We start from the raw sequence: 55,744 nt of genomic DNA on the forward strand, positions 1-55,744 counted from the left end.
TAACCGCACCATTTTCCAGGCTGTTCAGAAGGGGGTCGGTCGCTATCTTTCCGCATCAGCGGCGGCGACTCGAACAACAATACACGCCCCCAGCACCCGGCACAAATCCACCCCCACCACCCCACCCACACCCCCAAAAACCCCGCCACAGCGCGGAAACCGGACACCAGACAAGCCCCCCGCCGACCAAAACCCCAACACCGGACTCTTGTGCGGTGCGTCACCTGCCCCGGCCCGCGCCCGACTGCCGCCCAGCAGGGGGGCCGCCGCCCGCCGTCGGGCCTTAAACGCAAAAAGGGCCGGCAACCAAACGGTTGCCGGCCCCTCTTCAAGCCACTGGCTTCAGGAGTGCTGAATTACCAGGAAGACTTCGTGATGCCCGGGAGCTCACCGCGGTGAGCCATGTCGCGGAAGCGAACACGGGAGATGCCGAACTTCTGGAAGGTACCGCGCGGGCGGCCATCGATGATGTCGCGGTTACGCAGACGTACCGGTGAGGCGTTGCGGGGCAGCTTCTGCAGGCCGAGGCGAGCGGCTTCGCGAACTTCGTCGGTCGAGTTGGGGTCAACCAGAGCCTTCTTCAGTTCGAGGCGCTTTGCAGCGTAACGCTCGACGATGACTTTACGCTGTTCGTTCTTAGCGATCATTGACTTCTTAGCCATGTGTTTAGCGCTCCTCTCGGAATTCGACGTGCTTGCGGATGCGGGGGTCGTACTTCTTCAGAACCATACGGTCCGGGTCGTTACGACGGTTCTTGCGCGTCACGTAGGTGTAACCCGTGCCCGCGGTCGACTTGAGCTTGATGATCGGACGTACGTCCTTGTCCTTAGCCATTAGAGCTTCACTCCTCGTGCCAGGATGGCGGCTACGACTACGTCGATGCCACGCACGTCGATGGTCTTGATGCCACGTGCAGAGACCTGCAGGGTGACATTACGGCGCAGGGACGGAACCCAGTAGCGCTTCTTCTGGATGTTCGGGTCGAACCGACGCTTGTTGCGTCGGTGCGAGTGCGAAATGCTGTGTCCAAAGCCCGGCTCGGCTCCGGTCACCTGGCAGTGTGCTGCCATGACGACTCTCCTCAAAAATAAACGAAACGGTTGCGGAGTTCCCGCGTAACCGTGCGACAGGCGGCGTTCGCATCCAGCACCCACAGGCTTCCGGTAGTCCCGCAGTGCACAGGCAGACGGCGTAAACCGGCTGCTTTCAACACTGCGGCGAAGATGTGTGGGCCACGGTCACGGGGCGGCGGAACCTTTCGGAAAGCCACTGCGTAGTACCGGGATGCTGGGCGAATACAGGAGTGCACGCAACTTGAGCCCCTAACTACCGGCCTTCAGGACTGCCAATATTGCAGACAGATCCCGCCAACCGGAGCAATTGCACACGCTCCGCGCCACCTAGCGCCTACCAAGTCTACGAGCTTGACGAATTAAAGGCCAATCCGGTATTCGGCGGTGTATAAGGGGCGCCCGCCGGTCCCGACCGAAGTCACAACGGCACCCTAGCGGTTTCACAGCCAATTGATAGACACCGAGCGGACCGTGGAGCCATGAACTCCTCTCTCCAGTTTGCTGTGCCGGCAACGCGGAACCGGACTCCCGTGGGGCCGCCATTCCGCCGCCAGGCCCGGAGCCGCCTGCTCCGGGCGGACCTGCTGACCGTGATTGCGTGGGCTTCGGTGTCCTTTGCCGTGGCGCTGTGGCTGGCCGACGGCGGCGCCGCCGGCTTCTCGACGCCCGCCGGCTCCTTCACCGCTTTGGGGATCGTCGCCGGCCTGGTCGGCATGGACCTGGTCCTGCTGATGTTGCTGCTGGTGGCCCGCACTCCGCTGATCGACGGCGCGGTGGGGCATGACCGCGCCCTTGAATTCCACCGGAAACTCGGCAAACCATCGCTCTACCTGCTCCTCGCGCACGGAGCCATGGTCGCGATCGGTTACGGCATAGCGGAAGGACTCGATCCGGTCGGCGAGCTCGTGGCGCTCTGGCTCCTGGTCCCCGACATGTGGCTCGCCATCGTGTCCATCGGGTTGTTCATCGCCGTCGTGGTCACGTCTGTGGTGACGGTCCGACGCCGGCTGCCGTATGAGTTCTGGTACGTCGTCCACCTGTTGACGTATGCGGCGGTGCTGACCGCGATACCGCACCAGTTCAGCGTCGGCGGCCTCTTTGCCGAGGGCACCTGGCAGCGCTGGTACTGGCTCGCGATCTGTATCGCCACCGGCGCCGCCCTCGCCCACTATCGCGTGCTGGAGCCGCTGGTGGCCACGGCCCGGCACCAGCTAAGGGTGAGCCGCGTCGTCCCGGAGGCTCCCGGCGTCGTCAGCATTGAACTGACAGGACGCCACCTCGACGAACTGGCGGGCAGCGGCGGACGGTTCTTCATCTGGAGGTTCCTCGCCCCGGGGATGTGGTGGCATCCGCACCCGTTCAGCCTCTCCACGGAACCCGTGCTGTTCGATACCTCGGGCCGGGGCAGGCTGCGGATCACGGTGCGCAATCTCGGCCGCGGCTCGGCGCAGCTGGCACGGCTGAAACCCGGGACCAGGGTAGCCATTGAGGGACCCTACGGGCTCTTCAGCACGGCGGCCCGCAGCCGGGAACGCGTCGTGATGATCGGAGCGGGGATCGGAATCACCCCGATCCGGGCCCTGCTGGAGGGCACTCCCTTCGCACCGGGCAACGCAACGGTGCTTCTCCGCGGCCACAGCGAGGCGGAACTCTATCTCGGGGACGAAGTCCTGGAACTTTGCCGCCGCCGCGGCGCGACCCTGTTCCATCTCACCGGCCCCCGGAGCGCGGGCGAACACAGCTGGCTGCCGGAACCGGCAGTTCATTCAGGACACCGCCTGGCCAGTTACGCCCCGGACATTGCCGACGCCGACGTCTATATCTGCGGCCCGGACGCCTGGGCACGCAGCGTGATCACTGCAGCCCGCGCGGCAGGTGCCCACGAAGAACAACTCCACTACGAAAGGTTCGACTGGTGAGAATACGAGCAGCGGCTTCCGCAGCATTGGCCTCCGCCGGGATCCTTCTGGCGGGCTGGCAGTCCGGCGCGCACGTCGCAGAGACGGGGAGCACGGCGGCGGCCACGTCGGCCGCCACTTCGTCCGGGGCAGCGTCCGGGACGTCGTCCGGTACGGGAGGGAGCAGTACCAACGGATCGTCCGGGTCCAGCGGATCCTCTGGTTCCTCGGGGACGGCCGGAAGCGCCGGGGCCGCGGCGCAGCCCGCCGGAACGTTCGCCGGCAGTGCGGTCCAGACCCGTTTCGGCACCGTTCAGGTGCAGATCACCGTGAAAGCCGGTGCGATCACGGACGTGACGGCGCTGCAGTTGACCGACAACGACCGCAAGTCCGTGCAAATCAGCAACCGGGCCGCGCCGCTGCTGCGTGCCGCTGTCATCAAGGCCCAGTCCGCCCAGGTCCAGACGATCAGTGGCGCCACCGTCACCAGTGCCGCCTATCTAACCTCGCTTCAGGGAGCCCTCGATGCAGCCAACCTTTAAGCCTTCGCCCGCCGGGCACCCGGCACGCAGTGCCCCCGACGTCCCGGTCCTGAGGAGCAGGACCTTCCAGTGCATGGGGACGGTCATCAGTCTCGCCCTGCCGGTCGGCGAAGCGCCGGCTGACGAGGGCCAGGTCCTGGAAGGCGCCACGGCCGCCGTCGAACGCGTGTTTGCCGGCCTCGACGAAATGTTCAGCCTCTACCGCCCCGATTCCGAAGCGAGCCGGCTGGCCAGGGGCGAGGTCACGCTCCGGGAGGCCTCGGCGCCCTTCCGCGCCCGCTTTGCGGAAGCGAGCGGTTGGGGGCTGCTGACGGAGGGGTTCTTCACCCCCGAGCGGCCCGACGGCGTGCTTGACCTCTCCGGAATCATCAAGGGTTACGCGATCGACCAGGCAGCAACGGCACTGCAGGACATCGGCGTCGAGGACTGGTGCCTGAACGCCGGGGGCGATGTGCTGGTGGGCGGTTCGCCGGCGCCGGAAACCGGGTCCCCGTGGCTGGCCGGCGTCGTGGACCCGCTGGATCGCGGGGCGCTGCTCTCGGCCTTCCCTCTGGGCGGGACGGGCCGCTTCGCCGCCCTGGCGACGTCCGGGACCGCGGAGCGTGGAGACCACATTTGGCGGGCCGGAGTCGGACGCACGGAATTCCGCCGCTCCGAGTTCCGCCAGGCGTCGGTGGCGGCCTTGGATATTGTCACCGCGGACGTGCTGGCGACGGCCATCGTCGCCGGCGGGAGGCCGATGCTGAACCTGGCCACGGACAGTTGGGAAATAGAAGTGCTCGCCGTGCTCGGCAGTGGAGAACTGCTCGCGACGCCGGGATTCCGGGCCTAGAGGTGCGTGAGCCGGGGGTAACGCGGCGTGAGGCCGTCCCCGGATGACTTGCCCGTGACCCGGCGGACCACCCATGGGCCGGCGAACTCGCGGACCCAACGGGCGTTGGCGCGGAGTGCCTCTGCCCGGCCCAGTTCCGGTACCGGGGTCATGGGCGGGACATCGATCGAGTGGTCGTGCTCCAGGACGGTGAGGACACGCTTGGCCATGTTGGCATGGCCGGCGGGAGACATGTGCATCCGGTCGGTCGCCCACATTCCCCAGTCGTAGTACTCGCTGAAGCGCCAGTAGTCCACCAGGAGGGCGCCGTGGTCGCCGGCGATGCCGCGGACCAGTTCGTTGTAGATGGCGGTGCGGCCGCGCGTCGTGCCGAAGATTTTCGAACCGCGGGAATCGAAACCGGTGAACATCACGATGGTTGCGCCGGTGGCCTTGAGCTTCCGGATGCCGGCGTCGTAGTCCACCAGGAGGTCATCGATGTCGACCTTGGGCCGGAGGATGTCGTTCGCGCCGGCGTAGATGCTGACGACGGTGGGTTTCAGGGCGACGGCGGCATCGATCTGCTCGGCCATGATCTGGCGGATCTTCCGGCCGCGGATGGCAAGGTTCGCATACCCGAAGCCCGGGTCGGCGGTGCCGAGCTGCTCGGCCACCCTGTCCGCCCAGCCCCGGACACCGTTGGGGCGGGTGGCGTCGTCGTCGCCGACGCCTTCCGTGAAGGAATCTCCAAGGGCTACATAACGGGACGTGAAATCCATGGTTCCAGTCTGCCAGCAGTTGCCCCAAGCAAACAAAGCCGGGCGGCCGGCCGCTACTCGCGGATCCGGACCGCCGATTCACGCAGGTACTGCTCGACGCGGGTGTAGGCGTCCCGGGTGAGGGCCTTCCAGAGGGCGATGGCCAGGCGCGGGTCGGTGCTTTCCAGCTCGGAAATTGCCTCCGCGCTGAGCACCATCAGCTCCACGGGACCCATGGCCCGGACCGTGGTTTCCTGCCGGCTGCCGCTGCCCAGCGCCAGTTCGCCAAACGTCATGCCGGCGCTCAGGGTGTTGAGTTTGACCCGCGCTGCGCTGGGTCCAGGGGAGGTGCTGCTGACCTTGCCCCGGGTGATGAAATAGACCCCGCCGAACCGCAGCCCGACGCGGCGGATGACGTCGCCGTCGTCGAATGATTTTGGGGTCATCAGGGCTTCCAGCGCGGCGGCGTCGGCCGTGTCCAGCGGCGACAGGGCAGGCGACGCGGTGACCGGCACGAGGTCCGGCAGCAGCAGCCGGTTTCCGTAGCGCTCGAGCAGGCGGTTTTCGCAGTATTCGACGGCGGCGTTACGGCTCGCGAAGGACGCCACCGGGTGCTTTGCGGACGGACCCAGGTTTTCGGCCACCGACCCGTCGGCCTCGATCAGCACGAGTTCCCGGCCGGCGTCGGACAATCCTTCCCGCGACATTTCGAGCATGCGCAGGGCAACGTCGCTGACCTGGTCGGTGCGGCGCAGGTCCAGGACCACCAATTCGACGTCGTCATCAAGGCTGCTGAGCTCCCGGACCATGGATTCGGTTCCGGCGAAGAGCAGGTCGCCGTTGAGCTCGATCACGCGGGCGCGGTGGCCGTGGCCGCGGAGGACGTCGGCGGCCTCGTCGTTGCGGCGGATGCCCGACGGCGTCTCGGTCACGTCGTAAGCGGCGCGGATCGCGGAGCGGCCGGTCCGGGCAGCGCGGACGAAGTGCAGTTCCATGTCGCGGGAGAGGCGCTGGGCGGTGGCGAGGCCGCGGACGCTGCTGCCGTGCTCATCCAATGGGGGCGAATAGACGGCCAGGCCCACCTGGCCGGGCAGCACGGCGATGATCCCGCCGGCCACACCGCTCTTTCCCGGCATGCCCACGCTGCTGATCCACGCACCGGCGTCGTCGTACATGCCGGAGGTCATCATGACGGACAGGACGCGTTCCACCGGGCCGATCCCCAGCACCTGTTTGCCGCTGCGCGGATTCCGGCCGCCGTTGGCGAGGGTCGCTGCCATGATGGAGAGGTCGAAGCAGTTCACCAGGACGGAGCATTGGCGGAAATAGTCCTCAAGGACCGGCGTCGGGTCCTCTTCAATGATGTTGAACGAGCGCAGCAGGTACGCGAGCGCCGTGTTGCGGTGCCCGTGCTTGAGTTCGGATTCGAAGACGCTCTCGCTGACCGAGAGCTGACGGCCCGCGAAGGCGGAATACGTGCTGAGGATCCGTTTGAAACCGGACTGGCCGCCGGAACCCCTGATCAGTGAGGTGGCCGTGAGGGCGCCGGCGTTGATCATCGCATTGGCGGGCCGGCCCGTTCCTTCGGCCAGGGAGATTTCGTTGAAGGAATCCCCGGACGGTTCCACATCCACTTTGGCGTCGACTGCCTCGTTGCCGAGGTCCTCGAGGGCCAGCCCGTACGTGAAGGGCTTGGAGATGGACTGGATGGTGAATTCCTCGCGGGTGTCCCCGATCTCGTAGACCATGCCGTCGACGGTGGCGAGGGCGATGCCGAAGTTCTCAGGGTCCACGTTGGCCATGGCCGGGATGGTGCTGTAGGGCTTGCCGTCCTTGAGCTGGGCGATCTCGGCGTGGATCCGGCGCAGGTAGCTGTCGATCGGCGATTCCATAGTGCCAACACTAGGCGACGCCGTGTGGGGCGGGGCGGTGGGCCGGCCGCTAGGCCTGCTTGCTCTCCCGCAGGATCCAGTGGTCCTTGTCCAGGCGGCCCACGATCTTTTCGCCAATCCGGGCGAGGTCGGCGACGTCGTCCTCGCTCAGGGCGTCGAGGAACAGCGAGCGGACGGCCTCAACGTGGCCCGGCGCGAGCTCCACGATGGTCTCCATTCCCGCGTCGGTGAGGTGCGCCGTAGTGACCCGGGCGTCCCCCGGGTGCGGACGGCGCTCCACCCAGCCGCGGGTCTGCAGCTTGGTGACCACATGGGAGAGCCGCGACAGGGAGGCGCTGGTGCGCGCGGCCAGTTCACTCATGGGCAAAAAGCGGCCGTCAGCCTCGGAAAGCATCGCCAGGACGTTGTAGTCGAAGAGGGAGAGCTTGCGCGCGTGGTGCAGCTGCGTGTCCAAGGCTGCCGGAAGCAGGGTGTTGATGCTCACCTGGGCCAGCCAGGCCCGGCGTTCGTCGGCATTCAGCCAGCGCGTGTCAGTCATGGATACAGTCTAGGAGACTTAAAGATTGACGGTTCAACTTCGCTGGATTCCGTGACGGAATTTTCCCGTCGGTGCGCGGAGGGCAGGCGGTACGCTGACCGTATGTATGTTGTCTCCTTGACCTACAAGGTCCCCGAAGAGATCGTTGACTTCCATCTCCCGGCCCACGTCACGTGGCTGCAGGATGCCTTCGACCAGGGCATCTTCTTGGTCGCGGGCCGGAAGATACCGCGCACAGGGGCGTTATTACTGTCCAACGCGGACCGCGGCGCCCTGGATGCCTCGCTGGCCAAGGATCCGTTCTATGTCAACGGTGTGGCCGAATTCGACGTCGAGGAGTTCCACGCGAGCCGGGTGGCCGCGGGCTACGAAAACCTGCTGGACAGCTGAGCCGGCAGCCCCGCGCTGACGAACGCAGTTCAGGCAGCGGGGATCTTGGCGGTCAGCTTCTTCAATCCGGCCTTTGGCGGGACCCTGACAGGCTCCGGCCAGCGCGGGGTGAGCTGGTCCCCCAGCGTGACGCCCCGGAGCTTGCGGCCGAAAAGCGGCAGGACCCAGTCATGGACCCAGCGGCGCTGCCGGCGTTCCCAGCCCCGGAGGCCAAGTTTCGCCGGCGGTTCCCAGTCCTTGGGCTTGACCTTGTGCGGAACCCCGAGCTGGTCCAGGACCTGGCCGGCGAGATACTTGTGGCCCGCCGTGGACATATGCAGCCGGTCGGAATCCCACATCCGCGGATCGTAGAACGCCTCGAGGCACCAGTAGTCCACCAGCACGGCCTCGTATCTCGCCGCCACTTCGCGGACCCGCTGGTTGTAGACGGCATTCCTCTTCTTGAGGGGTTCCAGCAGCGCCGAGACCCTGACGTCGAAGCCGGTGAAGAGCACCACCGTGGCCCCGGTGGCGGTCAGCCTGGCGACGAGGAACTCGTAGTCCTTCATCAGCGCGTGGATGTCGGTGCCGATGTCCAGGATGTCGTTCCCGCCGGCGTACAGGGTGACCAGCGTCGGTTCCATGGCCAGCGCCGGTTCCAGCTGTTCCGCGATGATGTGCCGCAGCCGCTTGCTGCGGATGGCAAGGTTCGCATACTCCCACCCCGGTTCCGCCCTGGCCAACCGCTCCGCCACCCGGTCCGCCCAGCCGCGAACCCCGTTGGGCAGCCGGGCACTGTAGTCCCCCACCCCCTCGGTGAAGGAATCCCCCAGGGCAACATAGACCCGCCGCCCATGGGCGCCCGGGGCAAGAAGGTTCTCAGCCATGGCCCCACGGTATCCAGCCCACCCGGCCAGCAGGGGACAGCAGGGTAAACGGCAGGAACACAATGCCGAGCAGACCCCACGACTCCCGCAGGAGGCCCTCAACGAAACAACGCGGAGTCACCTACGGCCCATCCCGGCGGGGATTATGGGCGGTAAGTGACCCCGCGTTGCAGTTGACGGAGGCGGAGCGCAACGGTGACCTGACCACACGTCCGGCGCCGGTGCTTTGCAAAGGAGCGCATCGCCGACCAGAGCCGAAAGAGGCCGCCCGCGGCCGAAGGAGGCGGCGGGAGGTGTCTAAGCGACGGCAAAGCGCCGGCGCCGGGCGAAAGCCCGGCAGGAACTGCGGGAGCGTCGGCGAGAAATCGGCAGGAGCTGCGGGAGCGTCCGAACAGTTGGAGCAACAACTGCGGGAGCGTCGCCTAGAGCTCGGCCTTACCCTGCCGCCAGTACCCCATAAAGGCGACCTGTTTCCGGTCAATCCCCACGTCCCGCACCAAGTACCGGCGCATCTCCTTGACCACCCCAGCTTCACCGGCGATCCAGGCGTAGAACGGCATGGCCCCGGCGGGCTTGTCCGGATTCCGGCTGGCGCTGATCGCAGCGGCGTCCATCCGGGCCGGGGTCTCCCACAGGATGTCGCGGTCCACGTTGACGTCCTCGGGCTCAGGCCCGGCGGCCGGCTCCTGGGTTCCGCGGAGCCCCACCCAGCCCGGGAGCGTGACGGCGGCCCGGACCGCCTCCTGCAGCAGTTCGCCGTGGGGACGCGACCGGCCGATCGCCGCACCGCGCGCGAGCCAGGTGATCTCGACGTCGGCGGCTGTTGTGATGCCCTGGAAGTCGCCGGCTTCCGGGACCTCCAGGATGGCGTGGCCGCTGACGTACGGTGGCAGGCTCTCAAGGATGGCGCTGATGGCGGGGACGGCCGTCTCGTCTCCGGCCAGCAGGATCCGCTGGGCCAGGCCCGGACGCCATTCGATCCCGGAGTAGGTTTCGGCCGTGGCGCAGTGCGCGGCCCGGTTGTTGGGTCCGATCAGGGTCAGGGTGTCGCCCGGTTTGGCGTTGAGGGCCCAGTTGGCTGCCGGTCCCCCGTGGCCGGCGTCGTCAAAGTGCAGCACGAAGTCGACGTCGAGTTCCGGGTAGACGGCGTCGAGGCGTTCCTGCCGCACGGTGTAGGTGCGCATGGAGCCGCGGGTCGCAGGATCCATGGCCAGCCATTCGCGGTACCAGCCGGTCTGCTCCATCCGGAATTCCGGCAGCGGCAGCGCGGAGCCGTCGGCGGCCAGCGAGGGGATCATGAGTTTGATGCGCAGGTCCAGGGTGCTGCCGCTGACACCGAAGTCCCGCAGCGAATAGCCACCGAGGGTAACGCGCCGGAAGTTGGGGCCGAGCTGCTGGACCGCCGTGACCTGGACCTCGAAGGCCAGGGTCATGGGTTCCGTGGCTGGCGGGCTCTTGAGGGCCACCGGGGTGGGTTCCGTTGCGTGGTTCTTGGCAGTCATGGGACCAGCTCCAGGGTTGTGGTTTGAGGGGAATCAGAGAAGTGGCGGCCCAGCGGGATGATCAGCGGAGCGCCGGATACCGGGTCGGGGAGCACCCGGGACTCGAGGCCGAACACGTTGCGGACCAGTTCCTCGGTGACCACAGTCCGGGCGGCTCCTTCGGCCACGATCCGTCCGCCCTTCATGGCGATGATGTGGTCCGCGTACCGCGCGGCGAGGTTGAGGTCGTGCAGCACAATCGCCACGGTGGTGCCGCGCTGCCGGTTGAGGTCCGTGATGAGGTCCAGGACCTCCACCTGGTGGGTGAGGTCCAGGTAGGTGGTGGGCTCGTCCAGGAGCAGCACTTCGGTTTCCTGGGCCAGGGCCATCGCGATCCACACCCGCTGCCGCTGCCCGCCGGAGAGCTCGTCGACGTTCCGTCCGGCGAGTTCCAGCGTTTGGGTCGCGGCCATCGCCTGCTGCACGGCGCGTTCGTCCTCCGCCGAGCCGCCTGCAGGCCGCGCCCGGAAGAATCCCTGGTGCGGGTAGCGGCCGCGTCCCACGAGGTCCCGGACGGTGATGCCGTCCGGTGCCGTGGGGTGCTGCGGCAGCAGGCCCAGGGTGCGGGCCACTTCACGGGCCGGGCGGCTGTGGATGTCCCGGCCGTCCAGAGTGACGGTGCCGGCCGCGGGCTTGAGCAGCCGGGCGAGGCCCCGGAGCAGGGTGGATTTGCCGCAGGCGTTGGCGCCGACAATCATGGTCACCTTGCCCTCGGGAATGTCGGCGCTGAGTCCCTCGATCACGGTCCGCTGATCGTATTTCAGCGTCAGGCCGGAGGTCTGAAGGGTTGCCATCTCAGGCGTCCTTTCGGTTGGAAGTGACGAGCAGCCAGAGCAGGAACGGGGCGCCGAGTGCACCGGTGATGACACCGACCGGCAGGACCGTTCCGTCCAGCAGCACCGGTGCGATATTGGCAGCGACGAAGTCGGCGCTCAGGACAATCAGGACTCCGGTCAGGGCCGACGCCGGCAGGCTGGCTTTGCGGACGAACCGGCGCGCGATCGGCCCGGCGAGGAACGCGACGAACGCCACGGGCCCGGCAGCCGCCGTCGCCGCCGCGGCGAGTCCGACGGCGGTGATCACAATGGCCAGCCGGGCCGCGCCCACCCGGACGCCGAGGCCCGCGGCGGTGTCGTCACCGAGTTCGAGGATGCGCAGCGGGCCGGCCAGGAGCGCGACGGCGGGAACCAGCACCAGCAGTGCGATGCCGAGGACTCCGGCCCGGTCCCAGGTGGCGGAGTTGAGCGAACCGTTGAGCCAGACCAGGACGTCGGCGGCGGTGCGGATGTCCGTCCTGGTCAGCAGGAAGCTCACCACGGCGTGGAGGGCCGCGGCGATGCCCACCCCGGCCAGGATCAGCCGGCTGCCGGCGGCGTCGCCCCGCTGACCGCCGGAACCGAACGATCCGCTGCGGGAGATGGCGTAGATGAGGGTGGCCACGGCCAGCGCGCCGGCGAAGGCGGCCCCCGAAACCACGGCGCCGGTTGCTCCGAAGACGACGATCGCCGTCACCGCCGCGGCGCTGGCGCCGTAGCTGATGCCGATCACGTCCGGGCTGGCCAGCGGATTGCGGAGCATGGTCTGGAACAGCGCACCGGACAGCCCGAACGCGGCGCCGATCAGCGTTCCGACGACGGCGCGCGGCAGCTTGTGCTCCATCACGATGAAGCTGGCGCCCGGGATTTTCTCCCCGCCGGTGAGGTGCGCGCCCAGGATCCGGAAGAAGTCGGGGATGGTGACGGTGTAGCTGCCCAGGAGCACACTCGCGGCGAAGACGGCGACGACGGCGACGGCCAGCAGCACCGTCCGCCCGTGTTGCACTATCAGTTTTGGTCGCTCAGCCGCGGTTTTGGCGACAGTAAGTGATAGGTCAACGGGGGTTTTGGTTTCGGCGAGTGTCATAGCCCGGCCCCCTTGCCGCGCCGGACCAGCCAGACGAACACCGGGGCACCGATGAGCGCGGTCACGATCCCGGCGGGGACTTCGCCCGGGAGCAGGATGACGCGGCCGATCACGTCGGCGGCCAGCAGCAGGGCCGGGGCCAGGATCAGCGAGAAGGGCAGAATCCAGCGGTAGTCGGGGCCCGTGACGAAGCGGACGGCGTGCGGAATGACGAGGCCCACGAAACCGATCGGCCCGGCCAGCGCCGTTGCAGATCCGCAGAGCAGGACGATGCCCAGGGCGGTGATGCCGCGGGCCAGCCCCACACGCTGGCCCAGGCCTCGGGCGATGTCGTCGCCGAGGGCGAGGTTGTTGAGGATCCGGCCGGTGGCGAGCACTGTCGCGGCTCCCAGCAGCAGGAACGGCAGGGCCGGGAGGATCACGGACCAGTCGCGGCCGGCGATGCCGCCCACTTGCCAGAACCGAAAGCGGTCCAGGGTGTCCCGGCTGGACACCAGGATGACGTTCATCAGTGAAAAGAGACCCGCGCTCAGGGCGGCGCCGGCGAGGGCGAGCTTCACCGGCGTCGCACCGTCCCTGCCGAGCGACGCGATCAGGTAAACCAGGACGGCGGAGCCCGCGGCGCCGATAAACGCGAACCAGATATAGCCTGTCAGCGAGGCCACACCGAACACGTAGATTCCGGTGACGACTGCCAGCGCGGCCCCGGCGTTGATGCCGATGATGCCCGGGTCCGCGAGGGGGTTGCGGGTGACGCCCTGCATTGCGGCGCCGGCGAGCCCGAGGGCGCCGCCCGCGAGCAGGCCCAGGACGGTGCGCGGAATCCGGGCGTGGACCACGGCGTGGTCGCCGTTGGCCGGATCGAACTGGGTCAGCGCCTGCCAGACGGTTTCCAGGGACAGGCCCCGGGCGCCGACCGCGAGCGACGTCGCGGCCACGAGCGCAAGGACGACGACGGCGGCCAGCAGCCAGAAGGCGCGGGGGCCCCGGGCGGGGGCGACCGGGACCACGGCGGTCTCCGATGCGGGCCGGGCGGCTGCGGAGGCCGCCGTCGTCGTAAGTGGGCTCATGGTCGGGTGGCTACTTCGCTGCCTTGTCCGCGGCCCCTGCCAGCTGCGGCAGGAAGGTGTCCAGGGACCACGGCAGGCTCAGCGGCGAGGAGGCGGAGATGGACAGCGTCAGGGTGTTGTCCGTGTCCGCGACGAGCGCGCCGGTCTTGACCGCAGGGATCTGCGCCATCAGCGGGTCGGCCTGGACGGCGTCGGCTGCGGCGGCGTCGGCGACCCAGGTCACGAAGATGTCCGAGTCGAGTTCGTTGGCCTTCTCGGCGGACCACGGGATGTAGAACTCCTTGGATCCCTTGGAGTTTTCGTCCACGACGGAAGCCTGCGTCATGCCGATGGAGCTGAGGAACCGGGGACGGTTGTCATTGGCGGTGTAGAGGCCGATCTTCTCGGTGGCCGCGGGGTCCAGGTTGCCGTAGATGAAGGTCTTGCCGGCCAGCTGCGGGTACTTCGCGGCCTTGTCCTTGATGGTGGCCTCGGTGTCCGCGACCAGCTTGGTGGCTTCGGCTTCCTTGCCGAGGGCCTTGCCGATGATCGTGGTGGAATCCTGCCATGAGGTCCCGTAGGCCACGTCGGGGTGGGCCACGACGGGGGCGATCTCGCTGAGCTTCTTGTAGTCCTCTTCGCTCAGGCCGGAGTAGGCGCCGAGGATGACGTCGGGGTTGAGCTTGGCGATTTCGGTGAAGTTGACGCCGTCGGCCTCGGAGAACTGGGCCGGGGCCTTGGCGGAACCGAAACCGGCGCCGAGCTTTTCGAGGGCGGCGTCCTTCCACGGGGTGGAACCCTTGTCGTTGCCGCCCCATTCGTTCTTCGGGACGCCTACCGGAACCACGCCGAGGGCAATCGCGACATCGTCATTGACCCAGGAAACGGTAACGACGCGCTTCGGCTGTTCCTTGACGGTCGTCTCGCCGAACGCATGCTTGATGGTCACCGGGAAAGCGGAACTGGCCGACTGGCTGGGGGCATCCGCCGCGGTCGAGCTTGCCGGACCGGTGGAGCACGCGGTCAGGGAAAGGGCGACGGCGGCCAGGACAGCAGTTGCCTGGCCCGTGGCGCGGAGGAAGCGGCGTCTGGGCAGGGCGGTGCTCGGGGTAGGGAGAGGCATGGGATTCCTTAGGTCAATGATGCGAACCTAAGTAAGGCTAGCCTATCCTTGGACTAATTAAGCAAACCTTTCGTAACGTAATTGCCAATAGGAGGTTTTGAACGCCCGCTTAAACAGCAATGCGAGGTCACCTTCGGCCCATCCCGTCGGGGAATTTGGGCTGCAAGTGACCCCGCGTTGCGGAAGGCCAAACAGCGGGCGGGCCGGAAGAGCAGCCCGCCGTCCGGTCAGCGGAGGACGATGTCCACCGGGTTCGCCTCCGAGCGCCAGGTTCCCTCGGATCCGGGCCGCGAGCCGATCACGGGGGCCGTGAGCACCCCGGAGCGGTTGGTGCGCTTGTCACGCAGAATCTCAGTGACGGAGCCGAGGTGCCGGGACAGGTCGATCACGTTTTCCGGCGCGGCCAGGAGCAGCTGGAACCCAAACTCATGCAGGGCCTTGATGCCGGCGCCGGCGAACTCCTCCGAGGCAAGGACAAAGGCCTCGTCCATCATCACCGTGCCGTAGGTGGTGAAGCCTTGCTCGGCGATGCCCAGCTGGTAGCTCAGCGCGGCGGCCATGATGAAGGCGGTGAAGCGCTGCCGCTCGCCGCCGGACATGGAACCGGTGTCCGCGTGCATAAAGACTTCGGTCTTCTTTGAGCCCTTTTTCGGGCCCTGCACCTCGCGGTGCTCCTTGCACTGGATGAACAGATGTCCGCGGACGTCCAGCACCTCGGCACGCCAGCGCCGGTCCTCGGGCGTCTGCGAGCCCAGCCGCTTCACGAGCGTCTCGAGCGACTTGTAGCGGGTGGTGAGCTCGGCGTCGTCGTCCGCTTCCAAACCGGCGGACGGCGCGGCAGCCTTCCCCGGGCGGGCGTGCCGGACCTTGAGCGCGTTCTGGATGGCGTCCTTGAACTGCTTCGCCGTGGCGGGCAGGGTCTGTTTGATATCGAGCTCCAGGAAGCTGCCCTCGTGGAAGTTCACCTCTGACAGGATCCCGTTCAGCGGCAGGATGCGGCTGGTGATGGAGCGCCGTTCCTCGTCCAGCAGGTGCAGCAGGGTGGAAAAGGATTCGTGCGTGCGCTGGTTGAAGAACTGCCGGAATTCGGCCTCCTGCGCCGGCAGCCCGTCGCTGACGATGGCGTGATATCGGGCCTCGAACTCCCCCGCGGCGCCGATCGAGGTGCCGTGGTCCGCGGAAATCGCCGTTCCCCACTCGCGCACAAAGCCTTCGAAAATGCGGGTAAGCCGCTCCGAGGTGGCCTGCCCGCGGGATTCGGCCGCATGCAGCTCGGCGAGGAGCCGGGTCCGGACCTGGTTGGCGAGGTTGTCCAGTTCGTGCATTTCCAGGATGTCGCTGACGCCACCGAAGGCGGCCAGATACGGCTCCAGCGCCGTGACCGTTTCGTCCGACGGCGGCGACTGCTCCAGGCGCGCCCGCGCGGCGTCCAGCAGCGAATCGGCGGTGGTCAGCTGCGAGTCGACAGCCTTGTACTCGCTCTGCAGCACGGCCGCGGCCTCGGTGCTGGACTGGTGCTTGTGCCGCGCCGCTTCGATGTTGGCGCGCAGCGGTTCAAGGTCGGCCTGCGCAGCGAGGGCGTCCTTGAGCCGCTGCTCGATCCGGGCGAGTTCGTCCGCGGCCACCGCGGCCGACACCTGTTCCCAGGGCCGGTGGTCCTCGGCCACGCGGCGCAGTGCCTCCAGCTGCCGGGTCATCCCCTGGTGCGATTCTTCCCGGCTTTGCGCGAGTTCAGCGGCCTTGGCCAGTTCCTGCTGCAGGTCCTCGACCTGTGCCGCCACGAGCTCCAGCTTGGAGGCGTTGTCGAAGCCCAGGACATAGTCCTGCCGGCCGGTGAAACGGTCGTCCTTTTCCACGGTGTGGCGGTTTCGCTTGACCACACCGCCCAGGCTCAGGCCCTTGTCCAGCCGGGCCAGCTCGTCCGGGTCCTCCACACACGGGTAGGCGAAATCGAGGGCGATCCGTTCCCGGATCCACTCCCCGGCCTCCGCGCCGGGTCCCATGGTGAGGATGTCCAGCTTGGTGAGCAGATCGCCGTCGGCCACGTCCTCCACGGCCAGCGCCCCGCCGGCAAGCGGCTTGGAGATGTCCACCGCGCGCAGCGCACCGCGGACGGAATGGTCGTTGAGGTACCGGGTGACGGCGGCGAAGTGCTCGCCGGGGACCAGCAGCGTCGTGGCGAGGCTGCGCAGCGCCCGCTCGGCAGCCGGCCGCCACTGCTCCTGGCCCTCGGAGAGGTCGATCAGCTCGCCGCCAAACGGCATCTGCTCCTCGGCGACGCCCGTGGCCGCCGCGATGGCGCTGCGGTTCTCAATGCTCGACGGCGGCAGCAGGGACTTGCGCGTCTTGAGCGAGACCAGCTCCTGCTGGGCAGCCGCAAGCTCCCGCTTCCTGGTCGCGTGGCCGTCGAACGCCTCGAAGCGCAGCTCCTTGAGCGCCTCCGAGTCGTCCTTCAGTTCGGCCGAGCGGGCGGCCGCGTGCTCGTGCGCCTGCTCCCAGCCCGCCGCGGTCCACTGCAGTTCCAGGCCGGCGTCGGTTAGTGCCTTGCGCGCCGATTCCTCCACCTGCTGGCGGAGTTTGAGCCCCACCCGGGCGTTCTCGAGCGATTGTTCGATCGCGGAGATCGCGTTGCCGCCCTGGTTGTTGTAGTCCGCCTCGAGCTGGCGCAGGTCCTTGGCCAGGCTGTCCCGGATGCCGCGCTCGGCGCCGAGCTCCTTGGCCTTCGCCTGGGCCAGGTCCTTGAACCGGGCCAGCGTTTTCTCGTGGACGGTGACGGCCAGCTGCTGCCTGTACGCCTCGAACTCCTCGCCGGCGAGCTCCCGGAGCCGGTTCGCGTCGAGGAGGGACTGGGCATAGTCCTTGTTCAGTCCGGGCACGGGGGCCAGTTGGTCGCGCTGCTGCCGGACGTCCTCCAGCCGCTGCCGGATGGACATCAGGTTGCTGAATTCCTCGACGACGTCGTCCGCCGCGGCCAGCGTGGCGGGCGCGTCCAGGACCTGGTCGCGGAAGAAGTTGTTGACGCTGCCGCCGAGGCCCTTGCCGGCCTGGATGACGCGGAGCAGCGGCAGGGCCTGGTCCGAGTTGATGCCGAGCAGGCGCCGGAAGCGTTCCGCGAAGGCCTTGTGCACGTCGAAGATCTGGGCGTCCGGGAAGATCGCGTCCAGCGCCGACTTAGTGAAGCGCTTCTCCGCGATGCCCTCGATCGCCGCGAGATCCAGCGGCTTGTTGTCGATCAGGTAGTACCGCCCGACGCTGGACTCCGTGCCGTTCTTGGGCAGGTCGAACAGCGCCGAAACCGTCACCCGGGTGCCCGCGGCGTTGTCGAACGTCAGGGCGATGGCGGACCACGTGGCGCCGGGGCGCTGGAACGCACTGGCCGAGCCCTCGCCGACGGCCTTGTCCCCCACCTTGCCGCGCATATACGTAAACGTTGTCCGCTTGTCCTCGACCGCGCCGCCCGCGCGCTGGGCCGCCGCCTCGTTCGAGCGCGGCCGGGCATCGAAGACCCGGAGCATGGCGTCGAACAGCGTGGACTTGCCGACGCCGGAGTTGCCCGTGAGCAGCGTGCCGTTGCGGTCCACGTGCATCGTGTGGGCGCCGTGGAAGGTGCCCCAGTTGACCACCTGGACCAGGGCCAGGCGCATTTGGCCGGGGTTGGTGAGCTCGCCCATCGGGAGCATTGTCGCGATGCTCACTTGGTGTCCTCGGCTTCTTCAGTTGTGGTTGCGTTCGACGACGACGGCGATGCCGCCCCCGCCCCTTCGCCGGACAGCATTCGTCCTGCGGACGATGCTGCCGGCTCCGACAGGCCCGATGCCACTCCCGGGGCGGCATCGCCGTCGCCGTCTCCGATTGCCAGGTCACCTTGGGCGACCGAATCGGCACCGGCGTCGTTGTAGTCGTCACCGTTCGGTTCATCTTCAGCGGCGGAGCCGTCGTCGTCCGGGTCGCCCTCGGTGTTATCTTCCGCCGGAGTTGCCGCGTCGCCGTCGAGTTCCAGCAGGGGTTCGGTGCCGGACTGGTCGGTGCTGGCGGCTACCAGGGCTTCGATCTGGGCGGGGATGTCGCCGATGTTTTCGAAGGGGAGGGCCAGGGGGAGGGCGTTGGAGATCGTGTAGACCTCGTCCAGGCCGGTGGTGAGGAGGAGTTGGCGGGCCAGGAGTTTGGTGATGGCGCGGTTGACGACGTCGGAGTCGCGGAGGGCGTCCTGTTGGCCTGAGGGCTGGTAGTGGGCAACGAGTTCGGCGATTTCCTCGCGCGTGATGGTGGGGTCCGTCTGGGCTGTGACGTGGCGGTCCAGGAGCAGGCGGAGGCGGAGCAGCACGATGGTTTCGACGCGGCTGAGTGCCCGCTGCTGACGCAGGATGCTGGAACGGGTGCTGCCGCCGATCGCCTCGGGGTCCACCGGGCGCAGCACTGCCACCTTGCGTTCGTGGTCCAGTTGGAGGGTCAGGAAGAGTTCGGAGAGCCGGCTGCGCAGGATCAGCTGGTTGTCCAGCAGGGTGGTCCAGAGCTTTTCGTCCCGGCCGCCGTCGATGTACGGGCCCTTGAGGAGCTTCACGAGGGCCTGCCGGACCTTCATCGGAAGCACGCCGGTGTCGCCCGGGAACAGGGCCGCGCCGTCGACAAACGTGTCCCTCGGCGTGACAGTGAAGGGGGCGGCGTGGACGTGTCCGGCGTGGCCGGCCTCAGGCTCCGCGTGGGCGTCGGCGTGCTCCGGCTCAGCAGCCTGCGTGTCGTGAGAAGTTTCAGTCATCTTCAGTCCTTCTTGAGCGTGACCAACGGAAGGTACGCGGTGCGTGTGGAGCCGTCGATCTGTTCGAAGTCGAGAGTGTCCCAGGCCTCGCGGTCAAAGCCGGCGGCCGCGTGCAGGGCGTGGGAGAGCAGGGCGCGGATCGAGTTGATGTGGCGTTCCCCGTCCGGGAGCTGCGCCCAGGCCTCGGCCAGGGTGGTGGCGCCGGCGAACGCGGTCCGGATGGCCTCGGGGCTGGCTTTGCCGGTCCGCGGCGAGCGCACCCGGTCCGAGTCGCTGAAGGCAATAGGGTCGGCCAGCTTGGGCGGGGCCGCAAACTCGTCGGGGTCGAACAGCTTGACCATGGCCAGCGACTCGAAGCCGGCGTTGAACAGCGCCGGACCGCGGACCAGCCCCGGGCGCTCCCGTTCGTACGGCAGGGACCGGATGGCCTGCTCGGCCTCCCGCAGGACCTTGCGGAGCCGGACGGACTGGCGGAAGTCGTCGCTCTGGACGTAGGTGTTGAGGCTTTCGCTGAGCTTGCCGTAGATCCGCTGGATCTGGCTGTGCTGGGTCCGGAGTTCCGCCACCAGGTTCTTCAGCGTCTCGCGTTCGTCATGGCTGAGGTCGTCCGCGAACTGCCGGCTGAGCACCTCGCCGATCGCCGACCGGAAGCGCAGCTGCTGCAGCGGGTCCTCGAGGAACGCCGTGAAGGATCGGAAGGTCCTTCCCTCGGGACTTTGCCGGAGCCGCTTGTCCGCTTCCAGCACCTGGGCCATGGTGGCGCCCTTGCTGAGGGACTCCTCGATGATCTGGTTGCGGAGCTCGCCCACCAGCTCTTCGATCCGGTCCCGCATCTTCTTGTAGTCCGCGGGCAGGCTGGCGGCGAGGTCCAGGATGTTCCCGGCGGCCTCCACGGCCTCCTCGTCGTCGAGCAGCCCGTCAAAGTCACCCGAGCTGATGTCCTCGATCAGCTGGCGCCGTTCGCCGATTTCCTCTTCAAGGGACTCCAGCCGGGCGCTCTGGTCCGGGTTGGTCTCGTTGGCGAGCTTCTCGACGTCGCCCAGCAGCGTGCCGAGCCGCGAGCCGTTCAGGGTGGAACGTTCGCTGGAGAGGCTGTCGAGGAACGCGAGGACGCGGGCCGCGGGTTCGGTGACTTCGTACACGATCTGGCCGGACTGGTTCCGACGGGTCAGGAAATTCTTCCGGGTCCACTCGTCACCGAACGTCTTCCCGTTGGCCGAGCCGCCCAGCCCGGGGTCCTGGCGCCGGAGCTGCTCCAGGAAGGCGTCGACGTCGGCATGGAACTGTTCCAGCGGAAGCTGCGGCCGAGTTCTCGTAAACGAGGCCTGCAGCACGGCGATCACCCATGGCGCCGAGCGGGTCAACGCCCAGGCGGGACCCTTGGTGAGGAGTTCGAGGTCCCGGAGCCGGGCGCTGATGGCGTCGGCAGAGGACAGGGCGGAACGGGACACGCACTCTCCTTCAGCTGCCGTGGGGTCTGGATGGGGCAGCGGATTCGGAAAAACTGCCAGCTACAAGGTTAACGCAGGCCCCGGTTTGCATTCATCGTTGTGCGCCGTCCGCTTCGGGAGCAGACTATGAACAGCACGTGAGAGGAGCCAGCGATGAGCAAAAAAGCAGTACTGATCACGGGGATAGCGGCGGCGGCCGTCATCCTGGGCGGCGCAACAGTGGCGGTTGCTGCCAGCACCCAGACCGCCGCGCTCCGGCTTCCGGACGCCGGCGTTGCCGCCGCAAACCTCGACCGCTCACTCCGGGCGGACACAGCCGAAGCACCCGGGCAGGACGACGATTCCAACCTGCCCGCGCTGAGCACCCAGGATGCGGACAAGGCCGGCAGCGCCGCCCTCGCCAAAGTCGGCCAGGGCACCGTAACCGAGGTGGAACGCGAGAACGAAGGCGGCTCCGCCTACGAAGTGGAGGTGCGGCTGAACGACGGCACCCAGGTTGAAGTCCAGCTCGGTGCCGACTTCCAGGTCCTGAGCCAGGGCGCACCCGAACGCGACGACGACTGATTCACCTGTTGGGCCGGTTGCAACGGGCGGACCGTGAGGTTTCCGCGACCGGTCCGTGACCTACGCCCCGGTAGCATTTCGATCCCGTATCAAGAGCCACGGCGCGGGCTCTCGACTCTGGCTAGCGCTCTTCCCCCACCCTACGCTCGGGCTACTGATTCAGCCGAAGCAACGGTGCAGGAGGAAGAATGCAGTTCGACCTAAGCGCAGTGGAAACAGCAACGCTGGTGTTCATCGGAACGCTTGTGTTTGCCTTAGTACTGACAGTGTTCGTGATGACGGCGTCGTTCGCTGCCCTGGTGCTGGTGGGCGTCGGCCGGCTCGCCTGGATCGTTGCGGCAAACATCCTGCTGGGGCTCGTCCACGGCATTAACCACGCCTGGGACCGGCTGGTCCACCACGCCTCCACAGTGGAACTTCCGGGCGACTTCGGCGGAGACTTCGTCGGGGATATCGCGGCCGAAATTATGGGCCAACCGGCCCCTAGTACCGGCACCTACCCGCGGGTAGTATTGCGGGACAGCTGAAGGGTCCTCCACCCACGGCGGATCCAGGGCTCGAGCCGGTAACCCCGGTTAGAGGAGATGCCCGATGAGCTCCGCCGTTGAGAACCCAGCCACTGACAATCCGGCCGACAGCCCCGCCGCCGAGGTCCCGGTCCCGGCCGGGACGCTGGGCCACGATGCCACCGCAGCCGACGCGCGGGCCGTCGCCGAAGCCGCCCGCGAGACCAGTTGGGACCGGCCCAGCTTCGCCAAGGGCCTGTACCTCGGCAGCTTCGACCTCAGCCTGATCCACCCCTGGCCGGAAGCCCCGGCGGACGACGTCGAACGCGGGGATGCGTTCATGGCCCGCCTGACCGACTACTGCCGCACCATGTCCGGGCGCACCATTGAGCGCGATGCCCGGATTCCGGATGAATACCTCCGGGGGCTGGCCGAGCTGGGGGTCTTCGGCATGAAGATCCCCCGCGATTACGGCGGACTGGGCCTCTCGCTGGTGTACTACGGACGGGCGCTGGCGCTGCTGGGCTCCGTGCACCCCAGCCTCGGCGCCCTGCTCTCCGCGCACCAGTCCATCGGCGTCCCCGAGCCGGTCAAGGTCTTCGGCACCCCCGCGCAGAAGCGGGAATACCTGCCACGCTGCGCCGCGGGCGCCATCACCGCGTTCCTGCTGACCGAGCCCGACGTCGGCAGCGACCCCGCCCGGATGGGGGCGACCGCTGTCCCCTCCGAAGACGGCGAGTCCTACGTGATTGACGGCGTGAAGCTCTGGACCACCAACGGGGTCATCGCCGAACTTGTGGTGATCATGGCGGTGGTCCCGTCCCGCACCAACGCGGACGGCACGGTTCACAAAGGCGGCATCAGCGCCTTCGTCGTGGAGATGGACTCCCCCGGCATCACGGTGGAAAACCGCAATGCATTTATGGGCCTGCGCGGCATCGAGAACGGCGTCACCCGTTTCCACCAGGTCAGGGTGCCTGCGGCGAACCGGCTGGGCCGGGAAGGGCAGGGCCTGAAGATCGCCCTCACCACGCTGAACACCGGACGACTCTCCATTCCCGGGCTCTGCGTCGGCGCCGGCAGGTGGAGCCTGAAGATCGCGCGCGAATGGTCCAACGCCCGCATCCAGTGGGGCCGGCCGGTGGGCAGGCATGAGGCCGTGGGCAAAAAGATTGCCTTCATCGCGGCCAGCGCCTTCGCCCTGGACGCTGTGTTTGAGTTGTGCGCCGAAATGGCCGACGCCGGGCAGAAGGACGTGCGGATCGAGGCGGCCCTGGCGAAGCTGTGGTGCACCGAGATCAGCTGCCGGATCGCCGACGAGCTGGTCCAGATCCGCGGCGGGCGCGGCTTCGAAACCGCGGACTCGCTCGAGGCCCGCGGCGAGCGTGCCGTGCCGGCCGAGCAGCAGCTCCGCGACCTGCGCATCAACCGGATCTTCGAGGGGTCCTCGGAGATCATGAAGCTGCTGATCGCCCGCGAGGCCGTGGACGCGCACCTCGCGGCCGCCGGAGATCTCGCCTCCGAGGACGCCAGCCTGTCCGACAAGGCCAAGGCCGCGGTCGGCGCTTCCGGCTTCTATGCCAAGTGGCTGCCGAAGCTCGTCGCCGGGGCCGGCATGGACCCGCGTTCCTTCAGCGACTTCGGCCGGCTCGCCAGGCAGCTTCGCTTCGTCGAGCGCTCCTCCCGACGGCTGGCCCGGCAGACGTTCTACGGGATGGGGCGCTGGCAGGCGAAGCTCGAGCACAAGCAGGCGTTCCTGGGCCGGATTGTCGACATCGGGGCCGAACTGTTTGCCATGGCCGCCTGCTGCTCCCGGGCGGAAATGCTGTTGCGGACCGAGCCGGAGAAGGGGGCTTCCGCCTACGAACTGGCCGAGGCCTACTGCGAGCAGGCCCGGGTGCGGGTGGACGAGTACTTCGACCAGCTCTGGCGGAACACCGACGACGGCGACCACGTGCTCACCCGCAATGTCCTCGCCGGCGACTACGAGTGGCTCGAGACCGGAGTCCTGGACCAGTCCGAAGGCACCGGCCCCTGGATTGCCGACGCAAGCCCCCGCGCTTCGGTCAAGGAGAACCTGCACCGGAGGTATCGCTGACACGAGGGCCTTCCCCCGTTATGCACGCCGCAAACGAATAGTAAGCATCCTTGCTACCTCCCGCTGCCCGTGGTTAGGTGGACTTGAGACCTGCGCGCGGGTCTCCGCCTTGCGGTGCCCGACTCAAACATTGAGCCCGGGTCAATCAGTGAAAGTGAGCATTCCTCATGAGCAGCCCAGCAGGCCCCGAAGACCGCACGCCCCGACGCTCCGGTGACGGGGAACCGGCCGTAAACCACGAGGCCCGGATCCACGACGCCCGGGAGGATGCTGCCCGTCAGGACGCTTCACGCGCCAACGACACGCGCGTCATTCCGACCGGCACCGCTCCCGACGCCGTCACCACCCGGAGCCACGACGCCGTGCGCCCGGAACCGACCCGCGCCCAGGCCGTGACTGCCGAGCGCCACGACGGGACCGGCCGTAACCATGCCGCCGTCGCCGGCCATGACACCGTCGTCGACGAGGTCCCCACCCGGGAAACCGTGGTGGCCCGTGAAAAGGAGCAGTTCGGCGGCATCAAGGTCGGCTCGGCCTTCTTCGGCTGGCTCGCCGCCACCGGCATGGCGGTCCTGCTGACCGCGCTGGTCGCCGCCGCCGGCACCGCCGTCGGCCTCGCCACCAACACGGACGTCAACGCGGCTGTGAACTCCGCCAATCAAACGGTGGGAATGGTCGGCATCATCGTGCTGCTTGTCATCCTGTTCGTGTCCTACTATTCCGGCGGGTACGTCGCCGGCCGGATGGCGCGCTTCAATGGCGCCAAGCAGGGCTTTATGGTGTGGGTCTGGGCACTCATCGCCGCGGTCATCGTCGCCATCCTCGGCCTGGTGGCCGGCCAGCAGTACAACATCCTGGCCCAGCTCAACAGCTTCCCGCGCATCCCGGTCAACGAGGGCGAACTGACCACCACCAGCATCATCGCCGCAGTGGTGGTGGCCGCAGTGGCCCTGGTTGGCGCCGTTCTCGGCGGAACCGCCGGCATGCACTTCCACCGCAAGGTGGACCGTGCCGGCTTCACCCCGGCGGACACCGTCGAGGAGCGCTAGGCGGTTTCGTCAAGGTAGTACCAGCGGCGGTCGACCCGCAGGAAGCGGCTCGTCTCGTGGTGGACCCCGCGTTCGCCGTCGTGCCGGAAGTAGGCCTTGAACTCCACGGTCCCCTCGGTGTCCAGCGGGCCGCCCCGCCCGGTTGAAATGATGTCCAGGCGCCGCCACTGCTGGTCCGGGTCCAGTTCCAGTGAGGCCGGCCGCGTGTCCGGGTGCCAGGTGCGCAGCAGGTAGCCGGCGTCCAGCACCACGAAGGCGCTGTACCGGGAGCGCATCAGCTGCTCCGCCGTCGGGGCCTCCGCTTCGCCGGCGTGGAAGCGACCGCAGCAGTCCGTGTACTGCTCCCCGGAGAGGCAGGGGCAATGACCGCTGAACAGGGGCCGTTCCGGCTGGGCATTGGACGCGGATTTGGCGGTGGCTGGGGGCGTCACAGTTGTCCTTTCAGGGGGCCGGACCACGCCGGCCGGGCACCTTCAGACTATAGACGCACAGTCCCGACGGCGGAGGGGTTACGGACCCATAACAGCTCTGACACGACTCGGCCAAGACTCCGGATGCCTGCGTGTCCACGGAAAAAAGTCCGTATGGTTAAGGGGTGCTGTTGCCCGCCGCTCTTGGCGGGCAACGTCGCGGCAAGGCCGGCAAGGAGAGGTGAAATGGACGATCCGACAACCATCGCCCTCAACCTGACCTTCCTCGGGACCCTCGGTGTGGCGGCCGTCATGTTCTTCGGCCTCTTCCTCGTCTTTGTGGCCACGCTGGTGATCGCCGGCCTCGGCCGGCTGACTGCCGTGACCATCATGGCCCTGGGACGCGGGCTTTGGCCGTCCACAGGAAAAGCCGCCCTTCCCGCCGGCCACGTCCAGCAGGACCGCCCGGTCCGGGCCGTCGGAAGCACCCAACACGCCCGGCCGCAGAAAGCCGCGAAACCGGTGAAAGCCGCAAAGGCTGCCAAACCGGTGAAGCCTGAAAAGCCCGCCAAGAAGGAACCCGCCCTGTCACCGGACTGGGCTGCCGCCGTCGCGCAGGCTGATGCCCGCGCCGCCGCCCGTGCCAGGGCGGAGGCTGCCCCGGCCGTCAAGGTCTCGGTCCGCGAACTGCCCAGCCCCGCGGCTCCCGCACGGGACGTGTTGGCCGTGGCACCGCTCGTCGAGTCGGCCACGGACCGGAACGGCCAGCTCGGCACAGTCCCGCCGGCCTTCCGGAAAGCCCCGATGCCCGCCGCGAAGTCCATGCTGGACACCGGCTCGCTGGTCTCTCTACCCGGCCGGCTGCCAGTGCCCCGGAAGCCCCAGGGGACGCCCCAGAACCGCCAGCGGCCCACGCCGCAGGCCCAGGAGCGCAAAGCCGGCTGAGGCCTTACCCCCGGCAGGCAAGTCGGCTACGGTGAAACTCATGGAATTCAGATACCTGGGAAACAGCGGCTTCAAGATCTCGGAAATCACCTTCGGCAACTGGCTCACGCACGGCTCGCAGGTGGAGAACGACGTTGCCACCCAGTGCGTCCGGGCCGCGCTCGACGCCGGCATCAGCACCTTCGACACGGCTGACGTCTACGCCAACACGGCCGCGGAAACCGTGCTCGGCAAAGCCCTCCGGGATGAGCGGCGGGAGTCGCTGGAGATCTTTACGAAGGTCTTCGGCCCCACGGGACCCAAGGGCCACAACGACCTCGGCCTCTCCCGCAAGCACATCATGGAAGCCATCAACGGCTCGCTGACCCGGCTGCAGACCGACTACGTGGACCTCTACCAGGCGCACCGCTACGACTACGAGACCCCGCTGGAAGAGACCATGCAGGCCTTCGCCGACGTCGTGCGCCAGGGCAAGGCCCTCTACATCGGCGTCAGCGAATGGACGGCCGCCCAGATCAGCGCCGGCCACGCTCTCGCCAAGGACCTGGGCTTCCAGCTGATCTCCAACCAGCCGCAGTACTCCATGCTGTGGCGCGTCATCGAGGCCGAGGTGGTTCCGACGTCCGAGGAGCTGGGCCTCTCCCAGATTGTGTGGTCGCCGATTGCCCAGGGCGTGCTGAGTGGTAAATACCACCCCGGCAAACCGGCCCCCGAAGGCAGCCGCGCCACGGATGCCAAGGGCGGCTCGAGAATGATCGAGCGCTGGATGTCCGACGAGGTCCTCACCGGTGTGCAGCAGCTCAAACCCATCGCCGACGAGGCCGGGCTGACCATGGCCCAGCTGAGTATCGCCTGGGTGCTGCAGAACCCGAACGTGGCCTCCGCCATCATGGGCGCATCCCGCCCGGAACAGATCGAGAAGAACGTGGCGGCCGCAGGTGTGAAGCTGGACGCCGGAATCATGGAGAAGATCGACGCCGCGATCGGCTCGCTCGCCGAACGGGACCCGGCGCAAACCAAGTCGCCCGCCTCCCGGGAGGCATAGATGACTAGCCTGCCCACGCTCGCCGTCACCGGTGCCACCGGGAACCTGGGCGGCCTGGTGGCCAGGCTGCTGGCCGAGGCGGGCAGCCCGCAGCGGCTGCTGGTGCGCGACGCCGCCCGCGCCCCGGAACTGGAAGGTGCCGTCCCCGTCGTCTGCACCTACATGGACTCGGTGCTGGCCAAGCGAGCGCTGGACGGGGTAACGACGCTGTTTATGGTCTCCGCCGCCGAGGCCGAAGACCGGCTGCAGCAGCACTACGCTTTTGTGGATGCGGCCATGGCCGCCGGCGTGCAGCACATCGTGTACACCTCGTTTTTCGGAGCCGCACCCGATTCCACCTTTACCCTGGGCCGCGACCACTACGCCACGGAGGAATGGATCAAGGCCTCCGGAATGGACTACACCTTCCTCCGGGACAACTTCTACCTCGACTTCATGCCCCTGCTGGCCGGCGAGGACGGCGTTATCCGCGGACCCGCCGGGGACGGTGTCGTGGCAGCCGTCGCCCGGGCGGACATCGCCCGCTCCGCCGTGACCGTGCTCCGCGACCCGGCGCTGCATGTCGGCCGGACCTACGACCTCACCGGACCCGAGGACATCTCCCTGACCACGGCCGCCAGCCTCCTCACCGCCGGGACCGGCCGGACCATCACTTTCCACAATGAGACCGTCGAGGAGGCCTACGCCTCCCGGGCTTCCTATGGCGCTCCGCCGTGGCAGGTGGACGCGTGGGTGAGCACCTACACCGCCATCGCGGCGGGCGAACTGTCCGGTCCGACGTCGGCCGTGCACGAACTCACCGGCCGCGAACCGCTGGGCCTGGCGCAGTTCCTGGCCGAGTCGCACACGCTCTAGGCGCCCGGGCAGGGTACGGGGAGCCCGGTCTGGCCCAGTATTGACGGGTTCCGGGCTGCGGCGTAGACCTGAATACGGGTGACACCGGTCCAAAACCGGGCTGGTCCGGAGCAGAATCGCAGCGCCATGCCAAAGCAGATGTCCCGACACTCGTCCATCCTGAAGACGCCGCACCACGGACGGAAGCCCGCGCCGCACCCGGGCGAACCGAGCCACGGTCCGCTGACGGCGGAGGAACTCCAGCTCGCGGTGCGGAACCACTCCATGCCGTTGGAGGCCCTGCAGAGCGACACCACCCCGCCCGGGCTGCATTACCTGCTGAACCACTTCGACATTCCCTTCATCGACGCCGAGCATTGGCATCTGCGGATCGGCGGCGCCGTGCAGCGGGCCCAGGAACTGAACCTCAAGGCGCTGCGCCGGGCGCCGCGGATCAGCATCCCCGTGACCCTGGAGTGCGCAGGCAACGGCCGTTCGCTGCTGCGGCCCCGTCCGCTCAGCCAGCCCTGGCAGCTCGAGGCCGTCGGCACCGCCGTGTGGACCGGGGTTCCGCTCGCCTACCTGCTGGCCCAGGCCGGGGTGGAGGATGAGGCCGTGGAGGTGGCGTTCACCGGCGCCGACAGCGGAATCCAGGGCGGCGTCCGGCAGCAGTTTGCCCGGAGCCTCCCAATCGCCGAGGCCCTGCGGCCGGACATCGTCCTCGCTTACCGGATGAACGGCAATGACCTGCCGCCACAGCACGGCTACCCGTTGCGGCTGGTGGTCCCGGGCTGGTACGGCATGGCAAGCGTGAAGTGGCTCTCCTCGATCAAGGTGCTGACCAAACCGTTCGACGGGTTCCAGCAGACGGTCGCGTACCGCTACCAACAGGACGCGGACGACGCCGGCACGCCCGTCACGTGGATCAAGGTCCGCTCGCTGATGGTCCCGCCGGGCGTGCCGGACTTCTTCACCAGGAGCAGGATCCTGCCGGCGGGGCCGGTGATGCTGACCGGCCGGGCGTGGTCCGGCGAGGGTGCGGTGCAGCGGGTCGACGTGGGCATCGACGGCAAGTGGGCGCCGGCGCATCTGGAGCACCCGGCCGCGCCCTTCGCCTGGTGCGCGTGGTCGCTGCCCTGGGTGGCTGACCCCGGCGAACACGAGCTTGCCTGCCGCGCCACGGACGCCACCGGCGCCACGCAGCCGCTGGAGCAGGCCTGGAACTACCAGGGCATGGGCAACAACGTGGTGCAGCGGATCAAGGTGACGGTCGGGTAGCCGCAGCGAACCTGGTGGCGTAGCCGCTAATAGTCCACGATGGCGCCGGCGGAGATATTGACCGTGGCGTCGGTGATGGCCCCGGCCTTGTCCGAAGCCACGAAGCAGGCGACGTTCCCGACGTCGGCCAGCGTCGCGGTGCGGTTCAGGTGGGCCGTCCTGGCGATTTCCACCACGATGTCCTCACGTCCCTCTGCCTGCCACGGAATCGTCTCGATGATGCCGCCGGACACCATCGTGACCACGCGGATGCCGTGTTTTCCCAGTTCCAGGGCCCATTGCCGGCGCAGTCCCTCCATGGCGTCCAGTGCCACCTTGAAGCCGCCGAGCCCGGGGATGGTCTGGGGGCCGGAGCCTCCAAACATCAGCACCACGCCGGAGCGCTGCCTGATCATGTGCGTCGCCGCGGCCCGGGTGGTGATGAAGTGGGTGCGTGCGGCCAGGGTAATGGGCTGGGTGAAGTCGTTGACGTCGATGTCCATCAGCGGCTGCTGGATGTCGCCGAACGAAATCAGGTTGAAGGATATGTCGATCTTCTTGTTCTTCTTGGCCACCCGATCCACAAACGCGTCGACCTGCTCCTCGTCCAGGGCATCGACGACGGCGGTCTCCGCCCGGCCGCCCTCCTCCTGAATGTCCCGGGCTACTTTTTCCAGCCGCGACCCGGTGCGGCCGGCGAGGTGGACGAATGCGCCCTCCGCCGCGAAGGCCCGGGCCACGGCCCCGCCGATGGAGCCACCCGCACCGTAGATCAGCGCGGTCTTGCCCTGCAGCAGTCCGCTTCCCGGCACCTCATTGTTCAGCATGGTCGCCTGCCTCCCGCGGTGGAGTGGTAAATTCCCTCAACTATGTTCTCGCCGGGGGTCGCTGGCAAGAGGGGTAGCTGAGTTCAGGAAGCGAGGAGTTTTCGCGGATCGGGTCAGGCGCGCGGCGGCGCGGAGGGGATATCAGGGTTGTCCGGACGTGCAGTGCCCTGCGGGTTGTCCGGACGTGCTGTGCTGTCCGGGCCTGCGGGCGGCTCCGGTCGCCGCGGCATCGCGGGCGCCTCCGGCTGGTCCGGACCTGCAGCCGCTGGGCCGCCGATACCGTAGAAGCCCGCCTGCCCCCCGCCCGGCGCGGGCGTGGCCGGACCAGTTCCGCCGGGGCCCGGCTGACCGGAATAGGGCGGCGCACCGGCATAGGACGTATCACCGGGTCCGCCCGGGAGCGGCGCATACCCGGGGCCGGCAGGAGTCATGGCGGGCGGAACCGCAGAGGCTTCGCCGGGATCCCGGGGACCCATATCCAGGTGGAACGGCGGGTATTCGTCCCGCATCAGTGCGACGTAGGCGGTGACACGGTAGATCCAGCGGTTCAGCCCCATCAGGAATTCGAACAGCCCCCGGGAGTACACCCCCGTGAACAGCAGGATGACGCCGGCGATGAAGACCAGCAACCCGAAGAGGGACATCCCCGCGCCCACCTGCGACCATTCGTCTTCGCGATACACCCAGGTCGTGGCCGTACCGGTGAGCAGCGCGATGATCAGCAGGTGCGGGATGGCAAGGAGCCAGGACTTCACGAGCACCAGCCCGTGGGAGAGCTTCTCGGGATAGTCGACGTCGAAGTCGGCCGGGTAATCGGTGCGCTCCAAGGTGAAGGGAGGGTAGCGGTCGGTGCCGAGCGCCGCGTAGCAGTAGAAGGCCACCCGCCAGCTCCAGCGGATCACGCCGACGTTGAAGTTGAACAGCGAGCGCGGGTAGTGCCCGGTGAAGAGGATCGCGAACCACGCCACAATGGTGACCACGCCGAAGGCAAACCAGAGGAAGAAGAGCACGATGAAGTGCGGGATGGCCAGGAACCACTTGACCAGCCACTTCCAGCGGGACAGGTCCGGGTCCAGATAGCCACTGAGCCGTGCCGGATACACGACGCCGGAACCCGGCGGGATGCCCGCCGCCACCCCCGGCGGGGTGCCCGGCAGGGCGCCCGCAGTGTAGGGCTGGGCGGCGTAGGCCAGCTGTCCCGGGACGGGCTGGCCGCCATACGGTTGGGCCTGCCGGCCGGGTCCGGCCGGCGGTCCGCCCTTGCCGCGGCCCAGTCCGGCGGCACCGAAAATGATCAGGGGCAGTCCGATGAGGAGGAGCAGGATTCCGCCGACCAGCAGCCCGATGAAGACGGGCCACAGGAGATCAGAGCGGGCGCCGGCTTGAAGATCCACGGCAACCGGTGCCGTGGCGTCGGCATTCATGATTACCACCGACCAGGACCCCGGCCGCAGATCCCACTTGAGCTCCTGGGTTCCCTGCCCGGTGGCCACCGCAGTCCAGAAACCCTGGTTCGCGGGCGATGCCGGCACCTTGGGGCCGGTCACGTCGCGGTACAGTGCCCGGAACGGCGAGAATCTGACGTCGACGATTTCGGAGTGGTTGACATCGGCCAGATAGGCCGTCACGTCGGCCTGTGGGGCGATCCCGATAAAGATCGCCTTGGTCGGATCGGCCGCCGAGCCACGGAGCAGGATGCTGCCCGGCACGACGGGAGCCGTTTCAGGGAAGCTCCTTTCTGTCATGACGTCCAGGCGCGGTGAAGTGAGGGCGAAGGAATTGGCGGCGAAGCGTTCCACCGGTGTGGTGAAGTACCCGTTGTCGCGCTGTTGATAGTTGGCCCACCCGACTGCGCCGGAGCCGGCCAGCAGCCCCAAGCCAAGAAGTGCGCTGAGCGTGCCCAGCACGAGCATGACAATCCGGCCTGGTCGCATGAGCGCCGTCCTTTCACATGGTCCTTGTGAGACCTCCGGTTCAGCATGGACGCCGGTTTAGCGCCCCAGCGAGGTAAGCAGGCTGTGCGCCCAGCTCTCGGCTTTCTCGATTTCGCCGTCGCGCAGCGGCCCTTCACTTCCTTTCACGTAGAACGGCATGGGTTCGGCGATGATGTCGGCTCCGCCTGCTTTCAGGGCATGGGTGATCTTCTTGGCGGCGTCGCCGTGGATGAACATCCGGACGCGGGTGTCGAACGCCGCAGCGTTCACGCCCTTGAGGGACCCGCTGCCTAGGGCCGAGAGCAGCGAGGTGATTTTCGGCGTCGGGCGCCATCCGTTGATGGGGCTGCCCACCACCAGCAGGTCCCCCGCGGCGAGCGCCTCGGGCTTGAAGTCGCCGACCGGGACGGAACTCGCCTGCAGCCCGTCGAGTGAGCCTGCAATCGCCTCGGCGACCGATCTGGTGTTGCCGTAGGCCGAATCGTAGACAACCAGGGCTTTCATGCGGTGATCACTACCTTGAGCGCCTTCGTTTCCGCGGCCCGGGCGAAGGTGTCGTAGGCCTCCAGGAACTGGTCGAAGGTGAAGTGGTGGGTGGCGAATTTCTCCGCCGGCACCTTGTTCTGCGCCACGAGCTTGAGCAGCATCGGCGTGGTGTTGGCATTGACCAGTCCCATGCTGATGTTGATGTTCTGGATCCAGAGGTTTTCCACATGCAGCTCCACGGACTTGCCGTGCACGCCGACGTTGGCCACGTTGCCGCCGGGGCGCACAATGTCCGTGCACATGCTGAAGGTCGCGGGAATGCCGACCGCCTCGATGGCCACATCCACGCCCTGCCCGTCGGTCAGCGCGAGCACCTGTTCCTTCCAGTCGGCGTCGCTGGAGAGCACGACGTCGGTGGCGCCGAACTCGCGGGACTTCTCCAGCCGGTTCGCGTCAAGGTCGACGGCGATGATGGTGGCGGCGCCGTAGAGTCCGGCGGTGGCGATCGCGGCGAGGCCCACCGGGCCGGATCCGACGACGGCGACCGTGTCGCCGGGCTTGACGCGGCCGTACTGCACACCGATCTCGAAACCGGTGGGGAGGATGTCGGAGAGCATCACGGCCCGTTCGTCGGTGACGCCCTCAGGGAGCAGATGGAGCGAGTTCTCGGCGTAGGGGACGCGGATGTACTCAGCCTGGGTGCCGTCGATCAGGTGGCCGAACACCCAGCCGATGCCCGATGCCCCTTCTTCACCCCTGCAGTGTGAGTAGAGCCCGGTCTTGCAGTTGGCGCAGTGGCCGCAGGACTTGATGCAGGAAATGATGACGCGGTCCCCGACTTTCAGGCTGGTGACCGAGGAGCCGACCTCGGTGATGGTGCCCACGCCTTCGTGGCCGAGGATCCGGCCCTTGGTCACAGCGGGAACATCCCCCTTGAGGATATGGAGATCCGTGCCGCAGATCGTGGTGGTGTCCACCTTGACGATCACGTCGCTGGGATTCCGGATCTCCGGGTCGGGGACGTCCGTCCAGGATTTTTGGCCGGGACCGCCGTAGACGAGGGCTTTCACGCATTCTCCTTGATCCTGAGCAGGCTCGGCGGATCCACGATGCGCAGCCGGCACGGCGTCACGGAGGCGTCGATGCCGGACGACATGATCGAATGGCGGGCATGCTCGTGGAGTTCCTCGATGGCATCGGCCGTCACGCGGGCGTGGGCCAGGTCCACCACGATTTCGTACCCGGGAAGTTTGGCTGCGACGCGTCGGCAGACCACATAGAGGGCGCGGATGTTCGCGGGCGTGACGACGCCCCGCACGTCGACCCGCGCCGACTCCGCACTGGCGTCGATTCGGATGAGCACTTTGATCTTGGGATCACCGTGTGAGGGGTGGGCGTAATAGGCGCTGCTGCGGGTTCCGTGGTGCCGGTGGGTCACGTGGCATCAGAGCTCCCGTGCCCGCGAGCGGCCTGAATTGTGTAGAAATCTCTGTAAACAGTCATGCTGGCTGCGGTCTCCTGGCCTGTCCCGCAGACGCGGGGCAGCGCAGGATGCCTTTCCTTCCCCAAGGTTCGAGCGAGACCGTACAACTGTTGTAACAGGCGGTTCATCCCCCAATGACCGTGCAGGAACCGCCCAGAATCCAGCATGGAGGGTGCATGTTTCCGGTGCAAGGGGCGAAAGTCCCTTGTCCGGCGGCCACCCCGGAGCCCAGCGGCATTCCCCCGGCCCGAACCGGTGCCGCGGCGGGTCCGGATTGGCGCCGCGCGCTCAGGCACTTAGCCTGTTCCTTATGCCTGAGACACTTGCCGACCCCGTGAATGACCTCGTGCTCGCCTCGGCGCGGATTCCCGGCGGGACGGCACTGTACGACGTTCACGTGGCCGGCGGCGTGGTGTCGCGGATCGCACCCGCAGGGACGCCGGGCAACCCCGGAACCCGGGTGGTTGAGCTGGACGGCCGGTACGTCATCCCGGGGCTGTGGGATGAGCATGTCCACATGACTCAGTGGGCCCTCGCCGCCAACCGGATTGATCTCTCCGGCGCCGCCTCGGCGGGTGAGGCTGCCGACGTCGTGCGTTCCCATCTGTCCGGTCCCGGCCTTGCGGAGGAAGGCGGCGGCGGCCTGACGGTGGTGGGCGTCGGTTTCCGGGACGCCGTCTGGGCGGATGTTCCCAGTCTGGAGCTGCTCGACGGCGCCACCCGGGGCCGGCCGGCCGCGCTGCTGAGCCATGACCTGCACTGCGTCTGGCTCAACAGTGCGGCGGCTTCCCGTTACGGCGTGGCGGTGGATGCGACGGGGCTGCTGCGCGAGGAGCCGGCCTTCGAACTGACCCGTGAGCTGGGCAGGCTGCCGGACGACGTGGTGGACGCGTGGGTAGGCGAGTCGGCGCAGGCGGCGGCCGCACGCGGGATCGTGGGGATTGTCGACTTCGAAATGACGTGGAACCGCGACGTGTGGCTGCGTCGCCTGGCCGGCGGGTTCGGCTCCTTCCGGGTGGACGCCGGCGTCTACCCGCAGGACCTGGACAGGGCCATTGCGGCGGGGCTGCGGACGGGGCTGGAGGTGCCCGGCGGGGCGGGGCTGCTGCGGGTGGGTCCGCTCAAGGCGCTGATCGACGGTTCGCTGAACACCCGCACGGCGTACTGCGTGGACCCGTATCCGCACGGCGGCCGCGGACTGCTCACGGTGAGCGAGGCGGAGCTGCTGGAACTGCTGGTCCGGGCCCGGGAGTCGGGTTTTGTCCCGGCGGTGCATGCGATCGGCGACGCCGCCAACGAGGTGGCGCTGGATGCGTTTGCGGCGGCCGGGATCGCCGGTCGGATTGAGCATGCCCAGTTTGTCCGCGGCCAGGATTTCGCCCGCTTCGGCGAACTGGGCCTGACGGCGAGTGTCCAGCCCGCCCATGCCCTGGATGACCGCGATGCGGCCGACTCCAACTGGGCCGGCCGCACGGACCGGGCGTTTCCGCTGCGGTCGCTGCTGGCCGCCGGGGCAACGCTGGCGCTGGGCTCCGATGCTCCGGTGGCGCCGCTGGAGCCGTGGAGCGCAATGTCGGCGGCGACTACCCGGGCGCGGCAGGACGGGCGCGGACCTTGGCACCTGGAGCAGGCACTCACCCGGCAGGAGGCCCTAACGGCGTCAACGCGCGGGCGGGGCACGGTCCGGGCCGGGGACCCGGCTGATCTGGTGGTGCTCGACGGCGATCCGCTGGCGGTATCGGACGCTGTCTTCGCGGCGATGCCGGTGGCCGCGACACTCGTGGCCGGGCGGTTTACGTTCCGGGACGGCCTAAAGCCGGCTTAGCCGCCCTTGACGCGCGACTGGATCAGATTGGCGAACGGCAGCCGGCCGAACTCCTCCACGAACGCCGCGTGGTAGCCGGCTTCGGCCGCGTTCAGCTGCTCAACGGGCAGCTCCTTCCAGGCGATGATCAGCCTAGTGGCCGCGCCGAGCTGCCAGATCAGCCGGCCGTCCCAGTGGCCGGGCGGTTTGCCGTTGCCGAAGTCGACGAATTCCTGGATCTGCCGGCGGAGCCCGCGGTTGCCCTTGCTGCCCGATCCGGCCTTCCCTACGTAGAGGACGTCCGCGGCATCGACCCATTCGGCGGCGAGCGCATCCGTTTTTAGAGTGGGGTCCCTTTTCTTGAAGACGCCAGCCGTGCTTTTGGCCAGGTACTGCGGCCGGAAGCCCTCGGGCTGCAGCACCGCGAAGATCCCGGGTTTCTGCGGGATCCGGTTGATCTCGAGGTCCCCGACCGCCCGGAACCCGGTGAAGCCGTCCTGCTTCAGTGACTGTCTGTTGATCGGCATGGGTTCCTTGGATCGGGGCGGGGCGTTCCTTCAAAGCTTACGGAAGCGTCGGTTCTGCGGCCGCTTTAATTGTCTGAGGTAACCGATAGCTTGGATTCATGAACGGCAGGCAGGAGCCCGGCGCGGCTCCAATAGCGGCAACAGCCAAGACGGTCGCGGATGTGGTCGGGGCGCTGGCCGCTGTCCGGCCCGCCCGTGACAGTGCCGGGCTGATCAACCAGATCCGGGACCTCGAGGACGCGAAGTCCGCCGCGGCCGCGTCGCAGGCCCGCCTGACCGTCACACTCGATCTGCTCCAGCGCCGCGAACAGTCCGACGCCGGGATGCCGGTGGCGGAACTCGGGGCCGGGGTGGCCGCGCAGGTCGCCCTCGCCCGGCGGGAGTCCCCGGCGAAGGGCGGCCGGCTCCTGGGGTTGGCGAAGGCATTGGTTAAGGAGATGCCTCACACTTTGGCTGCTTTGGAGGCCGGGCAGCTCAACGAATGGCGCGCCGCCCTCCTCGTAGGGGAAACCGCCTGCCTCTCGGCGGAGGACCGGGCCGCCGTCGATGAGGAACTCGCCCCCGACACCGGGACGTTCGACGGCGCCGGGGACCGTTCGCTTATCGCTGCGGCCCGCACCGCCGCCTACCGGCGGGACCCCCGCTCGGTCACCCAGCGTGCCAGCCGCTCCGCCACCGAACGGCACGTCAGTATCCGCCCGGCCCCGGACACCATGTGCTACCTCACCGCATTGCTCCCCGTCTCGACTGGCGTCGCGATGCACGCGGCCCTTGCCCGGCATGCCGACTCCCTGCGTTCTGCCGGGGACCCCCGCACCCGCGGGCAGCTGATGGCAGACGCCCTTGTCGAGCGAACCACTCGCACCCCCGGCGGGATCACCGGCGTCGAGGTCCAGCTCGTCATTACCGACCGCACGCTCCTTCAGGGCGACAGCGAACCCGCCCGGCTCCCCGGCTACGGCATCGTCCCCGCCGGCTGGGCGCGCGAATTGCTCAACCGTGGAGGAAAATCGGGCGACGCGTGCCAGGAACCAGAGGGCGAGGCGGGGTCGGGTGTGGACAGCGCGGGAGCTGAAGGATCGGATACGGCCATGGATCCGGACCTTCGCGTCTGGCTTCGGCGGCTCTACACGGCCCCGGGCACAGGGGAACTGGTCGCGATGGACTCCCGCGCCCGGATTTTCCCGCCCGGACTTCGCCGCTTCATCCAGGTCAGGGACAACACCTGCCGGACCCCGTACTGCGACGCCCCCATCCGGCATCTGGACCACATCATCCCCTGGCACCATGGCGGGCAAACCACCCAAGCGAACGGCGCCGGGCTCTGCGAGGCCTGCAACCACACCAAAGAATCCCCCGGCTGGACCGTCAGGCCCCGGCCAGGACCCCGACACACCATCGAAGTCACCACCCCCACCGGCCACAGCTACCACTCCACCGCACCACCACCCCCGGGCACCTCGCCGCCGGCCGCCGACACCAGCCTCCACCGCCGCAGACTCCGGCACCACGCCAAAACCAGACGCCGCAGACCAAGGGTCGAAAACCCGTCGTCCACGGCATCGGCCGCTGCCTGAATCCGGCCTGAATCCTGCTGAGACAGTTACCTGGCTAGCGGCCGAACCATGCCTCCGTCAGTGACACGTCAGCCTCCAGCGTGAAGTGGCCCGCGGAGTGACCGAGCACCAGCCGGTAGCTGCCGCCGGCGGTGTGCCACTGCCCGCGATCCGTGCTGTAGGACGCCAGCAGCCGCGGATCAACCTCCAGGGCGACACTTCGCGATTCACCGGGTCCAAGGTCCACGCGTTCGAAGCCGAGCAGCCGCATCCCGGGGCCCGCAGGTCCCTCAAGGACGTAAAGCTGGGGTACGTCGGCCCCCCTCCGCGGCCCCGTGTTGGTGACCGTGAGCTCGGCCCGCACGCCGTCACGGCCCTGCACCGCGACGTCTGACACAGTCAGGTCCGCATACTCGAACCGGGTGTAGCTGAGCCCGTGGCCGAAGCGGAACAGGGGCTGTTGCCCCGTTTTCGCGAACCAGCGGTACCCGACGTCGGATCCCTCGTTGTAGTTGACCGTCGTTGGAGTCCCCCATGGCGTTCCGAGGCCCGGGAGTTCCGGCCGCGGCGTCTGGTCCAGGCCGTTCGGGAAGGTCAGCGGGAGTTTCCCGGAGGGGTTGGTGACGCCGGTGAGGATTTCGGCGATCGCCTGCCCGCCGCACTGGCCGGGGTACCAGGCCGCCAGAACGGCCCTGACCTTCGCGAGCCACGGCATCGCCACGGGGTTGCCGGTTTCGAGAACCACGACTGTGTTCGGGTTGGCGTCGGCGACGGCTTCGATCACGGCGTCCTGGCCCCACGGCAGGGACAGGTCAGCGTTGTCGTACCCCTCGCCCTCCACCCGGACGCCGAAGACAATAGCGACGTCGGAGCGTCGCGCCAGCAGCGCGGCCTCGGCCGGACTCATCCCTGGGTCGTATTCGATCGCGGCGTCGGGCAGCAGCTTCTGAAGTTCCGCCAGCGGCGAGGAGGGCAGCAGGTACAGGTTCCGCATGCTGCCCATGATGCCCGGGCCGCCGATGGTGTGGCTTTCGGCGTAGCCGCCGGGCGGCACCACGGCACTCGACCCGGCTCCGATCGGCACTCCGAGCTGGGCGTGGCCCCCAATCACCGCGATCTTGAGGGGGACACCAGCCGCGGACGGCACTGCCAGCGGGAGCACGCCGTCGTTCTTCAGCAGGACAATCCCCTGCCGCGCCGTCTCCAGGGCGATGTCTGCGTGGGCGGCCAGGTCGACGTCGGGCGTTCCCTCCCAGCAGTCGATCCCGACGTCGAAGATGGCGTAGAGGATGCGCTGCACCATCTCGGAGAGGCGTTCCTTGGGGAATTCACCCGCCGCGTAGGCCTCGCGCAGCGGGGCGGTGAAGGGCTCCTTCCCCCACATCATGACGTCGATCTGCACGCCGGATTCCTGGTCCTGGCCCTGCAGCGCGAAGTCCCAGCTCGGCGTCGCGCCCCAGTCGGACATCACCCAGCCGGGGAAGCCCCAGGCGCCTTTCAGGATGCCCTGCAGCAGGGTCTTGTTGCCGCCAGCGTAGGTGCCGTTGACCTTGTTGTAGCCCGTCATGACCGAGCCGGGCCGGGCGCGCTCGATGGCGATCTCGAACGCAAGAAGGTCGGATTCCCGGTGCGCGGCGGGGTCGATGACGGCGTCCAGCCAGTGCCGGTTGGTTTCGTTGCAGTTCAGGGAGAAGTGCTTGACCGTGGAGATCACCTGCTCGCCCTGGATGCCTTTGACCGACTCCGCGCCGAGCACACCGGTGAGCCAGGGGTCCTCGGACAGGTACTCGAAGTTCCGGCCGTTGCGCGGGTCGCGGTGCAGGTTGAGGCCGCCGGCGAGCTGGACGTTGAGTCCCTTACTCCGGGCTTCCCTGCCCACCATCTGCCCGGACCTGCGGGCGAGTTCGGGGTTGAAGGTGGCGCCCAGGGCGATCGACGCCGGGAGGGCCGTGGCGGTGTCGCCCTCCCGGTAGCCGGGGTTGGTGACGCCCAGGCTCGCGTCGCTCATGAGCAGCGCGGGGATGCCCAGCCGCGGGATACCGGGCGTGTAGCCGGCGCTCATCGGGACGCCGTCCGGGATGCGCGGATCCTTCTCCGTGAGCGTCGCGTTGGTGCCCATAACGCTGATGAGCAGTGAGAAGCGCTCCTCATCGGTCAGCTGCGCCTCAACCTCGCGGGCCCGTTCCATCGCTTCTGGGTTCACGCTTTGCCTGCCTTCGGGGTCAGCCCGCGGGCGTTGGCCGCCGCGCCGGGTTGGGGACCTGCGGATGGGTTCCATCATGCCCGGGGCGGTTCCGAGGGGCTAGGGATTCTTGTGGTTTTGATGCGGGGCAGCGGGATTCACGTGCGGCGGCTGTTAGGGCAGCGACTGCGGCACTGTTCACGTCAAGGCCGCCCCGCGTTAAACACAAGGCCTGCAGGTACCTTCGCGATCTCGCTATGAGATGGCTCGGACATTTTCATGTCCTGAACGACCCGGCGTAATCAGATGGCTACCTGCAGGCGCTTTAAGCGTACGCCCGGGTCGCGGACATGGGTAGGGCAGAGCTCCGCAGCTTCCGGACCTCTGCCCTCCGTGGGTGCCGCGACGCCTAGGGCGTTGCCCGGCGCAGCGTCAGGTAGGAGCCCACACCAAGCACTGCGCAGAAGAGCGCCGTCCAGCCGCTCACGCTCAGGGGCGTCTGAACCTCGAACCACGTTCCAACCTGCGGCCACCAGCCCTGCCAGGTGGCGAGTCCGATCAGCCCGACCAACGCAACCGCAATCAGGGTCCAGACCACCAGCATCCCGGTGGCCCGCCACCTCTTGTACACAGTGGCAAACCAGAACCCGGTCATGTAGAGGGCCAGCATCACAAGGAAATTGAACAGGATCTGGACGGCCGCCGGACTGTCCGCCGCCCAGCCCAAGAAGTACAGCTGCCCGTTCAGGCCCCAGCCGTTGGTCGCCACTTCCACCCTGCCCAGCACGAAGTACAGCAGGCTGACGGCCAGGGCCACGACGGCGAACAGCCCGGTGGTGCCGATATAGAAGGTCCGCCGGCTCACGCTCATCGCCTGCGAGAACGGGAACGTATACGTCAGTGACTGGATGCCCAGGGCCAGGAAGTACCAGACCACAGCCTGCGAAGCGCCTGAGTACCGGGTTTCCACATTGTCCGGAATCATGAGCCAGATGGCATAGGTCAGGGCAAAACTCGCGGCGATGATCAGCGCCGGGATGCCCAGGTACGTCCACTTGTTGATCAGCTGCATGCGGGCAACACTCACGGCGCGGTTCATGGCGCCACCTCCATTTCCGACGGATCCGTTGCTGTGCGTGGTTCGACGCCGGCACCCCCGGCCGGGGCGGCCATCGTCTTCCGGACCACAAGCTGCTGCAGTGACACCGGAGAGAGTTCCAGTCCGAGGTCTGCGGCCCGGGCACGGTCAGCGCTGCCCAGCCGGGCTTCGACCGTCACTGAGGCCAGGGATCCCAGCCGTTCCCGGTGCAGGACCTTGCGCCCTGCGGTGAACTCGGCGACCTTCGTCTCCTCGCCGGTGACGGTGGCGGCGGAACCGCGGATGTTCTCGGCGTCGTCGTCCAGGATGATCCGTCCGTGGTCGATCAGGAGAACGTGTTCGAGCAGGTTGGCGACCTCGTCGATGAGGTGGGAGGAAAGGACGATGGTCCGCGGGTGGCGGGAGTAGTCCTCGACAAGGCGGTCGTAGAAGATCTGCCGGGCGACGGCGTCGAGCCCCAGATATGGCTCGTCGAAGAAGGTGAGTTCGGCGCGGGCGGCGAGTCCGATGATGACGCCGACAGCGGACAGCTGGCCGCGTGAGAGTTTCTTGATGCGGCGCTTGAGCGGGAGGGTGAACTCTTCCGCCAGGCGGTCGGCGAAGTCCTGGTCCCAGTTCCGGAAGAACAGCGCCGCCGCCTTGAACGCCTGCGCGGGCGTGAAGTCTTCCGGGTACTTCTGGGATTCCCGGATGAAGCACATCCGCGAGAGGACGGCGTCGTTCTCGTAGGGGTGCTGGCCGAAGACCCTGACATCGCCGGAGGACTCCGGGTCCTGGGCGGTGAGGATGGACATCAGCGTGGTCTTGCCGGCGCCGTTGCGTCCCAGCAGGCCGTAGATCTTGCCGCCGTCGATGCGGAGGGTCACTCCGTCCACGGCCTTCGTGTCCTTGTAGCGTTTGGTGACGTCCGTCAGTTCAATCACCGGCGGCTGCGTTGGCGTATTCACCGTCCCGCGCTCCTTTCCGTTAGTACGGGATCTGAATTGCTGCGGTGGATCATGTCGGTCAGCGAATCCACGCTGATGCCGAGTTTGCGCGCCTCCCGGGTGAGCGGCTGGACGAAGTCCTGGAAGAACTCTTCCCGCCGCCGCTCCAGCAACCGGGTCCGCGCTCCGGAGGCAACGAACATGCCAATCCCCCTCTTTTTGTAAAGAATTCCCTCATCAACGAGCTTGTTGATCCCCTTGGCCGCGGTGGCGGGATTGATCCGGTAGAACGCGGCAAATTCGTTGGTGGACGGAGCCTGCGCCTCTTCCGCGAGGGCGCCGGCCACGATATCGCCCTCGATCAGTTCGGCGATCTGGAGAAAGATCGGGCGCGTTTCGTCCAGCACTGACGACCGTCCTTTCACGGAGTCCCAGGAGAGACTCGGCCTGTTGGTTCATTACTCAAGTAGCTAACCACAGAAGCCGGAGGTCCGCAAGAGGTCATCCGGCACGCGACGGCGCCGCAATCCGACGCCAAAAAACGCCGTCCCGGCCGGAAGCGTAGAGTGGAACAAGACGCCTGATTCTGGACGCCGAGCGCTGAGGGAGAAATCGTGACGATTGACTGGGACGAAAAGAAGACCCTGCTGCAGGAACCGAACATCGCCGCCGTAACGCAGCTTTGCGACGAACTGATGGAAAAGAAGCCGGGGTCGGTCGTCCCGTACATCGATCCCGTCCATGACGAGGACGAATGCCGGATCGTCAGCCTCCACATCGCACCCGGCAAGGGCACCGAATCGGGCTTCGTCTCCCACTTCAACGATGACGAAGCGGCCCGCCGCGCCACCTCCATCTACGATGCCGTCGAGCTTGACCCCCGCTACGTCATGCCGTGGAACGCCTACCCCTGGGTCCGAGACCCCGATCTCCCGTCCGCGCTGAACGTCCAGGAGAAGACCGACGGTCTGCGCCCCTTCCGCCAGTTCCTGAAGATCAACCGGCGCGTCTCCGCAGTCATCGCCCACGGCGCCGACGCCCACGCCTTCCTGACCCTGTTTGAGAAGACGTACCACTCCTCCCTGAAGAACCGCGGCGTCAAGATCTACAAGGCCACCGCCCTTGGCGGCCGCGCGTTCGCCGTCTCGGCGGCCAAGCAGGAGGAGCTCCTGGCCAAGAACGTCGAGGTCTACCAGGACGCCATGCAGCGGGCCGGGATCCAGCACCTCTGACCTGACACCGCACACACAGCGCGACGGCGGCCGCCCCGCCGCCGTCGCGATGTGTGCTCCAGTGCGATCCGCTTAGGGTCCAACGGCCCTGCCCAAGCCCCCCGGTCCTTGGTGAGCTTGAAGCGGAGTCCGGACGGCCACGGTCGCGGCTGGCTCTGTGACAACCTCGCTCTGACGGGAACCAGAAGCCCATGGCCCAGAATCCAGGCTCCAAACTGGCGATTGTCGGCGCCGGCAGCGTGGGCTCATCCCTGGCCTACGCGGCCCTGATCCGCGGCTCCGCCGGCAGCGTCGCCCTCTTTGACGTCAACACCGCCAAGGCCGAAGCCGAAGTTCTCGACCTCGCGCACGGCACCCAGTTTTCCGCCGCAGCGGCGACCGTCACCGGCGGCGGGGACATCACCGCGACGGAAGGGGCCGACGTCGTCGTCATCACCGCCGGGGCGAAGCAGGCGCCGGGCCAGACGCGCCTGGACCTGGCCGGCACCAACGTCCGCATCCTCGAACAGCTCATGCCGCAACTGCTCACGCACGCCCCGGACGCCGTCTACGTGCTGGTGACCAACCCCTGTGACGTGCTGACCGTTGCGGCGCAGAAGATCTCCGGGCTGCCCGCCGCACGTGTCTTCTCCTCCGGCACGGTCCTGGACACGTCCCGGCTGCGCTGGCTGCTGGCGCACAAGGCCGGAGTGTCCCTCACCAGCGTCCACGCCAGCATGGTGGGCGAGCACGGCGACACCGAGTTCCCCATCTGGTCCGGTGCCACGATCGGCCCCGTGCCAATCCGCCAGTGGACGGTCGACGGCGAACGTGTCTTCACACCCGAGTACCTCGCCGACACCGCCCGGGAAGTCACGCAGGCCGCCTACAAGGTGATCGCCGGCAAGGGCGCCACGAACTACGCCATCGGCCTCTCCGGAGCCCGGATCGTGGAGGCACTGCTGCGCTCGGAAAACGCCGTCCTGCCCGTCTCCACAGTGCTGGACGGCCAGTACGGGATCTCCGGGGTGGCGCTGTCATTGCCCAGCATCGTGGGAAACGGCGGGGTCCGCACGGTTCTGGATACACCCATGGACGACGGCGAACTCGCCTCCCTGCACCACTCGGCCGAGACGCTGCAGCAGAGCCTGGCGACCCTCGGGATTTAGACGGTGCGTGGCAGTTGTTCCTGCCCAGCGCCGACGGAACCCAATCCCGGCGGCGGGCGTTCGCAACGGGCAGCCTGAAGCCTTCGCGAAACTCCCCGGAGCCACGACTGCACAGACCGCACGGGCGGCTCCTTCTGGCATCACGAGATGGCGAACGCCCAGGTCCGCTCCGGAAACAACGCCAGGGCCGTCCAGCTGGGCAAGGACATCGCGGCGTCCCAGACGGGCGAGATCCAGGACATGCAGGACCTGCACGCCGCCCTGTAGCCCGGCCGCCGGCGGGCCCGTAACGCAACGTCCCCGCAACTCCCCGCGATGGCGGTTCGCATATGCTCAGCAGACAGGCTCACACTGGCTCAGCGACGAACCACCCGGGAGATATCTCATGACCAACTGGCGAATCAGGGATTTCCACTCCGCCGATCTTGACGGCATCCTGCACCTCTGGGAAACCCTCAAGGCCACTAACGTCGAGCCGGTCTACGCGCTGTCCGAGGTGCTGGCCTCCTGCGAGAAGGACCACGCCGTCGTTGCAGTCCAAGGCGACCAGGTGGTGGGCGCGGCCGTCGGACGTGCCGCCCACGACCAGGGCTGGATCGTTTTCCTGGCCACCCTCCCCGAATACCGCGGCCGCGGGATCGGCACCTCGCTGCTGGCCGCCGTCGAGAACCGGATGGCGCCGCACGGCCTGAACAAGCTCTCCGCGCTCATGCCGGAATCCGAGACCCGGGTGGAGGCGTTCCTGGGCCGCGGCTTCGTGCTCAAGAAGAACCTGCGCTATTTCGAGCGGAGAATCCCTGTGCAGCGCCAGGAGCTCGAGCCCCTCAGCCAGCTCGGCGGCCGGATCCTGGCCCGCGACCTCTGGGAAAACGTCGCCGGCATGCGGAACGAGAAGGAGCTTCTGGAGCGCCGCCTGGTCCTGCCCTTGGCCGAGGCCGACCTCGCCGACGAGTACGGTGTGGTGCCGCCGCGCGCCGTCGTCCTTTTCGGTCCTCCCGGCACCGGCAAGACCACCTTCGCCAAGGCGATCGCGTCCCGCCTCGAGTGGCCGTTCGTGGAGGTCTTCCCCTCCCGGCTGGCCTCCGACCCCAAGGGCCTCGCGGGCGCGCTGCGGGAGACTTTCCTGGAGATCGCCGAACTGGAGCACGCCGTCGTCTTTATCGACGAGGTGGAGGAGATCGCCTCCCAGCGCTCCGGCGAACCGCCGTCGCCGTTGCAGGGCGTCACCAATGAACTGCTCAAAATCATCCCAGCGTTCCGCGAACAGCCCGGCCGGCTCCTGGTCTGCGCCACCAACTTCATCCGTGCGCTGGACTCCGCGTTCCTGCGCCACGGCCGGTTCGACTACGTCATCCCCATCGGCCTGCCCGACCGCCAGGCCCGCGAAGCCATGTGGCAGCGATTCATACCCGCCACGGTCGTGGACGACGTGGACGTGGAGCTGCTGGTGGACCGGACCGAGGGCTTCTCGCCCGCGGACATCGAGTTCGCGGCCCGGAGCGCGTCCCAGCGCGCCCTGGAGAAAGCGGTGTACGACGACGGCGGGCTGGCTTCCAGCGGAAGCGTCTCCATCCGCGAGGCGGTTCGCAAGGGCCCCGCGACGCAGGACTACCTCGACGCGATCGCGGATACCCGGACGACCGTCAGCGACGAGGTCCACCAGCAGTTCCTCGAGGACATCGACGCCCTGGGCCGGGTGTAAAGGGGAGAAACCCCTGATAGGAGCCGGCCCTCCGGACGGTAATCTGTGACTCATGTCCTCCAACCCCTTCCGCCATGCCATGGCACGCATGGGCGGCCGCGATCCGCATGAGCAACACCGGGCCGCCACACCGCTTGAGCTCTTCTTCGACCTGACATTCGTGATTGCGTTCGGCGTTGCGGGCAACCAGTTTGCGCACGAAATCGCTGAAGCGCATTTCGTCCCTGGGCTCCTGGGATTCTCCTTCGCGATGTTCGCCGTCATCTGGGCATGGATCAACTTCACGTGGTTCGCCAGCGCCTATGACACTGACGACTGGATCTTCCGCGTGGTCACCATGATCCAGATCGTCGGGGTCCTGATCCTCACCATGGGTATTGAGCCCATGTTCCATTCACTGGTGGAGGGAAAACATGTCGACAACGCCGTGATTGTCGGCGGCTACGTCGTCATGCGGCTCGCGCTCGTTACCCAATGGCTCCGCGCGGCACGGCAGGATCCTGCCCGCCGCGACACCTGCCTGCGCTACGCCAAGTACCTCGCACTGGTGCAGCTCGGGTGGATCGGGGTACTCGTTGTCGAGGCCGACGTTCTCACTACGTTTGTGATGATCCTGCCCCTGATCGTGTTGGAGATGGCCACCCCTTATGCTGCCGAGCGCAAGGCCAGAACGCCGTGGCATGCCCACCACATTGCCGAGCGGTACGGACTCCTGGCCATCATCGCCCTGGGCGAATGCCTCATCGGGGCCATCGCAACCCTGCGCGCCATCGTGGGCAACCACGGCTGGAGCGTGGACGCGGCGCTGGTCGGCTTCGGCGGGACAGCCCTGGCGTTTGGCATGTGGTGGATCTACTTCCTCCTGCCGGCCGGACGCGCGCTCCACCTGCGACGGCACCAGTCGTTCCTCTTCGGCTACGGCCATATCCCGATCTTCGCGGCGATTGCCGCCACGGGCGCCGGCCTGCACGTGGCGGCCTACTACATCGACCACGAGGCGCATATCAGCGCAGCCGCGGCCGTCGCCACGATCGCTGTTCCCGTAGCCATTTTCAAGGGGTCACTGACCTTGCTGTACAGCGTGATGGTTGGTTTGGACCGGACTGTCATCGCCGTTGCCGTCGGGGTCCTCGCCGCACTGGCCGCTTCAGTTGGCCTGGCCGCAGCCGGGGTCTCGGTCGCGGTCTGCCTGCTGGCGATTGTGTTGGCGCTGGGCATTTCCATCGTCATTGATGAGAGAGGCGGCTCGGAGCGGCTCCAGCACGCCTTGGAAAGGCTCGAGGCGGGGGCTACCGCTCGTCGGCAGCCGTAGTGTCATTCCCCGCGTTGTTAGGGGTGTCTTCGTAGGAGAGGTTCTCGTAGTCGGTGTCGTCCGCTTCGTCGAGCCGATCGTCGAGCTCCGCCAGCAGCCACGGGTTGATCCGGGCCAGGATCTTCCGGATTTCCTCCACCGGAACCGCGGCGTAGAGCACCGGGCGGGCGTCGTTGTAGCGGGTGACCGGCGGCTTGTCCGGCCATTTCTCGGCCAGCGCCTTGACCCGCTCAGGCAGGGAATTGTGCGCGTTGTCGGCGATCTTCACCAGCGTGGCGTCGTGGTCGTCGGCGATGTAGCGGATGCCGGCCTGGTAATCGTCCGGGTTCTCGTGCAGGCGCTTGGTGACGCGCTCGATAATGTCCACGGCGCGCTCGGAAACGCCCATGTCCAGGAGCGCCTGCCGGGTCATCGGGGTGTCCTCGGCAATGTCGTGCAGGTAACCGGCAATCCGGATGTCGTCGTCGAAGTCCGCCAGGGCATCCCCGACGGCAATCACATGCTCCCGGTACGGCCGCTTGAGCTTGTCCTTCTGCCGGTTGTGGGCCACTTCGGCGAGGACCTTCGCCGTCTCAACGGTAAAACTCGGCTGCGTGCTGCGCGCTTCGATGAACTCTGGTTCTGACATGCTCCCAGCCTACGCGTGCGGCCCGCCAAGCCCGGGCCACACCCACGGCTCCCGAGACAGCACGCCGGGGTCAAATACTGCGACGGCGAGCTCGAGCGGCCCGCCGGGTAAACCGAGGGATGCCAGCAGCGCGTCCCGCACCTCCGTGGCCGAGTGCCCGACCGCGGCGAGGTCGGCGAGGGTGACGGCGCCGTCGCGCTTGGCCAGCCGGGCGCCGTCATCGTTCAATACCAGCGGAACATGCGCATATTCCGGAACAGGCATATTCAGCAGTGAGGCGAGATAGGCCTGCCGGGGAGTGGACGGCAGCAGGTCGTCGCCGCGGACCACCTGGTCGATACCCTGGGCGGCGTCATCGATCACGACGGCGAGGTTGTAGGCGGTCACGCCATCGTTGCGGCGGAGGACAAAGTCATCCACCACACCGGTGTAGCTGCCGTGCAGCACGTCCTGCACTGACGCCTCCGTGACGCCCGACCGGAGCCGGACCGCAGCGGGCCGGACGGTACGCTTCGCTTCCCGTTCGGCCGCGGACAGGTCGCGGCATGTGCCCGGGTAGGCTCCCTGCGGGGCGTGCGGCGCGGAGGGTGCCTCCTGGATTTCGCGGCGGGTGCAGAAGCACTCGTACGTGAGACCTGCCCCTGACAGCCGGGAAATCGCTTCCGCATAGAGGGGCCCGCGGTCGGTCTGGCGGACCACTCCCCCGTCCCACGTCACGCCGATGGCCGCGAGATCGCGGAGCTGCTCCGCCTCGGCGCCGGCCCGGGCCCGGTCCAGGTCCTCCACGCGCATCAGGAACCGCCGGCCGGTGGACCGGGCGAAGAGCCAGGCCAGGATCGCCGTGCGGAGGTTGCCGACATGGAGTTCGCCGGAGGGACTGGGGGCGAAGCGGCCGGCAGAGGTCATGTCACCAGCCTATGCGCAGCAACACAAGAGCCCCTCAGCTACCGATGACTTCGGATAACCGACGTCGGTGGCTCAGGGGCTCTTGCCGTGCCGGGCCCGGGGCGTTGCTCCGGGCCATGGCACTGCGAATTGGGAGAAATGCGAATTGGTGGAACTGCGAATGCGGTGTGCGGAATGACGATGGTGTGAACAAGAGTCAATCAGCGGGCGGGCTCCTTGCGGGAAGCCTCATCCAAGGTCCGGGTGGTGTGCCGGGGTGCTTGTAGCCTGTTCGGGATCGGCGGTGGCCTGTCCCTTTGTTGTCACAATTTCAACAGAAGCCATACAGTAGGCGCAACGGACTTGGGTTGTACTGGTCAATCTGATCAAGTCTGGCCGCAGCGACGTACAGGGAGTGGTCACATTGCAGGAACTCGACCCGACGGACCGGCGAATCCTCCTCGCCCTCGACGAAGATCCCAGGCTGCCGATCATGGTGCTGGCCCAGAAACTCGGCCTGGCGCGCGGCACGGTACAGTCGCGCCTGGAGCGAATGACGGCGTCGGGCGCCCTGCGTGCCAACAGCAGCCGGGTGCTGCCGTCGGCGCTGGGCCGGGGCGTGGCGGCGTCGGTCAGCGCCGAACTGGACCAGAGCCATCTGAACGAGGCGATTGCCGCGCTGCGGAACATCCCGGAGGTCCTCGAATGCCATGCTCCCGCCGGCGAGACGGACCTGCTGATCCGCGTCGTGGCGAAGAGCCCGGACGATCTGTACCGCGTCTCGGAGGAAATCCGGCTCTGCCCGGGCATCGTGCGGACGTCCACCAGCATGTTCCTGCGCGAGGTCATCCCCTACCGGACCACGGGGCTCCTGGGTTCCTGAAGCCCCGCCGGGCACCTGACTAGACGGGCGGGCCGATATTGGTCTTCAGGTTCTTCATCACCAGTGTCGACGTGAGCCGCTCGACGCCGGGCAGCGAGGTCAGTTCGCTGTCGTAGAACCGCTGGTAGGCGGGCAGGTCCTCGGCAATGACCTTCAGCAGGTAGTCGGGGGAACCGAACAGCCGCTGCGCCTCCACGATGTTCGGATTGTCCGCCACACGGTTCTCGAAGATCTCCATCGTGGCCCGGTCCACCTGGCGCAGCGTGACAAAGACGATCGCCTCGAACCCGAGCCCGACGGCCGCCGGATCGATGTCCGCCCGGTAGCCGCGGATGACGCCGGATGCCTCCAGGTCGCGGAGCCGCCGGTGGCAGGGCGCCACGGTCAATCCCACCTTGGCGGCGAGTGCCGTGGCCGTCATGCGGCCGTCCTCTTTGAGGTAGCGCAAAATACTTCTGTCCAAATGGTCCACCACGCAATAATCTTACCCGTTGAAGGCATTTCTCCGCGAAAACAGGGAACACTTACGGCGCAAAATTTTCTAGGCTTTTCCTGTACCCAAAATGTCAGGAGACCGCCGTGAACCCCCAGCTATTTATCGCCTTTCTGGTGGTAGCCGGCGCCCTTGCGTGCACCCCGGGGGTGGACTGGGCGTATTCCATCACCGCAGGCCTGAAGCAGCGCAGTTTCGTTCCCGCGGTCGCCGGGCTCTGCGGCGGTTATGTGCTGCATACCGTGCTCCTGGTCGCGGGCCTGGCGGCCCTGCTGACGGGGATTCCCGGCGTGCTGGGGTGGCTCACGGTGGCCGGCGCGACCTACCTTCTGTGGCTCGGCCTCACCACGATCCGGTCCTGGCGCGGCGCGAGTTTCGGCACCGCAGAGGTGCGGGCGCCGGCGAACCAGTTCCGGACCTTCCTGCAGGGCATGGGAACCAGCGGCATCAACCCGAAAGGTCTGCTGTTCTACGTGGCCTTAGTGCCGCAGTTTGTCAGCCCGGAGGCGTCCCTTCCGGTCCCGGTGCAGTCCGGACTCCTTGGCCTGACGTTTGTTCTGCTGGTTGCCGTGGTCTACACCTGCGTTGCGCTGCTGGCCCGCAAACTGCTGCACTCCCGGCCGGGGGCGGCGCGGAAAGTGACGCTCGCCAGTGGCGTCATCATGGTCGCGCTCGGCGCCGTGTTGCTGTCAGAGCAGCTGCTGCCGCTCCTGGGCCACACCCTGTCCCGCGGCTGAGGCCAGCACTGCTCGGCCAGCACCCAGCCCGTCACTTGCGCGGCATGTACCACTCGGTGAATGCCGTGGCGCGCCCGTCCCCCGTGAGCTGGATGATCCAGAGGTTGTCGTAGCTGCGGCTGTCCCCGCGGTAGTCGGTACGGCCCTGCACGAAGGCCCTCCCGCCGTCGACCCCCAGCAGGCTCCACTCGAAGGTCCAGTTCCCCGGCGCATCACCCGCGGCAATCCAGTGCTCCACGATCTGCTCCCGCCCGGTCCACGGCTCGGGATCACCTGGTCTCGTGGCATACACCGCGTCTTCTGTGAAGAGAGCCCTGATGTCCTCGGGATCGTTCGACGTCCAGGCGGCGATGTAGTGCTGCACCCAGCGCGCTGACGCATCTCTCATCCCTCGTTTCTACTCCCTGTTTCCGCGCGCCCGCAAGGGTCATGGACGCGGAACGAAACGTGTTCGCCAGGGATTCACCCGCCGTCGTCCCGGCCGTATTCGCGGTCCCAGAGCTCATGCAGTTCGGCGTCCTTCCGGATGGCCTTGACCGTCTCCAGATCGGCCGGCGGGCGGTGCTGCCATTCCCGCCGGTTCAGCGCCCTCCGCCCATCGTCCAGCAGCAGGAGGGCCCGGTCCGTCAGGGCGTCACCGCGGAGCGTAAAGTCGGTCTTCCGGCGGCGGAGGACCTCCTGCAGGGCGGCACGGGCGGCCGCATTGGCACCAAGCCTCCGCAACGAGCGTGCCCGGACCAGGAGCAGCGCGGCGGAGAGGTCATCCCCGTTGAGCAGACCTTCGGTGTCCTCCACCACGTCCGCATCCCGCCCCAGCGAAGCGGCCAGCGAACAGCGCGCCAGGGCCAGGGGCAACGACGGCGGCAGTCCGGTCAGTGCAGCGAGGGCGGCCTCCCGCTGCCCGGTCTCACGCAGCGCGTGGGACCACGCCAGGAACACCGCCTCCTCACTGAACAGGACCGGAACCTCCACCCGTTCGGCGACCGTCACCCGGGTGACGATACGGGTCAGGTAGGTGAAAGCGTACCGGTTAGCCTCGTCGTCGTTCCTGGTGAGCAGGCCCCGCTGGAGCAGTTCGGAGGCACGCAGGTGGCCGCCTTGGACATAGCTCAGCAACCCGGCCGTCAGGTAGCACAGCCCGGCCCACCCGGGCTGCGCGTGCGCCAGGGCGATCAGCCGGTCCGGGTCGGAGCTGCCGAAGATGGCAGCGTGCACGGCCTTGGCCGACTTGGACGGCGACCTGCCGCCCACCTTGCCGAGCCGGGGCGTGCCGCCCTCCACGGGCAGGGTGCCGCGGATCCGCCCCGCCAGGACACCGGTCACGCCCTCGGCCAATCCGCGGACGGGCGTCCGGATGACCGGAGCGCGGAACGGTGTAAGGTCGCGGGGGTCGCGGTACAAGGCCGGGCGCGGAGCGGAATCTCCCGGTTCGGAGCTCATGCATCCATGCTAATGGGCGTGGCCGGGCCGCGGGCAGACTAGGCCGCGGCCGAAATCCACACGCCGATCACCCACGTGCTGCCGGCGAGGCACGCGAGTCCGAACTCGACGATCATGCCCAGGCCGGTGGCTTTCAGCGCGGCCCCGCTGGAGGCCACCGCGGTGCCGAAAGCCCTGGTGCGGTGCAGTTCACTCAGCAGCAGGCCGGCGGCGAAACCGACGAACAGACCCACCACGGGGATGATAAACATCCCCACAACGCCGAAGACCAGCCCGGCCACCACGGAACGGCTGGGAATGTTGTGCTGTTTCAGTTTCCGGCCGGTCAGCACCGCACTGGCGGCCATTCCGGCCAGGACGAAGACCATGCCGATCGCGAACACCACCCAGCCGGTGGTCCCGGCGCCTCCCCAGATGGCCCACGACAGCAGGCTCAGCCCGATCAGGATGCTGCCGGGCAGTACGGGGATGACGGTGCCGGCCACGCCCACCAGGATGGCGAGGCCGCACAGGATCGTCACAACAGTCTCGGGGTTCATCGCCCCAGTCTAAGGTTCCCGGGCGGTACGGGACGGCGCCCCGACGGGCGCCGGAAGCCGGAATGCGACGACGGCGCCGTTCCCCCAAGGAAGCGGCGCCGTCGTCGTCTGTTCAGGCGTGGTTACTCGGCTTCGACCGCCGCGGCGACGGCGGCGGAAACTGCCGGTGCCACCCGCGGGTCCAGCGGGCTGGGGACGATGTAGTCGGCGGACAGGTCCTCGTCGGCCAGCTCGGCGATGGCGCGGGCAGCAGCCAGCTTCATGGCCGGCGTGATCCGGCGGGCGCCGGCGTCGAGGGCTCCGCGGAAGATCCCGGGGAACGCGAGGACGTTGTTGATCTGGTTCGGGAAGTCGCTGCGGCCCGTGGCCACAACGGCAGCGTACTGGCGTGCAACCTCCGGCAGGACCTCCGGGTCCGGATTGGACAGCGCGAACACGATCGAGTCCTGGCTCATGAGCTTGAGGTGCTCCTCCGCCAGCTTGGACGAGGACACGCCGATGAACACGTCCGCATCCAGCAGGGCCTCGGCGGGGCCGCCGGAGACGCCGCGCGGGTTGCCTTCCGCGGCCAGCTGGGCCTTCTTGCTGGCGGGGTCGGCGGCGATGTCCGCACGCTCCGTGTTGAGAACGCCGCGGGAGTCCAGCAGCACAACGTCTGTGATCCCGGCGGCGAGCAGCATCTGCGCGACGGCGATCCCGGCGGCGCCGGCGCCCGAGACCACCACGCGCAGGGTCTCGATGTCACGGCCGGTCACCTTCGCGGCGCCGGTCAGGGCGGCGAGGACCACGACGGCGGTGCCGTGCTGGTCATCGTGCATGACAGGGCAGTCGAGGGCCTCGATGAGCTTGTCCTCGAGTTCGAAGCAGCGCGGCGCCGAGACGTCCTCGAGGTTGACGGCGCCGAAGCTCGGGCGCAGCCGGACGAGGGTCTCCACAATCTCGTCGACGTCGGTGGTGTTGAGGACCAGCGGGATGGAGTCGAGCTCGCCGAAGGCCTTGAACAGGGCCGACTTGCCCTCCATCACGGGCAGCGAGGCGCTGGCGCCAATGTCGCCGAGGCCAAGGACGGCGGTGCCGTCGCTGACCACGACGACCAGGCGCTGGGCCCAGGTGAGGGTCTTGGCGAGTTCCGGGTTGGCGGCGATCGCGCGGCTGACCTGGGCAACACCCGGCGTGTAGGCGATGGAAAGGTCGCGCTTGCTGGCGAGCGGGACGGTGCTGGCGATGGAGAGCTTGCCGCCCTGGTGGGCGGCGAAAATTTCCTCGTCGCTGAGCACCGCTACGGTCTCTGCGGGGGAAGTGGCGTCGGTGGGGATGATCGTTTCAGTGGACACGTCGTTGTCTCCTGGGGCTCACCGTGGGCGCACGGCTCATGGAAGCTCAAGCACAGGCGTGCTCAAGATGGTCTGGGGAACGTCGGCAGGGACCCGAGGTTGGTGGGTCTGCGGCGAAGCTCCGGTACTGCTGACGGCTGGGCCGCTCCGGTTCTGCAATGGTAAACAAAACGTCCCGGGCTCGAAGTGTCACACGACACACTCCGGCCGCTGGTGAAACGTTTATCCAGGCATTTTGGTGAGCCGGATCACCGAAAAGTGCCGTTACTGCCGAGTAAAAAATCAGATTGGTCTAGACCGGTTACGCGGCGGGACGGCTGGATGTCAGCAGCGCGCAGGCCTTTTTGAGGCCTTCCTCGGCTTCGAAGAGCGAAAGACGGCGGCAGCGGACGGACTGGACCAGTCCAGTGACGGTCAGCAGCAGGACCCGGGAGACGGCGGCGTCGCCGCTCACGGCAGTGACGGCCTTCTCGGCCGTGGAGTCGATCTCGCGGAGCAGCTTCGTCGTGTCTGTGTCCTTGGTGTAGACGGCCTTGTTCAGGCACTGCTCCACCGCCGGCTGCATAAGGCGCATGTGGAAGATTTCCATCACGACGCCGACGGTCGCCTGGGCTGGAACGTCGCCCGCGGCATTCCCCGCTGCCGGTTTCGCTGAGCGTCCCGCGGGCCTCTTCGCCGGCGCGGCGGACGTGCCCGCGGCTGGAGCGGCCGGCGAGTTGGCTGCGTGCAGTTCGGTGAGCTGCTTGCGGTAGAGCGCCAGCACCAGCTGGGTGGCGGAGGGAAAGTAGCGGTACAGGGTGCCCAGGGGAACGTCGGCCTTGGCGGCGACTTCGGAGAGGACCACGGAGTCCAGGCCCTTGCGGGCGAACCCGGCGGCGACGTCGAGGATCCGGGTGTAGCGGAGCCGTTGCCGGGGCAGGGTGGGCGGCGGGGCCATCGGAGGAAGTTCTGAGTGGAATTCAGGCATCAGCAGCGTTCCGGGGTCGGTTTTCTCGGCAGAGGTGAGGGATCCCCCACAGCGCTGCCGCGGCAATTGCCGTCAACTATACGCCACGCTCCCGGGCGCCAATCCAGTCACTGGCAGCGCTGGAAGTACCCGGACGGGGCCTCCCCGGCCGCAGGTTCGGGCCTATTCAACGCCCTTGATTTTGACCACGAACACGGCCCCCAGCAGCCCGATCACCGCGGCCGCCACATACAGCGAAACGTAGCCGCCCCACATCGTCACGAAGGGGAAGGCGATGAGCGGGGCGAGGACCTGGGGCAGGGAATTGGCGATGTTGAGGACG

General features: G+C 67.7%; 54 protein-coding genes and 1 pseudogene (1 of these 55 cut by a window edge). 20 read left to right on the forward strand and 35 right to left on the reverse strand.

Translation table 11 applies throughout. The features are described 5' to 3' along the window. Positions 1–356: 356 nt before the first annotated feature. The 3 genes from rpsN to rpmB are packed head-to-tail and all read right to left on the reverse strand — an operon-like array spanning position 357 to position 1,070. Complete coding sequence (gene rpsN / locus AC1DC5_RS14735; RefSeq protein WP_026266887.1) at positions 357–662, reverse strand: 30S ribosomal protein S14; 306 nt, start codon at positions 660–662, stop codon at positions 357–359. Positions 663–666: 4 nt separating this feature from the next. Continuing rightward, positions 667–834, reverse strand: coding sequence for a 50S ribosomal protein L33 (gene rpmG / locus AC1DC5_RS14740; RefSeq protein WP_011693743.1), 168 nt, complete (start codon positions 832–834; stop codon positions 667–669). Continuing rightward, positions 834–1,070: a 50S ribosomal protein L28 gene (gene rpmB, locus AC1DC5_RS14745; RefSeq protein ID WP_011693744.1), complete on the reverse strand. Its 237-nt coding sequence runs from the start codon at positions 1,068–1,070 to the stop codon at positions 834–836. The genes rpmG and rpmB overlap by 1 nt, the downstream gene beginning before the upstream one ends. Positions 1,071–1,552: 482 nt before the next feature. Between rpmB and AC1DC5_RS14750 the strand changes: the two genes are divergently transcribed. The 3 genes from AC1DC5_RS14750 to AC1DC5_RS14760 all read left to right on the forward strand — a co-directional run bounded on the left by AC1DC5_RS14750 (position 1,553) and on the right by AC1DC5_RS14760 (position 4,345). Next, positions 1,553–2,992: a ferredoxin reductase family protein gene (locus tag AC1DC5_RS14750; protein ID WP_476865645.1), complete on the forward strand. Its 1,440-nt coding sequence runs from the start codon at positions 1,553–1,555 to the stop codon at positions 2,990–2,992. After that, positions 2,989–3,513 carry an FMN-binding protein gene (locus AC1DC5_RS14755; RefSeq protein ID WP_476865646.1) on the forward strand — a complete coding sequence of 175 codons (525 nt, stop codon included), beginning with the start codon at positions 2,989–2,991 and terminating at the stop codon, positions 3,511–3,513. Before AC1DC5_RS14750 ends, AC1DC5_RS14755 begins: the two co-directional genes overlap by 4 nt. Before the next feature lie 73 nt (positions 3,514–3,586). After that, positions 3,587–4,345 (forward strand): FAD:protein FMN transferase, encoded by a 759-nt coding sequence (locus AC1DC5_RS14760; RefSeq protein ID WP_476865741.1) that lies wholly within the window; start codon positions 3,587–3,589, stop codon positions 4,343–4,345. On the opposite strand, the gene AC1DC5_RS14765 is transcribed toward AC1DC5_RS14760, so the two are convergent. From AC1DC5_RS14765 to AC1DC5_RS14775, 3 genes are read right to left on the reverse strand one after another with little or no spacing between them, the layout of a single operon-like run. Continuing rightward, entirely contained in the window at positions 4,342–5,103 is a 762-nt protein-coding gene (locus AC1DC5_RS14765; RefSeq protein WP_476865647.1) for an SGNH/GDSL hydrolase family protein, read from the reverse strand. The two genes, AC1DC5_RS14760 and AC1DC5_RS14765, sit on opposite strands and share 4 nt — an antisense overlap. 53 nt (positions 5,104–5,156) lie before the next feature. Further along, complete coding sequence (gene glsA / locus AC1DC5_RS14770) at positions 5,157–6,974, reverse strand: glutaminase A (RefSeq protein WP_476865648.1); 1,818 nt, start codon at positions 6,972–6,974, stop codon at positions 5,157–5,159. A 49-nt stretch (positions 6,975–7,023) separates the two neighbouring features. Then, positions 7,024–7,512 carry a MarR family winged helix-turn-helix transcriptional regulator gene (locus AC1DC5_RS14775; RefSeq protein WP_476865649.1) on the reverse strand — a complete coding sequence of 163 codons (489 nt, stop codon included), beginning with the start codon at positions 7,510–7,512 and terminating at the stop codon, positions 7,024–7,026. 102 nt (positions 7,513–7,614) lie between these two features. Between AC1DC5_RS14775 and AC1DC5_RS14780 the strand changes: the two genes are divergently transcribed. After that, positions 7,615–7,902: a YciI family protein gene (locus AC1DC5_RS14780; RefSeq protein ID WP_441405159.1), complete on the forward strand. Its 288-nt coding sequence runs from the start codon at positions 7,615–7,617 to the stop codon at positions 7,900–7,902. A 29-nt stretch (positions 7,903–7,931) separates the two neighbouring features. Here AC1DC5_RS14780 and AC1DC5_RS14785 read toward each other — a convergent pair whose 3' ends face one another. From AC1DC5_RS14785 to AC1DC5_RS14825, 9 genes and pseudogenes are all read right to left on the reverse strand, one after another. After that, on the reverse strand, positions 7,932–8,768 hold the full coding sequence (locus tag AC1DC5_RS14785) for an SGNH/GDSL hydrolase family protein (protein ID WP_476865650.1): 837 nt from the start codon (positions 8,766–8,768) through the stop codon (positions 7,932–7,934). Between the two features lie 422 nt (positions 8,769–9,190). Beyond that, positions 9,191–10,270 carry a siderophore-interacting protein gene (locus AC1DC5_RS14790; RefSeq protein ID WP_476865651.1) on the reverse strand — a complete coding sequence of 360 codons (1,080 nt, stop codon included), beginning with the start codon at positions 10,268–10,270 and terminating at the stop codon, positions 9,191–9,193. Beyond that, positions 10,267–11,103: an ABC transporter ATP-binding protein gene (locus AC1DC5_RS14795; protein WP_441405162.1), complete on the reverse strand. Its 837-nt coding sequence runs from the start codon at positions 11,101–11,103 to the stop codon at positions 10,267–10,269. The genes AC1DC5_RS14790 and AC1DC5_RS14795 overlap by 4 nt, the downstream gene beginning before the upstream one ends. Before the next feature lies 1 nt (position 11,104). Further along, on the reverse strand, positions 11,105–12,211 hold the full coding sequence (locus AC1DC5_RS14800; RefSeq protein WP_476865652.1) for a FecCD family ABC transporter permease: 1,107 nt from the start codon (positions 12,209–12,211) through the stop codon (positions 11,105–11,107). Next, complete coding sequence (locus tag AC1DC5_RS14805; RefSeq protein WP_476865653.1) at positions 12,208–13,281, reverse strand: FecCD family ABC transporter permease; 1,074 nt, start codon at positions 13,279–13,281, stop codon at positions 12,208–12,210. Before AC1DC5_RS14805 ends, AC1DC5_RS14800 begins: the two co-directional genes overlap by 4 nt. Positions 13,282–13,291: 10 nt before the next feature. Then, on the reverse strand, positions 13,292–14,383 hold the full coding sequence (locus AC1DC5_RS14810; RefSeq protein WP_476865654.1) for an iron-siderophore ABC transporter substrate-binding protein: 1,092 nt from the start codon (positions 14,381–14,383) through the stop codon (positions 13,292–13,294). Positions 14,384–14,610: 227 nt separating this feature from the next. Continuing rightward, positions 14,611–18,078, reverse strand: coding sequence for an ATP-binding protein (locus AC1DC5_RS14815; RefSeq protein ID WP_476865655.1), 3,468 nt, complete (start codon positions 18,076–18,078; stop codon positions 14,611–14,613). Between the two features lie 230 nt (positions 18,079–18,308). Continuing rightward, positions 18,309–19,139: pseudogene (locus tag AC1DC5_RS14820) on the reverse strand (DUF4194 domain-containing protein); the annotation flags it as partial. A gap of 2 nt (positions 19,140–19,141) precedes the next feature. Beyond that, entirely contained in the window at positions 19,142–20,590 is a 1,449-nt protein-coding gene (locus tag AC1DC5_RS14825; protein WP_476865656.1) for a DUF3375 family protein, read from the reverse strand. Between the two features lie 153 nt (positions 20,591–20,743). Between AC1DC5_RS14825 and AC1DC5_RS14830 the strand changes: the two genes are divergently transcribed. The 4 genes from AC1DC5_RS14830 (at position 20,744) to AC1DC5_RS14845 (ending at position 24,807) form a co-directional block, all read left to right on the forward strand. Further along, complete coding sequence (locus AC1DC5_RS14830) at positions 20,744–21,154, forward strand: PepSY domain-containing protein (protein WP_441405168.1); 411 nt, start codon at positions 20,744–20,746, stop codon at positions 21,152–21,154. A gap of 188 nt (positions 21,155–21,342) precedes the next feature. Further along, positions 21,343–21,681 carry a hypothetical protein gene (locus AC1DC5_RS14835; RefSeq protein ID WP_476865657.1) on the forward strand — a complete coding sequence of 113 codons (339 nt, stop codon included), beginning with the start codon at positions 21,343–21,345 and terminating at the stop codon, positions 21,679–21,681. A gap of 64 nt (positions 21,682–21,745) precedes the next feature. Further along, positions 21,746–23,758, forward strand: coding sequence for an acyl-CoA dehydrogenase family protein (locus AC1DC5_RS14840; protein ID WP_476865658.1), 2,013 nt, complete (start codon positions 21,746–21,748; stop codon positions 23,756–23,758). Positions 23,759–23,925: 167 nt separating this feature from the next. After that, positions 23,926–24,807, forward strand: coding sequence for a TIGR04086 family membrane protein (locus AC1DC5_RS14845; protein WP_476865659.1), 882 nt, complete (start codon positions 23,926–23,928; stop codon positions 24,805–24,807). On the opposite strand, the gene AC1DC5_RS14850 is transcribed toward AC1DC5_RS14845, so the two are convergent. After that, on the reverse strand, positions 24,804–25,184 hold the full coding sequence (locus tag AC1DC5_RS14850) for a YchJ family protein (protein WP_476865742.1): 381 nt from the start codon (positions 25,182–25,184) through the stop codon (positions 24,804–24,806). The genes AC1DC5_RS14845 and AC1DC5_RS14850 overlap by 4 nt on opposite strands. A gap of 279 nt (positions 25,185–25,463) precedes the next feature. On the opposite strand from AC1DC5_RS14850, the gene AC1DC5_RS14855 reads away from it, so the two are divergent. From AC1DC5_RS14855 to AC1DC5_RS14870, 4 genes are all read left to right on the forward strand, one after another. After that, the gene (locus AC1DC5_RS14855) at positions 25,464–26,162 is read left to right on the forward strand and encodes a hypothetical protein (RefSeq protein ID WP_476865660.1); all 699 of its coding nucleotides are present in this window, start codon (positions 25,464–25,466) and stop codon (positions 26,160–26,162) included. A 40-nt stretch (positions 26,163–26,202) separates the two neighbouring features. Then, positions 26,203–27,207, forward strand: coding sequence for an aldo/keto reductase family protein (locus tag AC1DC5_RS14860; protein WP_476865661.1), 1,005 nt, complete (start codon positions 26,203–26,205; stop codon positions 27,205–27,207). Then, complete coding sequence (locus tag AC1DC5_RS14865) at positions 27,208–28,062, forward strand: SDR family oxidoreductase (protein ID WP_476865662.1); 855 nt, start codon at positions 27,208–27,210, stop codon at positions 28,060–28,062. Between the two features lie 126 nt (positions 28,063–28,188). Then, positions 28,189–29,319, forward strand: coding sequence for a sulfite oxidase (locus AC1DC5_RS14870; RefSeq protein ID WP_476865663.1), 1,131 nt, complete (start codon positions 28,189–28,191; stop codon positions 29,317–29,319). A gap of 26 nt (positions 29,320–29,345) precedes the next feature. Here the strand turns inward: AC1DC5_RS14870 and AC1DC5_RS14875 are convergent, their stop codons facing one another. From AC1DC5_RS14875 to AC1DC5_RS14895, 5 genes are all read right to left on the reverse strand, one after another. Next, positions 29,346–30,125, reverse strand: coding sequence for an SDR family NAD(P)-dependent oxidoreductase (locus AC1DC5_RS14875; protein ID WP_476865664.1), 780 nt, complete (start codon positions 30,123–30,125; stop codon positions 29,346–29,348). 113 nt (positions 30,126–30,238) lie between these two features. Next, entirely contained in the window at positions 30,239–32,059 is a 1,821-nt protein-coding gene (locus AC1DC5_RS14880; protein ID WP_476865665.1) for a DUF4389 domain-containing protein, read from the reverse strand. 57 nt (positions 32,060–32,116) lie between these two features. After that, positions 32,117–32,563, reverse strand: coding sequence for a flavodoxin family protein (locus AC1DC5_RS14885; RefSeq protein ID WP_476865666.1), 447 nt, complete (start codon positions 32,561–32,563; stop codon positions 32,117–32,119). Continuing rightward, positions 32,560–33,615: a zinc-dependent alcohol dehydrogenase family protein gene (locus AC1DC5_RS14890; RefSeq protein ID WP_476865667.1), complete on the reverse strand. Its 1,056-nt coding sequence runs from the start codon at positions 33,613–33,615 to the stop codon at positions 32,560–32,562. The genes AC1DC5_RS14885 and AC1DC5_RS14890 overlap by 4 nt, the downstream gene beginning before the upstream one ends. Continuing rightward, entirely contained in the window at positions 33,612–33,983 is a 372-nt protein-coding gene (locus AC1DC5_RS14895; RefSeq protein WP_441405179.1) for a hypothetical protein, read from the reverse strand. The genes AC1DC5_RS14890 and AC1DC5_RS14895 overlap by 4 nt, the downstream gene beginning before the upstream one ends. Positions 33,984–34,338: 355 nt before the next feature. On the opposite strand from AC1DC5_RS14895, the gene AC1DC5_RS14900 reads away from it, so the two are divergent. Beyond that, entirely contained in the window at positions 34,339–35,853 is a 1,515-nt protein-coding gene (locus AC1DC5_RS14900; protein WP_476865668.1) for an amidohydrolase, read from the forward strand. On the opposite strand, the gene AC1DC5_RS14905 is transcribed toward AC1DC5_RS14900, so the two are convergent. Further along, positions 35,850–36,359 (reverse strand): hypothetical protein, encoded by a 510-nt coding sequence (locus AC1DC5_RS14905; protein ID WP_476865669.1) that lies wholly within the window; start codon positions 36,357–36,359, stop codon positions 35,850–35,852. The two genes, AC1DC5_RS14900 and AC1DC5_RS14905, sit on opposite strands and share 4 nt — an antisense overlap. A gap of 98 nt (positions 36,360–36,457) precedes the next feature. Here AC1DC5_RS14905 and AC1DC5_RS14910 point away from each other — a divergent pair, with 98 nt between their 5' ends. Beyond that, positions 36,458–37,936 (forward strand): HNH endonuclease, encoded by a 1,479-nt coding sequence (locus AC1DC5_RS14910; RefSeq protein ID WP_476865670.1) that lies wholly within the window; start codon positions 36,458–36,460, stop codon positions 37,934–37,936. 34 nt (positions 37,937–37,970) lie between these two features. On the opposite strand, the gene AC1DC5_RS14915 is transcribed toward AC1DC5_RS14910, so the two are convergent. The 4 genes from AC1DC5_RS14915 to AC1DC5_RS14930 form a co-directional block, all read right to left on the reverse strand. Next, positions 37,971–40,118: a glycoside hydrolase family 3 C-terminal domain-containing protein gene (locus AC1DC5_RS14915; RefSeq protein WP_476865671.1), complete on the reverse strand. Its 2,148-nt coding sequence runs from the start codon at positions 40,116–40,118 to the stop codon at positions 37,971–37,973. Positions 40,119–40,506: 388 nt separating this feature from the next. After that, positions 40,507–41,196, reverse strand: coding sequence for a hypothetical protein (locus AC1DC5_RS14920; protein WP_476865672.1), 690 nt, complete (start codon positions 41,194–41,196; stop codon positions 40,507–40,509). Next, positions 41,193–42,143, reverse strand: coding sequence for an ABC transporter ATP-binding protein (locus tag AC1DC5_RS14925; RefSeq protein ID WP_476865673.1), 951 nt, complete (start codon positions 42,141–42,143; stop codon positions 41,193–41,195). Before AC1DC5_RS14925 ends, AC1DC5_RS14920 begins: the two co-directional genes overlap by 4 nt. Next, a complete protein-coding gene (locus tag AC1DC5_RS14930; protein WP_476865674.1) occupies positions 42,140–42,529 on the reverse strand; it encodes a GntR family transcriptional regulator in 390 nt (129 codons plus the stop codon). The genes AC1DC5_RS14925 and AC1DC5_RS14930 overlap by 4 nt, the downstream gene beginning before the upstream one ends. A 207-nt stretch (positions 42,530–42,736) precedes the next feature. Between AC1DC5_RS14930 and AC1DC5_RS14935 the strand changes: the two genes are divergently transcribed. The 4 genes from AC1DC5_RS14935 (at position 42,737) to AC1DC5_RS14950 (ending at position 47,516) form a co-directional block, all read left to right on the forward strand. Then, complete coding sequence (locus AC1DC5_RS14935; RefSeq protein WP_441405187.1) at positions 42,737–43,354, forward strand: uracil-DNA glycosylase family protein; 618 nt, start codon at positions 42,737–42,739, stop codon at positions 43,352–43,354. 191 nt (positions 43,355–43,545) lie between these two features. Then, positions 43,546–44,502 carry an L-lactate dehydrogenase gene (locus AC1DC5_RS14940; RefSeq protein WP_476865675.1) on the forward strand — a complete coding sequence of 319 codons (957 nt, stop codon included), beginning with the start codon at positions 43,546–43,548 and terminating at the stop codon, positions 44,500–44,502. A 385-nt stretch (positions 44,503–44,887) separates the two neighbouring features. Then, positions 44,888–46,204: an ATP-binding protein gene (locus AC1DC5_RS14945; RefSeq protein WP_441405193.1), complete on the forward strand. Its 1,317-nt coding sequence runs from the start codon at positions 44,888–44,890 to the stop codon at positions 46,202–46,204. 52 nt (positions 46,205–46,256) lie between these two features. Continuing rightward, a complete protein-coding gene (locus AC1DC5_RS14950; RefSeq protein ID WP_476865676.1) occupies positions 46,257–47,516 on the forward strand; it encodes a low temperature requirement protein A in 1,260 nt (419 codons plus the stop codon). On the opposite strand, the gene AC1DC5_RS14955 is transcribed toward AC1DC5_RS14950, so the two are convergent. Continuing rightward, a complete protein-coding gene (locus tag AC1DC5_RS14955; protein WP_476865677.1) occupies positions 47,494–48,144 on the reverse strand; it encodes an HD domain-containing protein in 651 nt (216 codons plus the stop codon). The two genes, AC1DC5_RS14950 and AC1DC5_RS14955, sit on opposite strands and share 23 nt — an antisense overlap. Before the next feature lie 9 nt (positions 48,145–48,153). Continuing rightward, on the reverse strand, positions 48,154–49,050 hold the full coding sequence (gluQRS, locus tag AC1DC5_RS14960; RefSeq protein WP_476865678.1) for a tRNA glutamyl-Q(34) synthetase GluQRS: 897 nt from the start codon (positions 49,048–49,050) through the stop codon (positions 48,154–48,156). A gap of 403 nt (positions 49,051–49,453) precedes the next feature. Between gluQRS and AC1DC5_RS14965 the strand changes: the two genes are divergently transcribed. Beyond that, the gene (locus AC1DC5_RS14965; RefSeq protein ID WP_441405197.1) at positions 49,454–49,912 is read left to right on the forward strand and encodes an Lrp/AsnC family transcriptional regulator; all 459 of its coding nucleotides are present in this window, start codon (positions 49,454–49,456) and stop codon (positions 49,910–49,912) included. A 19-nt stretch (positions 49,913–49,931) separates the two neighbouring features. Here AC1DC5_RS14965 and AC1DC5_RS14970 read toward each other — a convergent pair whose 3' ends face one another. Then, positions 49,932–50,387, reverse strand: a complete 456-nt coding sequence (locus AC1DC5_RS14970; RefSeq protein WP_224047918.1) for an Lrp/AsnC family transcriptional regulator — start codon at positions 50,385–50,387, stop codon at positions 49,932–49,934. A 104-nt stretch (positions 50,388–50,491) separates the two neighbouring features. Between AC1DC5_RS14970 and AC1DC5_RS14975 the strand changes: the two genes are divergently transcribed. Next, positions 50,492–51,142, forward strand: coding sequence for a LysE family translocator (locus AC1DC5_RS14975; RefSeq protein WP_441405198.1), 651 nt, complete (start codon positions 50,492–50,494; stop codon positions 51,140–51,142). Between the two features lie 31 nt (positions 51,143–51,173). Here the strand turns inward: AC1DC5_RS14975 and AC1DC5_RS14980 are convergent, their stop codons facing one another. The 6 genes from AC1DC5_RS14980 to AC1DC5_RS15005 all read right to left on the reverse strand — a co-directional run. After that, positions 51,174–51,530 (reverse strand): nuclear transport factor 2 family protein, encoded by a 357-nt coding sequence (locus AC1DC5_RS14980; RefSeq protein ID WP_441405199.1) that lies wholly within the window; start codon positions 51,528–51,530, stop codon positions 51,174–51,176. 74 nt (positions 51,531–51,604) lie between these two features. Then, complete coding sequence (locus AC1DC5_RS14985) at positions 51,605–52,582, reverse strand: hypothetical protein (protein WP_476865679.1); 978 nt, start codon at positions 52,580–52,582, stop codon at positions 51,605–51,607. A 38-nt stretch (positions 52,583–52,620) separates the two neighbouring features. After that, entirely contained in the window at positions 52,621–53,121 is a 501-nt protein-coding gene (locus AC1DC5_RS14990; RefSeq protein WP_441405201.1) for a DUF456 domain-containing protein, read from the reverse strand. A gap of 122 nt (positions 53,122–53,243) precedes the next feature. Next, positions 53,244–54,437, reverse strand: coding sequence for an NAD(P)-dependent malic enzyme (locus AC1DC5_RS14995; RefSeq protein ID WP_476865743.1), 1,194 nt, complete (start codon positions 54,435–54,437; stop codon positions 53,244–53,246). A gap of 319 nt (positions 54,438–54,756) precedes the next feature. Continuing rightward, positions 54,757–55,392 (reverse strand): TetR/AcrR family transcriptional regulator, encoded by a 636-nt coding sequence (locus tag AC1DC5_RS15000; protein WP_441405203.1) that lies wholly within the window; start codon positions 55,390–55,392, stop codon positions 54,757–54,759. Positions 55,393–55,584: 192 nt separating this feature from the next. Continuing rightward, positions 55,585–55,744, reverse strand: the 3' end of a protein-coding gene (locus tag AC1DC5_RS15005; RefSeq protein ID WP_476865680.1) for an MFS transporter. The gene runs 1,157 nt beyond the window's last position; 160 of the gene's 1,317 nt are visible here — the last part of the coding sequence; the start codon falls outside the window, past its right edge; it ends in the stop codon at positions 55,585–55,587.

The sequence above is a fragment of the Arthrobacter sp. 10L424 genome (assembly GCF_056395325.1).

Bases quoted from the DNA above. Each gene is read 5' to 3' on its own strand.
- AC1DC5_RS14985 (WP_476865679.1), bottom strand. From the start codon at position 52,582: ATGAGCTCCGAACCGGGAGATTCCGCTCCGCGCCCGGCCTTGTACCGC.
- AC1DC5_RS14900 (WP_476865668.1), top strand. From the start codon at position 34,339: ATGCCTGAGACACTTGCCGACCCCGTGAATGACCTCGTGCTCGCCTCG.
- AC1DC5_RS14870 (WP_476865663.1), top strand. From the start codon at position 28,189: ATGCCAAAGCAGATGTCCCGACACTCGTCCATCCTGAAGACGCCGCAC.
- AC1DC5_RS14780 (WP_441405159.1), top strand. From the start codon at position 7,615: ATGTATGTTGTCTCCTTGACCTACAAGGTCCCCGAAGAGATCGTTGAC.
- AC1DC5_RS14865 (WP_476865662.1), top strand. From the start codon at position 27,208: ATGACTAGCCTGCCCACGCTCGCCGTCACCGGTGCCACCGGGAACCTG.
- AC1DC5_RS14855 (WP_476865660.1), top strand. From the start codon at position 25,464: ATGGACGATCCGACAACCATCGCCCTCAACCTGACCTTCCTCGGGACC.
- AC1DC5_RS14950 (WP_476865676.1), top strand. From the start codon at position 46,257: ATGTCCTCCAACCCCTTCCGCCATGCCATGGCACGCATGGGCGGCCGC.
- AC1DC5_RS14860 (WP_476865661.1), top strand. From the start codon at position 26,203: ATGGAATTCAGATACCTGGGAAACAGCGGCTTCAAGATCTCGGAAATC.
- AC1DC5_RS14795 (WP_441405162.1), bottom strand. From the start codon at position 11,103: ATGGCAACCCTTCAGACCTCCGGCCTGACGCTGAAATACGATCAGCGG.
- AC1DC5_RS14785 (WP_476865650.1), bottom strand. From the start codon at position 8,768: ATGGCTGAGAACCTTCTTGCCCCGGGCGCCCATGGGCGGCGGGTCTAT.
- AC1DC5_RS14920 (WP_476865672.1), bottom strand. From the start codon at position 41,196: ATGAACCGCGCCGTGAGTGTTGCCCGCATGCAGCTGATCAACAAGTGG.
- rpmG (WP_011693743.1), bottom strand. From the start codon at position 834: ATGGCTAAGGACAAGGACGTACGTCCGATCATCAAGCTCAAGTCGACC.
- AC1DC5_RS14835 (WP_476865657.1), top strand. From the start codon at position 21,343: ATGCAGTTCGACCTAAGCGCAGTGGAAACAGCAACGCTGGTGTTCATC.
- AC1DC5_RS15000 (WP_441405203.1), bottom strand. From the start codon at position 55,392: ATGGCCCCGCCGCCCACCCTGCCCCGGCAACGGCTCCGCTACACCCGG.
- AC1DC5_RS14790 (WP_476865651.1), bottom strand. From the start codon at position 10,270: ATGACTGCCAAGAACCACGCAACGGAACCCACCCCGGTGGCCCTCAAG.
- AC1DC5_RS14945 (WP_441405193.1), top strand. From the start codon at position 44,888: ATGACCAACTGGCGAATCAGGGATTTCCACTCCGCCGATCTTGACGGC.
- AC1DC5_RS14830 (WP_441405168.1), top strand. From the start codon at position 20,744: ATGAGCAAAAAAGCAGTACTGATCACGGGGATAGCGGCGGCGGCCGTC.
- gluQRS (WP_476865678.1), bottom strand. From the start codon at position 49,050: ATGACCTCTGCCGGCCGCTTCGCCCCCAGTCCCTCCGGCGAACTCCAT.
- AC1DC5_RS14990 (WP_441405201.1), bottom strand. From the start codon at position 53,121: ATGAACCCCGAGACTGTTGTGACGATCCTGTGCGGCCTCGCCATCCTG.
- AC1DC5_RS14910 (WP_476865670.1), top strand. From the start codon at position 36,458: ATGAACGGCAGGCAGGAGCCCGGCGCGGCTCCAATAGCGGCAACAGCC.
- AC1DC5_RS14980 (WP_441405199.1), bottom strand. From the start codon at position 51,530: ATGAGAGATGCGTCAGCGCGCTGGGTGCAGCACTACATCGCCGCCTGG.
- AC1DC5_RS14840 (WP_476865658.1), top strand. From the start codon at position 21,746: ATGAGCTCCGCCGTTGAGAACCCAGCCACTGACAATCCGGCCGACAGC.
- rpsN (WP_026266887.1), bottom strand. From the start codon at position 662: ATGGCTAAGAAGTCAATGATCGCTAAGAACGAACAGCGTAAAGTCATC.
- AC1DC5_RS14805 (WP_476865653.1), bottom strand. From the start codon at position 13,281: ATGAGCCCACTTACGACGACGGCGGCCTCCGCAGCCGCCCGGCCCGCA.
- AC1DC5_RS14880 (WP_476865665.1), bottom strand. From the start codon at position 32,059: ATGCGACCAGGCCGGATTGTCATGCTCGTGCTGGGCACGCTCAGCGCA.
- AC1DC5_RS14875 (WP_476865664.1), bottom strand. From the start codon at position 30,125: ATGCTGAACAATGAGGTGCCGGGAAGCGGACTGCTGCAGGGCAAGACC.
- AC1DC5_RS14885 (WP_476865666.1), bottom strand. From the start codon at position 32,563: ATGAAAGCCCTGGTTGTCTACGATTCGGCCTACGGCAACACCAGATCG.
- AC1DC5_RS14955 (WP_476865677.1), bottom strand. From the start codon at position 48,144: ATGTCAGAACCAGAGTTCATCGAAGCGCGCAGCACGCAGCCGAGTTTT.
- AC1DC5_RS14760 (WP_476865741.1), top strand. From the start codon at position 3,587: ATGGGGACGGTCATCAGTCTCGCCCTGCCGGTCGGCGAAGCGCCGGCT.
- AC1DC5_RS14800 (WP_476865652.1), bottom strand. From the start codon at position 12,211: ATGACACTCGCCGAAACCAAAACCCCCGTTGACCTATCACTTACTGTC.
- AC1DC5_RS14765 (WP_476865647.1), bottom strand. From the start codon at position 5,103: ATGGATTTCACGTCCCGTTATGTAGCCCTTGGAGATTCCTTCACGGAA.
- AC1DC5_RS14940 (WP_476865675.1), top strand. From the start codon at position 43,546: ATGGCCCAGAATCCAGGCTCCAAACTGGCGATTGTCGGCGCCGGCAGC.
- AC1DC5_RS14810 (WP_476865654.1), bottom strand. From the start codon at position 14,383: ATGCCTCTCCCTACCCCGAGCACCGCCCTGCCCAGACGCCGCTTCCTC.
- AC1DC5_RS14905 (WP_476865669.1), bottom strand. From the start codon at position 36,359: ATGCCGATCAACAGACAGTCACTGAAGCAGGACGGCTTCACCGGGTTC.
- glsA (WP_476865648.1), bottom strand. From the start codon at position 6,974: ATGGAATCGCCGATCGACAGCTACCTGCGCCGGATCCACGCCGAGATC.
- rpmB (WP_011693744.1), bottom strand. From the start codon at position 1,070: ATGGCAGCACACTGCCAGGTGACCGGAGCCGAGCCGGGCTTTGGACAC.
- AC1DC5_RS14845 (WP_476865659.1), top strand. From the start codon at position 23,926: ATGAGCAGCCCAGCAGGCCCCGAAGACCGCACGCCCCGACGCTCCGGT.
- AC1DC5_RS14775 (WP_476865649.1), bottom strand. From the start codon at position 7,512: ATGACTGACACGCGCTGGCTGAATGCCGACGAACGCCGGGCCTGGCTG.
- AC1DC5_RS14750 (WP_476865645.1), top strand. From the start codon at position 1,553: ATGAACTCCTCTCTCCAGTTTGCTGTGCCGGCAACGCGGAACCGGACT.